Genomic DNA, 57671 nt, shown 5'->3' on the forward strand with positions numbered 1-57671 from the left:
CCCCCCGACGAGACGATCAGTGTCGTGGACCCCATCACAATCGAGTCCGGCGGGCCGTTGCACGTGCATATGCATCCCAGTGTCGCGACCGGCATCCCGTTGACCGTAAACCACGGCACGCCGTTGGACACCGGCCCGCCGACGTGCGGGCTCGGCCCCGGGTTGCACATCGGACACACGTGCATCGACCCCTGCGTCGCAATCGGCATCCCGTCCACGAGTACTGTCGGAACGCCCTGAACAATCGTCCCGCCGTGAGCTGTCGGGTCTCCCTGTCGTGCTACTGGACCTGTACTCATCGTACTAATTCGCTACATTCGAAAAATGCGAGGTGGAGTGGCCGCCTGACTCCTCCGTACCGGATGGCGTCATTGCGAGACCTGCACCATTCCTCCCTTAATCATGTGCATGCCCTTCCCGGAGGTCTTGAGCTGGGCCTTCGCCGCAATGTCCACTATGTTGCCGTCAATGGTCAACTGGGCTTGAGCCGACTGCGCAATCTTCTGAGCACTCAACTCAAGCTGTGTACCCCCTTCCCCCGTCAGGGTCTGCCCCGCGGTCACCGTGGTGTTTCCGCTCGCTTCAAGGGTCGCATTTCCGTCGGCCTCCTGCGTGAGGTCGCCCCCCACCATCATCTCCGCGCCCTTCTTGGTCTCAATTGACAGCGACTCCGACTTCATCTCGATGGCGCCCTTAGCCTCCAGCCCGATGTCCCCTTCGGTTGTGAGGCTCATCTTCTCATTTTTGTAGTCGAGCGTGAGCACGTGCTTCTCGTCGGCGTCACTCACCGTGACATTGTCGTTCTTGTCGGACACCTGCAGGTAGTGTCCCTTCTCGCTGACGACACTCATCACTTCGTTCTTGTCGTCGAGCAGGATCTTCCGCCCCTTCTTCGACTGCACCTCGATGCGCTTATTTTTGTCGTCGAGCAGCACGCGGTGGCTGTCCGTCGAGAGGAGTTCAATCTTGTCGTTCTTGTCGTCGAAGAGGAGCGTGTGGGCGTCGGAGGACTTCAGCTTCACCCGCGTCTCGTCCTGCGTGTCGTCCATCAGCAACTCGTTGCCGCCGAACGTGCGCAGGATGTTTTCCATCTTGTTCTGCGACACCGCCGGCGACTTGTTGGATGGATTGGGCGTGGTGCCCAGGGCGACGGGCCGGTCGATGTCGCCGTTTTCGAAGGCCACCAGCAGCTCCGTGTCGGCGTGGTTGGGGAAGTGCATCCCGTAGTCCGATCCGGAGTAGGGCTGGTTCATGCGCAGGGGGAGCGTCTTCGTGCCGTCGGACCGATCCCCCCGCTGATCGAAGTGCATCTTGGCCCGATACCGGCCTTGGTCGTCGATGTAGGCATAGTCGCCGCCCGCACTCTCGACGGTGGCCGTCACCACGCCCGGGGCCTCCGGCTTCGGGGTCGTGCGGGGGGCGCGGTACTGGACCGACGCCGGAATGCAGGTAAACTCGTTGCGGTACGCGGGCTCCTGCTGCCCGTTCTCCGAGGGCTGGACCGAATCCAGGTTTAGGCCCGCCCGCTGCGAGCCCTCGTGCCTGATCTGGGTCACCAGGTAGTCGGCGTTGAAGCTGTCGCGGAAGTGCTTCTCCAGCGTAAAGAGAAACCCACTCTGCAGCCCCACGCTGTCGCTGGTCCCGCTCATGACGCGGCGCTGTGCCTCAATCGCCTCGTTTCGCACCTCGGCCAGCCGCTTCCCGCGATCCGCCTCCCGGAAGTGTTCGCCGTACTCGTACTGCGTGCCCGGCATGTCGCCATTCATCTCCGACTCGGTCGTCATCGTCTCCGGCGTGCGGTAGTTATAGTCCGCCAGCTTCACCGTGCCGGTCACGACCTGCTCCTCGCACGCAAACTGCTTGACGGTCTCCAGATCTTCGCCCACCATTCCCCCCGCCCCCTCGTGGTACTTCAGGGTGGACGGTGACTCGATCGTCTCGTGCTCGCTCTTCGCGTCCGTAATCACGAGGGTGTCTGTTCCGTCCGCGTGCTCGAAGAAGTAGTACATGCCCTCGAACTCCATGAGTCGGTTCACAAAGTTAAGGTCCGACTCCTGATATTGGACGCAGTACTCGCGCGGAGAGTAGGATTCCTGCAGGGCAAACCGCACGTCGCTCGACGAGAGCCCGTCCTCTTCGAACACCTTCTTGAGAATGTCCTTCACCGTCATCTCCTGGAAAATGCGGCTCCGATGGCTGAGGGCGAGCCGCTGGAGCCGGGGCTGAATGGTGGCCCGGTAGGTGACGTAATCGGACGTCTGTCCGCGGAGCGAGAAATCCGTGACGATGCCGTTGACCGGCACGTCCGTGTCTCCCCGCTTCATGGTGAAGGTGGCCGGCTTATTGACGACCTTCGCGAAGTCCACGTCCGGGTTCTCCGACACGAGCTGCAGGTTGAACTCAAAGAGCTGGGAGATGCCCTCCGTGCCCTCGAAGCGAAGAACCTGGAAGGTGCTCGGGTCCAGCTCGGCGGGTTCGAATGAATAGCGGGCAACGTTGGAGGGAGGCGTCTGCGTCTGCGGCATGTCCGAAGGTCAAGAGTTGTGGGACAGGACGAGAGAGGAAGAGAAGCGGTATGATCGGTGAAGTGGCCGTCTCTGCGCTCAGTCGAAGGTGTACGTGAAGTCGCCGTCACTGTCGAGGCCCAGCGTAAGGGTTGACGGAAGGTCGTCCTCGGCCATGCGCGGGATGAGTGCCTCGGCGGTCTCGGGCAGCAGGGTTCTATGAATGATGGTGTCAATGTTGCGCGCCCCGGCGTCGACCTGCGTGCAGCGGGCCGCAATGGTGTCGACCACTTCGGGGGCGTAGACGAAGTCGATGCCGTGCACCTCCTGCAGCCGGTCGGCCACGTCGCCCAGTTTGATTTCCGTGATGCCACGCATGGTCTCGGTGTCGAGCGGAACGTACGGCACGACGCGCATGCGCCCGAGAAGGGCCGGCTGAAAGTGCTCCACGAGCGTCGGATGGATGGCCTCGCGCACCTGCTCGACGGAAGGCCGGTCGTCGCGATTCGGCTCGGCCTCGGCCTCTTCGGGGTCCTCCCCCTCGTCTGCCTCGTCGGTCCCGCGCACCAGCTGCGTGATGGTGTCGGACGCCAGGTTCGAGGTCATGATGATGATGGTGTTGCGGAAGTCGATCTCGCGCCCCTCCCCGTCGCGCATGAAGCCCTTGTCGAACACCTGATAGAACAGGTTCATGACGTCGCGGTGGGCCTTCTCGATTTCGTCGAGCAGCACCACCGAGTACGGCTGTCGGCGCACCGCTTCGGTGAGCACGCCGCCCTCTCCGTATCCCACGTACCCCGGTGGAGAGCCCTTCAGCTGGGCGGCCGTGTGCTTCTCCTGGTATTCCGACATGTTGATCGTGGTGAGGAAGCGCTCGCCGCCGAATAAGAAGTCGGCCAGGCGCCGGGCCGTCTCCGTCTTCCCCACCCCGCTCGGTCCCGTGAAGAGAAAGACGCCGAGGGGCGAGTCCGGTGCGTTGAGCCCGGCCTTGGACGTGCGCACGGCCTTCGACACTTCGCGGACGGCGGACGCCTGCCCGAGAATGGCACTCCCCAACCGGTCCTCCAGCGACAATAATCGGGCAGCCTCGTCTTCGAGCATGCTGCCCACCGGAATGCCGGTCCAGTCGGACACCACCTCGGCGACGACCTGCTCGGTCACCGCCCCGTGGACGAGGGGCTGCTCGCCCTCGGTGTCGTTCAGCTTCTCCTGAAGATCGCCTAAGTCTGCGGGGGCTGTCGTCGCCTCTGGCACGGCCTCGGCGGTCCCATTGGTGGCAGTCGACAGCTCGGATCGTACGTCCGAGATCTCCCCGACGAGCGCCCGCTCCTCCTTCCACTGCTCCTCGAGCTCGTCCCGCTCGGCCCGCACGGCCTCGTACTCGTCCTTGAGGGCCTCCAGGTCGTCCGCCTCGTCACGGAGGCCGGACGCAAGGTCCCGCTCCAGCCCCTCAATCTCCGTTTTCAGCGTGTCGAGGCGGCGGTCCAGGTCGTCGAGGCGACCGGGCCGCGCCGATCGCGACATCTTGACGCGCGCCGCGGCGGTGTCGAGCACGTCGACGGCCTTGTCCGGCAGCTGACGCCCGGAGATGTACCGCCCCGCCAGCTCGGCCGTCGCCTCCACGGCCGCCTCCGTCACCGGAACGTCGTGGTGCGCCTCGTAGGCCGACCGGATGCCGCGGAGCATGGTCGTGGCCTCCTCCACCGACGGCTCCTCCACCTTGATGCGCTGAAACCGACGCTCCAGGGCCGGGTCCTTTTCGATGTACTTCTTGTACTCCGACCAGGTGGTGGCCGCGATGGCCCGGAGCTCTCCCCGGGCGAGGGCGGGCTTGAGCAGATTCGCGGCGTCGCCGGTGCCCTCGTTGCCGCCCGCTCCGATGAGGGTGTGTGCCTCGTCGATGAACAGGATGGTGGGCGTGGGCGCCTCTTTCACTTCCGTCATCACGGACTTGAGCCGCTCCTCGAACTCCCCCTGCATGCTTGCCCCCGCCTTGAGGGCCCCCAGATCGAGCGACCGGATCTCAATGTCGGCCAGCCGGTCCGGCACGTCCCCGTCGGCGACGCGACGCGCCAGTCCTTCAACAATCGCGGTTTTGCCCACCCCCGCGTCGCCCACGAGAATCGGGTTGTTCTTGCGGCGACGGCTGAGGATGTCGGTGATCTGCCGGATTTCCTCATTGCGGCACGAGATCGGGTCAATCTCCCCGTCCCGGGCCTGCTGCGTAAAGCTCAGGGTGTAACGGTCGAGGACGGTCTGCTCCCCCTCCGGCGCCGCTGCCCCCGTCCCCGTATCGTCCGACGACGGTGCGGCCCCCTCCCCCGACTCCGCCATCAGGTTGGGCAACTGCGCCCGGAGCTCTTCGGGATAGACCGCCGAGAGTACGTCCATGTAGCCGCGCGTGGTCAGAGTGTCGCTCCGCACCATGGCGGCGAGGAGCGTCCCGGTGCGCACCGACGACAGGCCGTGATGCACCGACCCGAGGAGCCAGGCCGACTCGACGAGCTGAAGCAGGGCCGGCGCGAACGACGGACGTCCCGCGTTGCCGGTTCGAAACTCTTCGACGTAGTGCACGAGTGCTGTTTCGAGCCGGCCTGGGTCCACATCGAAGTGGCGTAGGGCGCGTACATAATCAGAATCCTCCTGCTCCAACACCTTGAGCACGAGATGCTCCGGGGTCACCTCCGGGTGTCCGCGCTTCACGGCGAATCCGGCCGCAGCCTCCAGGCTATGTGCAAGGCAGTCGTTCAGCGTTTGAAGAAGTTGTTTTACGTCGTCGGTAACCATGGTCTAGAAAGTCAAGATGTGCAAAGAAATCGCCTGCCCACTGGAAGAGGCAATCCTCAACGGGAGGTGTGTCACTCATACTCCACGACGCGGCTCACCACCGATTCGTCCGGCGTGCCGAGGCTCGTCGTCAATCCGAGCCGCCCCCCCTCACTGCCGAGTTCGGTGGTCGGCAGGTCATCGGAGGGAACGTGCAGCTCGACATCGTACTTGAGATGGTCGGGGGCGTAGAGTCGGACGAGAGACCGGAGTTCATCGGCCCGTGGCCCGCCGGGGAGCAGCGAACGATACTCCTCCAGTTCCAGCGGTCCGAGTTGAATCCGAAACTTGCCGGAACGATCGTACACCTGCTCTCCAATCGTAGCATTGCCTCCCAATTGGAGGCCCCCTTCCCCGAGACCGGAGCGAGAAGGAATCGGGACCCATCGGGGCACATTTTCGATAATCGAGACCTCCACATCATTGAAAACAGCCCGGATGAGGGCTTTCAGTCCCTTCGCGTTGCGGACACGAGGCCCGAGCGTCCCGGCCTGTGCGGCCAACCGCATCGGAGCCGCGGACGTATCGTTGGTTGCTGACGGCGTTCCAAGGCCCGCGAGGGCGACGAATCGCTTCGAATGCCGATCCTGTCCTCCAGACCGGTAGTGGAGGTGCGGCCGATACTTCTTCCAGGCGCGATAGAAGAAGGCATAGAAGCGATGGTTGAAGATATCGAGGAAGTCGCGATGTGGAATCGTCTCCCGGGTGCCGTGAGCCAGCTCCTCGTAAAAGTAGTAGGGCAACGGAGAATCGATGCCATATAGCCCGAGAAAGTTTAGCACCACCTCCACCTGCTCGGGTCTCTGCTCTACCTGCTCGACGCGATTCACGTCCGTGGGCGGAAAGACGAGGTCGATACTCGGACGGAGACGAACGGGCGGATGCAACACTGCACTTGTCTCTCCTGGAGGGGGCATCTCCGGAAACGCCTGCTCCAGAAGCCGCATCACCTGCGCAAACTGGAACCGATGTCCCTCTCGTCGCAACCGATCGAGCGCGTCGGGCATCGCCCCGTCCTCGTGCCCCAATCCCGCCGAGTCGGCCTGCTGTGGAGCTACAACGTTGGTCGATTGCCGCGATGAGGTGTCCATTCGTACCGCTGCTCTGAAGGATTCGTTATGATCGTGAGGTGGACAAACGAGTTCAGCGTGGCGTACGACGAGAGGAAACGACTCAGCACGAGCCCGAAGAGACAAAGATCTCCTTCATCGGCAAAGTGCCCCTCCTCCACCTCCAGCGTCACCTCAACGCCCCGCAAAACCGCTCCATTTTCAAGAATATCTTTCGCTTCCCAGGTCACCTCCCGCAGTCCCGCCAGGCGACGTCGGTTGGGCTCGTCGTTCCGCCAATCGTAGAGCTCCAGCAACCCAACGATCGCCTCCGTGCTCGCCACCGACTGATAGTTGAACGACCAGTGGGAGATCAACTTCCAGAAGAAGTCGGCTTCCTCCTGATGGGGAGGGGGATGGAGAAGCGTCGGGCGAGTGAGATTTCGAGGGTCTGCAACAGCCGGCACGTCGGGGGGGAGCCGATTGATCATCCCCTCTCTAATCTCCTCACGGGGAAGCGTCCCGTTCGTACAGCGCACCTCCAGAGTTAACGTTTCGGACGAAACGTCTCGTAAGGCCCGAAGGTGAGCGTCTCCGAGCGAGAGATAAACCGCCGGGCGATCTGCCGGCCCGAGCCGACGACTTGTCGTGTAGTACCGGTCGTCCTGTCGATTCTCGGTGTCATGCTCAAACGCGAAGAATCGACTATACTCGTGCTCAATGCCCGTCTCGTCCTCCACCCCCACCACCGACTGCACGTCGTAGGTCTGCACGCCCTCGGTGGAGGATGCATCCGCCACCACACGGTGCTCGCCTACCTCTCCGTCAATGTGAATCGGTTCCGCGTCGTCTTCGAAGAGATTGACGACCGGCGTGCAGTGCAACCGCACGTGATCGGTTTTGAATTGTCGCTCCTCCGGATACGGCCTGTCGAAAACGACCTCCACCTCCAATGCGTCCATCTCCTCGTTCGTCGTGCCGCGGTCAAGCCCCTGAAGGTCCACAAACCAAAACTTTCGTCGAAAGCAGAGATATTCCTGCAGCACCCGCAGACTTGAGAGAGTGCCCTCCTGATAGGGAAACAAGCCTTGTTCTTCCTCCAGTCCGGCCGGCTGCACCCATTTTTGGCCCCTGAGCGACGTGGAATGACCGGACGGAGATCCAATCTCCACACGCGAGACGTGCCGGGTAAAGAAAAGGTGCATTGTCGATGCCGTAGAGGCATCGGCCTGGAAGTATAATCGAAGCGGACTCAGCGTCAAGTTCTGAAGGGCAATGCCGCGATCAACATCAAACTGAAAACGGACGCTGCTTCGGTTCGGGCTTGAAGAGTGAAGCGAAACGTTGGAGAGGCGAATGGGCTGGAGCCGAACATCTTGCGTGGTTGTAAACCGGCACGACACCTCATCGTCCCCTACCGGCTCAGAGCGAACTTCGAGCCCTCGCTCCAGCACCGTGGTTTCTTGAACCAGGCCCGGTTCAGGTTCAAACTCGACAATACTGAGGGCGGGAATGGGCTTTAGAAAATGGGGCTGGAGAAGCTGGATGAGACTCTCCGTGTATTCCGGCATCTCGTCGTCGAGCCGCTCGTGGATGCGACCCGACAAAAACGCAAACCCCTCGAATAGCCGCTCCACGTATGGGTCTCGGTCCGAGACACTGTCGACATCCAGAAACGCTGCCTGCTCGGGATGCTCTTCGGCGAAGACTTTTCCCGCTTCGGCCAGGTATCGCATTTCTTCCTCGAAGTGCCGACGACTCATGAAGATACGTGTTCGTAGACTGTGAAGGGCCCGCCCCGTCTCTTTTCACCGATACGACCCGACGGGCTCAACTTTGGTCGATCGCTGTGATTCAAAGGTCGTCTCGAAGCGCACTCGTTCTCCGTTTTTCAGAACAGCACTCACAATAAACACGAGCCGCATCGAGAATTCGTCTGTATTCCGCCGCTCCACATGGACGCGGCGCAAGCGGGGTTCATACGTTTCGATGGATTCCTTAATGGCCCGACGCAGTTTGTCTCCCGACCGCGGGGCATCCCGATAGACCGTTGTCAAATCGGGAAGCCCGTAGTTCGGAAGGTGCTTCACCGACCCTCGTCGAGTGTTGAACAACCGGTTCAGATTGCTCACCACGCTCCAGAGCAGTCGGCGATCAGTACGCACCGACCGGACCGGTCGGCCGTTAGCGAAACCTCCGCTGAGAACGTCGAAGATACTTGCTTCCATCGTACCTCAAAACGCCCGCGTTCGAAAACGCACTCACGGCTGCAGGCCGGTCCGGCCACTGCGCTCACATCACTACCGCTCGCCAGTCCAGGCGTCGGTGTACTCAATGTTTCCATCCTGGTATAGCCACGTGATCTTCCCGTACAGGATAGACACCTTTTCCATGTGAGTGAATTGCTCCTTCCTGGGATCCTTCGTATTCGGCATGAAGGACTGCATATCGGCAATCTTCGCCTCCTCCAGGGTATGGGTGAAGTACTCGACCTCGCTCCCGGTCTTATCAATCTTATACCAGTGGATCTTCACCTCTTGCAACGTCTCTCCATTACAGAGAGCGTCAAAAAGAAGTGGGGACGCCTTGTCGTAGGGCTTCACGAGTGTGGCCGGCTGGTGCTGGCGCACGCCGGTCAGGTCCCCGCTTTGCTGGTCCGTTGGAATGCGGACGTTATGGTCAAACTCCATAACCTCGCACATTCCTTCCCGCCCAGCGACCTTGACGGATCCATCAATGGCGTTTCCTTCGCTGTCCTTAATTTCGGCATAGCCAGGAACTGGCATAATAAAGGGTTGTCTTCGTTCGAGAGAGAAGTGAAGTCGCGTCGTCGCAGGACTAGAAACGGAGTGCGACGAACGGCTGGCTACGGCACATCTCCTTCTGAAGTGAAGGAAAGGAACTGTAGCCGAGTTGGGAATGCCGAAACATCCCTCGTCTCGGCATTCCAGACTCTGCTATTCTTCCTTGGGCATTTTGCTAACGAGGCTGAGACTGATGTCCATACCCTCAATCTGGAAGTGCGGCATGATCTTAGTATCAACCTTGAAAAAGCCCGGATTGTCGGGCACCTCCTCTACATCGACTTCTCCTTTGCGCAGCGGATATTTTGCAATCTGCTCGGGAGATGGATTCGGCATCTCCGTAACGTGTTTACTCAGCCACTCGTTAAGCTCCTCTTCAATCAGCTTCCGGTTCTTCGTAGACCCAATGTTTTCGCGCTGAAGCACTTTCAGATAGTGCGAGATGCGCGAGGCGAGAAAGATATAGGGCAAACGAGCGTTAATTCGGCTGTTGGCGGTTGCCTGCTGATCATCGTATTTCGTGGGCTGCTGGGCCGAGTTGGCGGAAAAGAACACCGCATAGTCTTCTCCCTGGTAGTGACTAAGGGGCATGAAGCCCAGCTTTGAGCACTCAAATTCAAGGGTTTCGCTAATGGGCACTTCCGTGGGAATTTTCATCTCGTCCCCCCGCCCTTCATCATAAATGTGAACGGGGAGACCTTCGACCTTTCCTCCCGATTGCGGACCCCGTATTTGCACACACCAGCCGTCCTCCATAAACGATTGGACCATATTGGAGGCAAACGAGAAGGCTGAGTTACCCCATAAATATTTTCCGTGATCCGTTCCCTTGACATCCTCCTCATAATTGAAGTTCTCCACCGGCGCTGTGTCCTCTCCGTATGGCAGCCGGAGCATGAATCGAGGAAACGTTAGCCCAAGATATCGAGCGTCTTCCGACTGGCGGAATGAATTCCAACTGTTGTAGTCCGCCGTCTCCATGTACGCGGTAAGATCGGGGATCTTTTTCCACTCTTCCATCGACTCCTTTCCAAAAAACTGCGGTCCAACGGACCCAATGAAGGGACAATGGGCCGAAGCAGCCACTTTCGACGCATTACGCATGAGCGCGATATCCGCCGGCGAATTGTCGAACTCGTAGCCTGAAATGATAGCGCCGTATGGATCCGCCCCAGGTTGGTCGAAGGCGTTTGTGTAAATGTGCTCGTACAGTGGCGACTGAATGAGCTCAGGGGAATCCTCAAACGACTCCCGAAGCGTCTCTTTTGACGCGTTAAGCACCTCGATTTCGATGTTCTGCCGGAAATCGGTGCGGTCGACCAAAAACTTCAACTCCCGCCACGAAGACTCTAGATCTTGAAAGTCTTCGTGATGCATGATGGCATCGAGCTGAGCACTGATCTTCTCGTCCACCGAAGCAATCAGCCGATCGAAGAGATACTTGTCGATCTGGTCAACCGGGCGCTCATGATCGCTTACAGCTTCCATGAACACGCGGAGGGCAGCCGACACCATTGCCCCCCGATCCTTTTGAGCAACCGCATCGGGATCCTTAAACTCTTCGACCTCCACTTCGTCTCCCGGCGCGTCTACCTCTACTTGCTCAAAGATGCTGTCGAGGACACTCTTCTCTTCCGCCGTTGTGGTCGCTCCGTCGGGCGATGCGTCTTGTGCTTGCTCCGTCGGCATGTGACTGTTGGATCAGTTCAAGTAGATGAGAGTCGGTCTCGGCCCCAGCGTGACGTCACGATCCCCCTTCGCCTTGAGCCTTCTCCGTGGCCCCTCCTCCTTCCTCTGGAACGATATTTTGAAGTTCGTTCAGCAATTCCTCCTTCATGGTTTCGTCTTGAATCACATCCTCCAACTGCTCCCGAAACTCTCCCATGCTGATGAGCCGGTTTCGCAGATCTTTGAGCAAGTTGCGGGCCGCCAGCAGTCGACTCAATTCTGGAATCTGCTGTGCCACGGCCTCTGGCTCGAAAGAGTCCAGCGTGTCGAACTCAAGGTCTACAGCCAACTCCCCGTCCCCCGTCAACCGATCCGGGACGCTGTATTCAAGACTGAGGTCATACGACTCCATAACCTCCTCGAAATTACTGTCGGTCACACTGACAATTTCTCGCTCGTCGATCGGAACGTCCTCCTTCTTTCCCGTCAGATCGCTCGTTACGAGGAGGCGGAGCGGCAATTCCACCTCTTCACTGGCATCGCCAGTGTCAACGTCGAGAGTCAAATCGACACGTGAAGGTGGCTTCTGATGCTGGAAGCTCTTAGACATGGTCTCGGATGAGTGAGAATGGGATTGCGTCCGGAAAATATTCAGAGACGGGAGCACTCGGGACCCGCAAGCCATCTCCCATACGCAGGAGACGAACGCCCCCCTGAAGTGCAGGGCTCTGATGTCAATGCCTTCGCAGTATCACCGACCACTGAGAGGCGCGTGGATGCCGAGAAGGGCGCCCCGATCATTTCCTAACCGTAAGTAATATTTTACTTTATACAAATTCAAGTTTGATTTACCCTAATGAATGTTAACATTATTTGTAATCCGTGTACGCAACGCCCTCCGTCCTTCTTTCGTCGTCGAGAAATGGAGGCGCTCCGCCGAGGACACATTAGGACGTAGGGTGAGCAGTGATCGACACCGCCTTCGTCGGTTCTAGCTGGCAAATTTTCTCGAAGGAGGCATTTGCTTCTCTACGAAACGACTGTGCCGTGTCGTCTGGAGCGGACTCCGCAAGTTGATCGTAGCACTGATAGCGGTTCGACCACACTTTTATCGCCAGTGCAGGATTCCATACACTGAGATTATGCTCTTGAACATCGGCGACCAACTCATCGAGCAGCGCTCGTGCAATCCTTGGTCTGTCTCCCTTTACACAGAGACTTGCGACGTACAGCCGTCGGCGGAAGGCCTCTTGTTTCGATGCGTCCTGACTTGATCCTTCCTCAAGAATGACCAGTGCGTCCTCAAGCGCCCCGCCCCCGAGAGCTCTCCGAGCCTCTTCATAGTCTGCGTCGACGGCCCCACCCTCAGTCTCCTCGTTCTGCGTTCCCGCCTGAGGTTCTCCCTCTAAAAGCGGGTGAACCTCAGTTTCAATCCAGTCCCGCGTGAGACCACTCGCAAACGGGGTCCCGTCCTTAAACGTGAGGGACACCATTTCGGGCAACCGTTCCACGAAAACGGCAAGCTCAATTAAAACTGCTGTGTGTGCCTCCTCGTACTGGGGGCCCAATGCTTTCAGGGCGGCGGCCACGAGCCGCTGTAGATCAAGCCAGACGTGAAAGGTCCCCCCCTGAAACGATGACTCCGCTTCTTCCACCAACGTTTCGTACGCTTCCTTCTCCAAGAGACCCTTAAGATACTTCCGGCGCTGATCACGGGGCGGCGAAAAACGGGTCGTCCCTCCCTCATTCGGAGGAAGCGATTGCATGGTCCCCCATCGGACCGCGCGAATGAGACGATACGAGATCGTGCTTTTGAGACTCTCGCCTCGATAGTACGTCGCGGTTCGTCGAATCGTCTGCGTCGCATCAGTCTCCGATGCAATAGTCTCGGGCTCCGGAGCCCCCTCCGTCGATCGCGCCTGCTCTGTGTCGGCCTCGTTTCCTTCGGATGCCGCGGGCTCCTCATCTGAGGCATCGTCTGGCGACGGCTCGGGAGCGGGCAGCTCATCAATTTCGTCTTCGAGATCATTCAGAAGCCCACTCAGAGACGGTGCATGTTCTCCCATCTCCTCCATGCTGAAGGCCTGAATGTCCTCAAGCACATCCGAGATGCGTACCAATGCTTCGCGGTCGGACGCTTCGATAGACACAGCCTGTATCCAGTCCGGCAATCGGTCCGCTACAAACTGTAGGGCATTGCCTCGACTCCGCATTCGCGATTTCTCGGGATAGAGGCTCTCCCAGTACTCGTCAATGAGAAGATGAAGGGCCTGCACCGCTTCGGCGGCCCCCTCAACCCCATTCACCCGTGCTTCTCCAACTACGAGGTATCCTGCCGCGCGTAGGTCCTTCGACTGCTCCGTGAGCACCGTCCGTGCGAGCTCAACAATTTGATCGTAGTCTGCCGTCCCGGCCGCTGAGCTAATTTTGTTGATCTCCGTCTTCAGCTGCTGAAAGTCCTCCCCATAGAGCACGTCCTCGCCCGCAGGTGCGTCCTCACGGATGGGGCTGCGCAACGCCGTGAGGAACGGCGAAGACGACACGTCTACGTTCGCTTCAAGCACAGATGCAGAGTCCTCCGGATTTGAATCATCGGAGGCGCCCTCCTCAACAGCAGCCGTATCCAAATTCCCCATACCATTCGTAATGATCGATTCGGAATCTAGTGAACTGTTACACGTCATTTATCTGTTCTAAGCAATCTCAAAATTCCCCTGGCAGGTCGCTCCGAGCGTGGCAATCTGAGATTGCCAAAGCCGAGGAGCCTCTCAAAAGCCATTGACTTCGGTAGGGATATTTCTCGACGATGGACATCTGAGATATCCTTGCTCGAAATGACGTGCCGTAATTTGGAAATTTTGAGATCGCGGCCTCAATTCGCATGTTCATCTGTAACGGTCCACTAGTCTTAAGTCAAAGCTGATGGAGAAACTCCCACAACCGCACGCTTTCGCTCTCCAACATATTTCCATACTTGTCCGGGATGGAGAGGGCAGCTTCAGCAGTCGTTTTCTCTGGTGCATCCGCAAGCACGCCCCCCGGGTCCGAGGGACTGGGAGCAAGCACGTCGAAGAACGCACGTGGGTGTGGATCTCCTAGATACAGGTGAAGATCATTCGGTGTCGGCCGGGCGGACGGAGCGGTCCAGAAGACGGATAACGAAAGGGAAGTATAGTTGAGCAAGTGCAGCACCACTCCCATCCAGAACGCGATCACACTCGGCCGAACCTCAGTCGGAACCGAGATTGGGAAGCGAAGCCCGCGATCCAGCCGCGACGTCGAACAATTCTGAAGGGGGGGCACGACGTCGAGGAGCGTGCTGAACAGCTGATATTTCCCGCTGCTTCCGAAGTGTCCAAAGAGCTCTTCTAGAAATGCCCCCAAGGTCTTCTGCTGAAGATACTTCTTATGGTCGGGAGGCACTTTCGACTTGACGGGAATACCGGCCTCTAACGCTTCAATCCGGGTCTTCAGCCGGCTCCGAGATAATTCTCCCGTGACTGCACGATCTACTACTTCACCGGCTCGTTGAAAAAAAGAGGTCGCTCGCGGAGGAAGATACGCAAAGTAACGGGGCCTAAGAGCATGCTTCGGGATCTCACAGGCAACGATGAACGGATAGGTCCGCCCATCCTCGTCTCGACTCGACGCGAGCACACCGAGCAATGCATTCGGCACTTTCGTCCCTACCCCCCAGAGCAGAAACCGCCTGGGCGAGGCCTCATCATACGCCGCCTCCCACCGCGACGAACGGTGCTTCCGCGCATGATGAAGGCCCTTGCGTACCCAGCGGTCCAGGGTGCGCATCGTAGGAGTACTCGCTCGATGCTGAACAAAGTCTCCGTGAGTAGGCATTTTGCCAAGACAGGCGACGGTGTTTACGTGCATGGAGTAGCAATCCACAAGACAAAGGAGTGCCCCGAAATCGCGACCGTCAGAGTCGCTTGGGAACCGTGAGATGAAAAAAGCCCATCGGGTCTGAGAAAAGGCGCTGGGGCTTTTCTGAGCGAAGAGTGTATCGGGTTACAATTGAATATTGGTCGCCCCTCTCAAACACCCACCGAAGCCAGTACTCATTTGAGGACCGCGGGTCAACAGAGGCATCATCGAGGAGACGAAACCACGCCCATACCCCGGATTTTTGCTTGGGCGGAAGAGATCCTGCTCGGGTATTCAGAACAATCCGCGCTCCACGATCACCCGGCCATACAAACGTGGTCGTCGGCTGGTATCCCATCTGGTACGTCTGGGAAGTACCGTGAATTCGGATGTATACCTGACTCGCCGCAGGGGCCTCTCCTTGTTCTTTCGGAAGCTCCGGTACAAGCTCAAAGCGAACCTGAAGGCTCCCCCCCGAAAAGAGATGAGTCCCGATCTGCTCGGAGTCCGTAAGAAACTGCTTGACGGACGACGACAACTGAAGGCCCCGGCCCTCCCAGGTTTTCGGCTCGCGTCCCCCCTCCTCCAGAAAGGGGCTCAGTTCCTTCTTTTCAAACAGTTCTACTCGCCCATTCTGCGGATGAAAAAAACGCTCGAAGTCAGCCAAAGAGACATCCTGAGAACTCACCGCAAAAGGATACCGTCCTTTCAGGTCCCGCTGATAGGGACGATACACCTTCCGACGCCACTGCTCCTCAAGACGCTGCTGTGCAGTCTGGAGTATCGTTTCCCAAGCCTCCAAAATCGCCTGATCGAAGAGGTTCTGCCGAGCCCGCGAATCGAGCTGTGCAAGTCCATTCCGCATTGCGGTGAGGCCCGACCGTAGCTCGCTGTCGCCACTCAGAACGCGAACCGCAATTTCGGTGGCGCGTCCCTGAGAATCTGCGACCTTGTCGAGCGTCCGGCCAGCTCGCCCAATGGCCTTCAGTGCGCGCGTAAGCTCGGCCGACGCCTCCCCGTTTGCAGCCTGTTCTGCTTGCAACCGATGGAGCCCCATGAACTGCCGGGTAACCGGATGAATCGGCTTTCCCTCCTCATTCGTCGGACTGCCGAGCCCTCCTGTCGATCGCGTCCGACGCCGGATCTTCGCCTGTCCACGCGCTTTCAGCTCCTTCTTCAGCTGTCCTTTGGCCTTTCCGGCCATAGATGCTGCAAACTGAGTTTCCGTAGAGGCCCGAGCCAGTAAGTAGAGCAACGGAGAGTTGAACGGATCTCCCAGCTTATGAAGCGCTCGTGCCGTCTCCCCCACCCGTTCAAAGGACCGGTACTCGGCGCTGCGTAGAAAACTCTTCCAGGCCGAGGCATAATCTCGAAAGTACCGCGCGCGAAGCTGCTGAACAATCTTCTCCTCGTTCTTCAACTCCCCCGACACGTTATCGGGCTGATTGCCGAGAACCCAGTCTCCCTTCCCTGGATGTTTTGCCTCTTTTTCGATCCGCTCCTTCACATAACTATTCCACCCCCTTTTCGTGAAGAAGCCCGAGACGCTCGGGGACGTAGCAAAGAAGACGGCACCTCCTCCTTCTCGCAAGACGTCGGACAATCGAACGGGACGCAGGCTGTTTTTGCCCTCCTGTTTGATTTCGGCGTAGAGGTTGCCAACCGTTGGCTTTCGATAGATCATGCGACGGACGTCACGGATGAGTGCTGATTCAGCCTGGAAGGGGTCACTCTCCTGACTCATCTGCTGAATATATCGCCCGATCTGGGCCTCAACCTGCCCACTTCGCTGTCGGAATTGGGCCGTGGCCACGTCCCCGGAATCGGTGGTTGCCACGGACGTGAGGTAGCTCGTCAGAAAGACCCGCTCTTGTTCATCCGTCAGTCGTTGGACTTCTTCCGACAGCAGCAGGTAGGCGCGAAGCGCTTCCCGCAACTCCAGCCGTCTCTCCTGCTGAAGCGATCCCGAGATGGTCTTCGACTGTCGAAGCTGTCGCTCAAGCCTCTGGAACTGCTTTCGAACGAGCGGACGCATCGTTTCTGCAAACAACTCTCGGGCCGGTTCCAGAAGAACTCCTCCGCGGTAAAACCCCCACCGTAGCAACGGAGGATCCTCCTCGTACCGCTCCAGACGCACGATTGAAGACCGGAGGTGATCGACGGACTCTAGGCCCGATACACTTGATTGATGCTCCCAATCCACTGCTGCCGCATCGCGAGCCGCCTTCTCAATCCGTCCAAACCCAACCTGACTTCGCACCACAGCCTGCCCGGCAAAGAGGACGAAAACCCCTAACAGAATTGCCGACATCACCCCAACGCCCCAACGCAGGAGGCGTCCCCGCCGCGCAGAGCGCGAGGTTTGCTGCACCCGATACTGATCGGGGATAATGGCTTCTGTGAACAGGTTCTTGATGAAGTAGCTCTTCGTCTCCGAGTTTTCCTCCCCTTCAGCCGCGACTACCGGTTCAGCCGCCTCCTCTCCGGCCATCGATTGAAGCACTCGATCGATAGGAGCCCCCTCCTGAGTCCCGCTCGTAAAGTAGAACCCGCGAAACTCTGGGTTTTCCTGATAAGGATTTTCCTGAAACAACTGATCGACAAACAGCGCGAGGTTTTCCTTCGCCGCAGCAAACTCTAAAGGAAAGACATACACCCGTCGGCGCTCATCCGGTGTGAGGGACCGGCTTAACCGAACGTCTCGCTCGCCGATTAGTGATTCGTACAACCGGTCGAACTCGCGCTCAAATATCGAGCGGGGCGTTCGCTCCCGCCGCTGCTCTGACGTCAACGTAGCCCCCCAAATCTTCTCCCGCTCCGAGCGTGGCCGCCCCCCAAAAAAGTCGACGAACCCTTGGAGCAGATCGCACTTCGTAAAAACGAGATACACGGGAAACCGCACCTCCAACCGTTCTACAAGCTCACCGAGGCGACGGCGGACGTTGTCGGCATGCCACTCGATCTCTTCCGGGTCCGCCCCCACCAATTTTTCCATGCTAATCCCGACGACTACCCCGTTGATGGGCCGCTTTTTCCGCCGATCCTTCAACATTTCTAAGAAGGCATGCCATTCCTCTTCGTCCTCCTTTTCGGTCATATAGCGCCCGGCCGTATCAAGAAGAATGGCCTGATCGCTGAAAAACCAGTCGCAGTTTCGGGTGCCCCCCACTCCCCGCACGCCCTCAAACCCCATCGGGAAGTTGAGCCCCGAATTTTTGATGGCAGTCGTCTTCCCTACGCCCGGTGGCCCGACAAACATATACCAGGGCAGCGCATGAAGCGCATTTTCTCCTCGTCGTCCCCGACCGAGCTTCGAATCTTTCAGCGTCGCAATCGCCTCTTCGAGCCGACTCTCCAGCTCGTCGATCTCAGCCTGCTTTTGGCTCCCTGCCTCCTGCCGCTGCCCATCGGTCTGCATCGTGATCGACTGCTCAATCTTCTGTGCGTTGCGGTTGGCCCGCACAAATTCAACGATCACGAACACGAGGCCAATGAAAAGAACCCCGATCACAATCGACAACTGAACGACCATGGACCAGTCCAGCCACGCCCCGACCACAAGGGCCAGCGCGCCAACCAGGAAGAGCCCAACTCCAGTCCAGAAATATCGACTCTTGAGTATACTCAACATCAGCTTGGTTCGGATCTGCAGATACAGCACACGACGGAAACGACAGAGAGCCCCGGTTACCCTGCGCTCATCTGGCTAATCACCCGGGCCGTTTCGTGTGCGGATGTGGTGACGTAGAGATACATTCCCCCGTAGAGCAACACCCCTAGAAGGATCGCAGCAGCGGCAATTACCCAACTTGGAATTGTACGCCGGACTTCTGTGGCTGTCGGATCTCGAGGTTGACCGTGGGGAGCGAGCTCGTCGGTCCGCGTTTCTGGAGTTTCACTGAGCAGTTGTGCGGTCGACTCAACCAATTCCCGGAGCTGCTCCTGGTCTTGAAGCTGATATTTCCCCTTGAAGCCGAGTACCATGCAGAGATAGTAGACCTCAAGAATCTGAGCGTTTTCCGTCGGTCGCTCGGCTAGCTCGTGCAGCCGCTCAAAAAAGACCTCTCCGGCGTCGAACTGGTCGTAGAATTCAAGTTGAAGCGGAGTTTTCATCCATTGACTTGTTCCGGACCAGCTGGACGACAAGATGGTCTCGTCGATGAGCGCTACCACAGCAAACTTCGCCTCCGCAATCGTCTCCGTATTGAACCCTACGTGCTGCGCATCACTCTCGCACTGACTCAATACCTCTTTAATGTCGCGTCGAAGTTCGTCTGGTGCCCCCAAGGCGGTACTCGTTTGTATTTTTAAGGCGTACGTAAAACATGGAGCCAAACACTCCGCCAACCGCTCCTCGGTCACGTCTGTCGACAACACGTTCGACGCCAATGGACGAGCGGAAGATTGAACTGCGGTCATGAGGAAAAGGGAGAAATGAAGCGTGAACAGATAGATCAACGAGCCGCGATGAGTCGCACATCCACGTCTTGAAAGTCAGAGGGCACAAAGATGGCAATGCCTCCTTCCGTTTGAATTGAATCCCAGAAGGGCCCCCGCTTTTCGAGCCGAAAGTAGGTCGCCTGATTGTCAACCGGCATATTGGCCGGAAGACGCCGGGTCGCTTCCACGCTTAAAGCCTGCGTGTAACTTTGCAGAACGTCATCAATGGTATCGGGCGACGCCACGCGGAGCATCCGGGGCATCGCTTCGGTCAACTCGCTCTCCGAATGCTGCTCACTCCGAGTCACTAAGAATAACTGTGCTTTCTCAATGACAGCCTGCTTCACTGAGCCGGTGTATACGTTCTCTCGTGCCTGCTGGAGATCGATGTGCTCGTAGTCAGCCGACGGCGTTGCCTCCCCAAGCATTTCTCGCAGAATCTCCTCGATCTTATTGAATGCCCTGCCTGGACTCGCATGGTCGTACGTTGGTATTCCCCGAGGCTCTACCGGCGCATCGTCGAGGTAGGTGCATAGCTTACCCGCAAGCGTTGCCAGCGTCTGAAATAGCCGACGAGGATGGGTCTGATTATGGAGGTGATAATGACGGATCTCGGGGATGTACGCATTCAGCGTCCCCAACAAATTCAACGAGAGGATGTCCGAGGGCGCCAGCTCTCGCTGTGCAAAGGCGTCCTCTTTGTACTCTCGGAGATCCGCACTCCGCGCTACGAGCAACTCCAGCATCTGCCGAGCAATCTCACTGAGTTGCTCGGAGGCAGCAATCGAGAGGCAGGGCGGAACGAATGTGCGGTTTAGCGCAAACCCACTTCCCGACCGCTCGACCTCAGCAATCGGCATCGTACTGTATCCCCGCTGCGATTCACTTTCGAATCGAACCTGGACGTTCGTGTGGGCGACCTCAACGGGCCGCGGGTTTTCCCCACTGTTTTCGTCCTCAATGCTTGAACTCTCGGCAATGTACCGGGGATCTCGAACCCCATTGTTGCCCCGCAACTGTACGTTTCGCCCCCCCGTTCGATGCGCAGGAACGGCAACCAGTACCCGCATTCGCTCTTCCGTACTTGGAAAATGCTCCTGCACACTTCGCGACTGCGGGACGGGACTAGTGCCCGGAACGTCCAAGACCAATCCGTCCGGCATGATGCCTGAAAACTCCTGGAGCGAGAATTCTCCGTTGGCCAGCCGCTCCCGATCAATCTGACAATGAGACATGCCCCACCCGTCGGGCGCAATCTCCTGGAGACGAGTATTGAGCACCTCCTGGTGGTGCCGGTCCCACTGCTGGAAATGATGTGGATCGAGGGTCATTCCCTCGAACCAAACGACTCGTTTTCGATCCTGCGCCATAGGTGCAGTCTCGCTGCTACTTATTCCAAATACGAAGAATGACTGGGCACGCTGCTACGGACTCTTCGGAAGGCCCATGCCACGCAACGTGCTCAGTCCAGCATGCCTCCCCCGGCCCCTACTTTCCCTCCGAGATCAGACTCAGCGCCTTACCGAAGAACCCAATTTCTTCCACGTTGACCGCCACGCGCCGCTCTTCCACTGTCACTGAGACGCGGTCCCCCATTCCCTCCAGCGGATGAATCGATCGCCAATCCTCCCGATCGGGATTGCGGAGATTAGCAGCTACCCCGATGTACTGCGCCTTCTTGACGAGCTCAAACTCTATCGTCGTGGAGTCGGAGGGATAAAGTGTCACTTTCCGGGGCGAGCCCAGAAGTTCTCCCCCAAGGGCTTTCCTGTCATCTCGCCAGAAGGCCGAGACGGGCACCCTCTTGAAGTTGGTGTTTCCTTTGAGCTGATAGACCTTCACGACCGCCGCGTTGCCTCCATTATTCATGGCGGACGCCCCGGTCATAGCAACGGTTAGACGCTCCGAACACCCGACGCAAACGCACGCCGCTGCAAGTAGAACAATGAGGAAATATCTCATCACGAAACGAGCTGAGAAACTGAAACGCAGATCTGAACCGCTGCTGAACGAGGGGAATCAAGATTCAGCATTGAGTCGCCCTGCGCCATCATTCGGCGTGTGGGGGGACGTCATGTGTGCCAAATATGCCCTCGCGAACGCAGGACGGAATACCTGTTGCTCTGCCACCGACCAGTCGTCCTGCAATAGATCATGGCAGGCCTCGCGTACCCGCTCAAGAACTCTGGCACTGGACAGCATGGGCAGACGATCAAGAATCGGATGTCCGTCGCCCCCCGGCTGCTCATGCACGTCCGGATCGATTTGCTGAAGCACCTCCTTCATCCCGGTCATGATACTTGTCTTGTACCCTCGAATAACGGCCACGTGATGACGAGCGACCGCGTCGGCTGCCTCCTCCACATAGCACAAATGCCTGGTTCGCTCGCGCACCGACATCGTCGCATCCGTCAGACGTTGTCTGATTTTCAGGCCACTTCCTTCGTATAGAAATCTCGTCCTCGGGGGATGCGTGAGGGGATGACCGATGAACTCATACCGAAAGCGGGCCGGGAGCTCCAACATCGTCGCCAGCGCCTCTGTGAGTACCCTAAACACATCAGACCGTACTCGTACGTCGTTTCCGGCCTGAGTATGATGCCCGATGGACGGAGCATGCTCTTCTTCCGACCGAGGACGCGTTGTCTCGGACGATGCGTTGCCATTAGGCGGCGTCCTCTTTTCCTGTAGTCCCTCCAGCGTTTTCTGTACCCCCGGATGTGCGAGAATCCTTTCGGGGACTGAACTCAAGGCCTCCTTGAGAGCGTCATCGCGCACGAGAGCCGACGTCCGTACGTACGCTTCCGATACGGACGTAAGGGCCTTGAGAAGCTCGTCTACGGATTCATCGAATGGGTTCTCATTTTTTCGCTCTTTGCTATTTCCCTTTCTCTGACGATCCGGAAACTGGACTTCAATGCAAAAAGGACCAATACGGAGTACATCTCCTTCCCGCAATGGACAGGGCTGCTCGTCTACAATGCGTTCGCCATTCAAGAACGTAATTTCATCCCATCCGCTCACGAGTAGCCGGTACCCTCCCCACGCCCGATCCACAATGGCATGCGTGGACCGTACCCAAGGTGCTGGCAGCATGAGATGACGTTTCCGTCCACGGCCAATGCTAATTCGATCCTTCCGAAATACATATTCCTGCGAAGGGACGTGCTCTCCTTCCTCCATAGACACAGAGAGCCGCAAAGCCATACCCGTCTTCGGTTTTGAGCGCAGTGTTGCAACGAACCCAAACCTTATACTATGCTGTAGAACATAACACTCAAATATAATGCATAAATAAAGGTTATCAAGAGGGTCACAGAAATAAATGCTTTCTTAAAGCGCCGAAGCAGCCCTTCACGAATCGATTTGGCCTAGCGCCCCCTGCCCCCAGATCTCCCGCCTCGCGCTTTGGTCAGGCTGAAGCGCCCCTCGCCCTTTAGAACTGCAACAGTTCCCTCGGAAGCTGTCTTCATGTCACACGACGTGAGCTTCGCGGGGCCGCAACGACGGTGAACCGGGTCCTTACCGCGGGTGGCAGACGTACACGCTCTGACCTGCGGTTTCTCTGCGAAGATATCGGCATCGGCTGTGCAGAAGAGCGCACATGAAAACAGGTTATCCCCGATCTCACCTAATGACGCTCAATGCTGCGGACTACTACGGGTGATTGCACACCGATCAGCGGTTGTAGTGGGGCGTGCACACTGCGATCGGCATCCAAGCCACAGGCCCGCCAAATACAAAGCACCTGTCTCCGTCGCGCACTCGGATCGAAGACCTGAGCCCCGTCAATTTCCAAACGAGAGGGCTCGAATCGACGTCCATCCGACAACCCTACCCTCCGTCGACAATTGTCCCCTTGTGAGAAGGAAGAATGATGTGAATTGGGTGGCGACTTTCGGACGGCCTCCGTAATGTATCCGTGGCAATACTCGGTATGGAAGTTGTGCTTTACTCTGTACCCAGTTCCGACGATGCTTGCCTCGACGGTAGTTGGGCTCATTTCCAGATCCTACGGTTACGTTGAGGCGCAAGATTGACTTCCTGAAGAGCCCCGTCGTACGTGAAAAAGACCCGTGCCCAGAGCGGCCTTTCCCTGTACAGAGCCCGATCTTCTCTCATCGTCGGGCGCATACGGTAGAAATGATGTTTGCGTGCTCTCACGCTTTTCCGTTGACGATTCCCCTTGAGGTTATGAGCACTTCCGCCTCCAACACAACGTCTGAAGACCCAACGCTCTATGACCCCTCCGAGGAGAAGACGGAGGCCATTGAAGACGAAGCCGCTGAAGAAGAGTTGCAACTGACACTTCCGGAAGACCTTGCCCATCAGTTGATGGAGGTGTCACTGCACCTGGGACTCTCCCCCTCAATGGTGGCCTCCCGTGCCATCGACATGATCTGCGAGGAAATTGGGCTGATCGAAGAGGACGACCTGTCATCCGACACCCTGATTCAGAAGTACCAGACCCGTCTCGACCTGCTCCACACCCTCGACTTCGACGTTGAGTCCGACAATGCGGACGACGAGGACGAGGTCGAAGGATGGGAGGCAGTCGATCGGATCATTGAAACTGGAGAACAGGCCCGGTAGCCCTCCGCACGGACCCCGACGCGTTGCTCTCGTAGGCCTCAATTTAGACCAGAGCCGATATGAGGGTCCGGCAAAAGGCCGGGATATCCTGTACCACGCGTCCCCACACCAGATTTTCGTCCTGGAAGGCAGGCTCATCCACCCACGTCGCCCCGGCGTTGACTAGGTCGTCCTTGATGCCCTGGCTGCCTGTAGCCCGACGCCCCTCAACAATTCCAGCCGAGATGCCCACCAGTCCTGCGTGACAGATCTGAGCCACAATCTTCCCCTGCGCATCCATGGTGCGCACGAGAGAGATCACCCCTTCGTCCCGACGGAGCTTGTCTGGCGCCCAACCGCCGGGCACTACGACAGCGTCCAGAGTTTCGGCGTCCAGGGTTTCGGCCGCAACATCTGTTGTCGCGCTGAGGCCGTGCTTGCCCGTGAATGCGGTCTCGGCCTCGCGTCCCGCGATGACGAGATCGGCCCCTTCCTCCCGCAATCGCATCACGGGAACCCAGAATTCTAAATCTTCGAAGGACCTGTCGAGGAGAACAGCAATGCGATGGTCGGACAGACGCATAGGCGAAATTAGTGTGAACACGAATATCGGGTAGCACGGACGGCAAAGGAATGCCCCCTTTATGGTACACGTATAATACACGAACGTTAGAAGACCCCAAAGGAAAAGACCGATTCCACAGATCGCTGAGGTCCATCATGAAGTACACGCCCCGTCCGCCCCCCTTCTCCAATTGTCAGACCAGCTATCCATCAAAACGGTTCTTGAGACCGAGACCCACGTCTGGGCCCGTCGCTCGTCCGAGAGGGAGAACATGCAGGAATTCAGGACGACGAGCAACGTTTTTGGGTCGGAAACGGCGAATAAGTGAAGAAGGGACAGGAATGTAGACACGGGAGGAACTGTGGGTTCCCGGGGGCGTGCGACGCTAGCAACAATCACACACTGTACTCCCACTCTGTCAGGCTACGTTGTCTAGACGGGACCTGTCTCACGTGAACCGACGACGACCGAGCGGGAGCTTCTACACGACAACAAAGGTACACCAGTATGCAACAGGGAACGATTAAGTGGTTCGATAGCGAGAAGGGATATGGCTTTATCGAGCCCGACGACGGAGGCGAAGACGTTTTCCTCCACGCAAACAACATTACCGGCGGCACAATGGGCGAGGATCTGCGAGACGGACAGGACGTGGCCTTCGAGACCGAGCGCACCCCGAAGGGCCTCAGCGCCATCAATGCCTCGCCTGTTGGATAACCGACCGTCTTCCGGTTACCAGCATTGAGGTGAAAAGCCCATCCCTCGCCGGGATGGGCTTTTCTATTTTGCCCTCATTCGGAGTCGGGTTGGGGCCGAAGCCGCTTCAGTTCGAAGTCCCGGAAGGCCCACAACCGGAGTCATTTCCCGGCTTCACTGACAGACAGCGACGACAATTGGTCGCGAACCGAGGCGTCAGCACTGTCCCATTGAGACGACAGGCGGGCCCGTGCCTGCTGCGCCACCTCGGACCGACCGGCCCGAGCTGCGGCTTGTGCCGTTCCTTTCAGGGCGAGCGCGCGATCGGGATAGCGCTCCAACGTCGCCTGGAATTGGGACAGCGCCTCCGCCGGACGATCGAGGGATAGAAGCGCCTCCCCATACATTTCATGCGCCGGTTTGATGGGGAAGGGCGGACCAAAGTCTAGCGGCTTCTTCGCCTCAAGGGCCGCTGCTTTCTTCAGGTGCGTGAGGCCCTTTTCGGAGTTGCCAGATTGTAGGGCGATGATTCCCTCCAGCGCACGGATCTGGATCCGAAGGTCATCGTCATCCGATTGACCTGCGGCGTCTCGGGCCTCCTCCAGAGCCGCCGTCGCAGCATCGAGATTGTCCTGCTTCGCAGCGGCAAGGCCCCGTCCCACGTGCACGGTGACCGCCCCGCGAGTATCGAGCGAGTCGACGTTCAGTTTCATGTCGTCGAGTAGGGCCCCGAACCGGTCCCACTGCTGTGTTTCTACGACATAGGCGACCGGCAGATACCATTGCATATAGGCAGCATAACCGGTGTTCACCTTTGCATTCAGGGCGTGGGCCTTCGTCGTGTTAAAGACGGTCCGGGCCTCCTCGTAGCGGCCTTGTTGGAGGCGCGCGTAGTGCAGCCAGTGCAAGGCATGAAACCCTCCGCCGCTGAGCCCATCATTCGCCTCATTTGCTTTCGCCTGTGCAGCCTCGTAGGAATCAACATTCGACGCGGCCCCCTTGTCCCACATGCCAAGCGAGAAGAAGATGTGCGAGGGCATGTGGAGAGCGTGTGGTGCTGCGGGGGCGATGTCATCATACACTCGGGCCGGGCGCAGACCGAGCGGCGCGTGCACCGGATCGTCGTAGGCGTGGATCAGGTAATGGGCAGCACCGGGATGCTGCGGATTCTCGTCGAACACCTCTTCGACGATGGCGGCGGCGCGCATGTAGGTGGAAAAGTCGCGGCCCTCGTGCGCCGTGCCAAGAATCGAGAGGGCATGGAAGGCTTGAGCGTCGAGGTCCTCCGGGTATTGATCGGCAAGGGTGCGCAGCGCCTGTTCATAGGCGTCATCTCGTGCTTCCTTGGACATCGGGTCGTCCGTGCCAGCTCCATACAAAACGTGGAGGGTCCGCAGGTAGGCGGCCTCACGCTCGGTCGACGCCTTTTGCACGCGTGCCTCTGGAGACGAAGCGTATTCCCGGAGGGCCCGAAGGGCGGCGTCGCGATCCTGCTCCATCCAAATCGGATGGTTGTGGGTCATTGCTTCGCCCCAATGGGCCATCGCAAAGTCCGGATCGATCTCTTGCGCCTTCTGGAACGCTGCCCGAGCCTCGGAATATTCGAAGCTGTGCAACAGGAGAAGGCCCCGAAGGAACGGCTCCTGTGCCTCGGACGCACCAGAGTTCGCAAATTCGGTTTGGCCGTAGTTGGCCTCCTGGGCGAGCGCCGGAACAGCAAGAAAGCAGAGCGCAAGGATGAAAATACACCCACGAGCGGAACGCATGGCGGCAGAGCGATTGTCGAGAGAGCAGCGTACCGGAACCCAACATCCAACCTGAAAAAAGGTTCGATGAGAGAAGGAAGAGCAAACGACGGAAACGGCGAGTTGCATCTCCCCTGTGAATTGGTCAGACACATTTACTTCAGATGGATGAGTCCGCTGCACAGATCACGCCCGAGCACCCAAAGTGGACGAATTGGCGGTGGCAGATGCAGAACCGCATCCACAGTGTTGAGGCACTGAACGAATGGATTGAACCGACGGCCGAGGAGCGGGAAGCCATTGAAAAGACGAGCGAGGTCTTTCGGTGGAATATCACACCGTACTACGCTCAGCTGATGGATGAAGCGGATCCAGCCTGCCCCATTCGGCGCCAGGTGGTGCCTACGATGGACGAGTTGGCAACTGACATCGTTGAGGAGCTGGATCCACTGGACGAAACGGGGCACTCCCCGGTCAAGAATCTGATCCACAACTATGAGGATCGGGTGGCGTTCTGCGTCACGGCCGAGTGTGCCGTCTACTGCCGCTACTGCCTGCGCAAGCGGATGGTCGGCGATGCCAACTTCTTCATGCGTACCGACGAACACCGGGCGGCCCTCAACTACATTGCCGAGCACGATGAAATTCGCGACGTGCTCCTCACCGGCGGCGATCCACTCACCTTCAACGAGGCAAATCTGGAGTGGCTGCTGAGCCGGCTACGAGCCATCGACCACGTCGAACTCATCCGCTTCGGTTCGCGCATGCCGGTGAAGCTGCCCTACCGCATCACCGACGATTTGTGCAATCTCTTGGAGCAGTACCATCCCATCTGGGTGAACACCCACTTTAACCACCCAAAAGAACTAACGGAAGAAGCCGCCGGGGCAATTCATCGACTGAAACAGGCGGGCGTGCCGGTAGGCAACCAGACGGTTCTTTTGCGCGGGATCAATGATGACCCGGAAACCATGAAGGCCCTGAACGAAGGGCTCGTTCGGATGCGCGTACGCCCCTACTACCTGTACCAGGCACAAATCATCGGGGGAACCCGGCACCTGCGCGTCCCCATTGAGGTCGGAATGCACATCATGCGGCGCCTGCGGGGCCGCACTTCCGGTTTTGCTATTCCCACCTACGTCCTCGACACGCCCCACGGCAAAGTGCCCCTCAACCGCAGCTACGTAAAGGGACGCGCGGACGACCATGTGCTCATGGAAACGTACGATGGCACGTTGTGGGCCGAACCCAATCCCGTGGCGCGTGCAGACGAGCTTCCGCTTCAGCTGCCTTCCGTGTCGCTACCAGACGACGTGGACACGATTCCCCTCCGAGAACCGGCCGTCCACGCCCAACCCGGAGCGCCCTCCCATCCCGAAAAACCCGAACACAGGGCATGAACGGGATATGTGCGCTCGTTTCACGGGACTATTGCGGAAAAAGCCACGGATCTGTTGACATTAATCACAGGTCGGGATACCTTCAAGTTTGATTCCTATCCTCGACCGACTGGGGTGCTCCGACCCTTGCACGTCGCATGCTTCGCGTTCTTCTCGTCCTTGTCGCCGTACTGGCTGCGGTCCTCGCATTCGTCTTTGATCAGCCCTGGCTTTACGCCGCCGCTGCAGTACCCCTCCTCGGGGCACTGGGGCTGTTGGGACGGTACTTCTGGATCGCATCTCAGCACTCGTCCTCGCAGGCCGAATCTATGGATCCCCCGGACGATTCACTCGAAGACCTTGGCATCATGGACGTGCGTCCGCAGGACCGAGAAGGAGGCGCCAACGGCACCTCGGGGCCGTCGCACGAGGACGGCGCCGAGAATCCCTCCCCCGCCTCTTCCACGGACGCCGATGATTCCGCCCCGGAGAACTCACAAGCCCCACAAGAAGAACGCCTCGATCAGCGCCGGGCCGAACGGAGAGGCACGCCCCCCGAGTCCCCGTCGGAAAACAATGAGAGCGTCCAGTCCGACGATCGACCGGTGCTCGGCCCGCTTCTAGAGTCGCTTCGGGCCGCCGTGGGGGCGCAGACGGTCTGCCTGCTCGTCCAGGAAGAAGTCGTTCTCGACTATCAGATCGCAGCCCTCGCAAGCCTGCAATCCAATGTACAGAAGGACGGCTCTTTCGAAACACAGTCCCCACTTCTGTCGGCCTCAATGTCGCGACGGCCGGTAACGATCCGAACCCTGGATGAGGGGGATCGTGACAATCTCCGTTACTACGAAACGGCTCCGGACATCACACAGGTTGCCATTGCTCCCTTGTCGCGTCCGGACACCTCGGCGTCCGTCTTTCTGCTGGCCGACGCCACGGCCGAGACGGAGCTCGATACCTCTGAGGTCCATTCCCTGCTTAAACGTTATGCAGAAACGGTGGGAAGCGTATTGGACGCTAAAGAAGCCGAAGAGACTTCTGCGTCGTCTCAAGAGGTAGAGGCAGCAGAAATGGAGCCGGAGCCGACGCCGCAAGGACAAGCTGAGGAGGGCGCGATTGATCCGGCAAACGGAACGGAACCACCGGAGCGGGACGGAACGCCTCGGCCACGCCGTGAAATCATCGCCGAAGAGATGGAAGCCGCAGACGTGGCGTCCGATCCCCTGGCGTTGGTCCTCGTCCTCCTGAACCGGTACGAGTCGATCGCCCGCGAAGGCGAAGCGGCCGTGGAGCGCGCCGAACATCACTTTCGCACCCGGCTGGAAAATCTTGCCCCTGGCCAACGGGTCGAACGCTTTGGGGAGCTTACATACGGCATCTTTCTGCGACGCGAGATGGAGGCCGTCGAGGTCTGGGCCCTGGACCTGCAGGACGCCATGGCTCGGGAGACAGGGGAGCTCGAAGGAGGCGTGAGTATCGGGGTGGCCGTGCGGGATGCTCGCCATACCCCCGAGGAGTTGCGAGGGGATGCAACGGAAGCCCTTCTCGAGGCCTACGAGACGGGAGAGTGCGCGATCAAAGCGTAGCTGCTCGTGGCCAGAACAGGGGAGGCGGATGCATCGGTCCCGGCCGGAATCCTCCTGACGAAGTGCACGTTTAGATGCCACGTTCACTTTCACAACCCACTATCCCCGCCATGACGAACACGACCGACGGGTCGCCCCGCATCACGGACGTTTCATGGGGTCGTCTTGAGACTGCTGATCCGTCTGCGACGTTCAAAGACGCCAAGCTGTATCCCGGCGGCGGACGGGCGTGGGACTGGAACGAAACCGGCACCTCTCACACGCCCGGCATCCAACCCGCCGACGTCGAGGAGCTTCTGGAGCATGGGGCGCAGGCTGTTGTTCTGTCACAAGGAATGAATGAGCGCCTGCAGGTTCAGCCCGAAACCCTTCAGATGCTCGAAGAAGTGGGCGTAGAGACATACGTGCTTCAAACCGAGGACGCCGTGGAGCGCTACAATGAACTCCGGGAATCGGGCGTGCCAGTGGGCGGCCTCTTCCATTCGACGTGCTAGGTCGTACCAACAACCAGACGATGCAAGGAGCCCCCTTCGCCCGGCCCCCGCGCATCGGTCCAGGTCTTTTTCCCTTCCCCTTCTTTCACCCGAATCCGCTGCGCTCCATCGCCCCCCATCCCTCCTTGGATCGAAGGTAGGACCAGAGTCCTTTCATCCGCCACCACGAATTCAACTGTCGGTACCCAAAGGTCTCAACCAGCGGCAGTAGTAGGAGCTGCAGGAAATCACCCGTGCGCTCATACCGGCGAAATGATACTTCCTCGATAGCAACTGCACTGAGGGATAGTGCAAAGCCGAGCACAAATGCCACCAGGAAAAAGGCAATGGCAAACGGCCCGGAGATCGCCCCCTTCAGCAGTGCCACGACGAAGAGGATGTACCCAAGAAGCTCAAGGACCGGCCCAAAGGTCTCCAGAAAATAAAAGAAGGGGTACGCGAGCATCCCCACACGACCGTAGCGCGGATTGAGCAACATGCGCTGATGGCGAACCATCGTTTCTGCAAGACCTCGCTGCCACCGATCGCGCTGACTGCCCAAGATACGAAGAGTGGAGGGCACTTCGGTCCAAGCTACAGGGTCAGGGACAAAGCGCACCCGATAGTCCTCGTCGTCTTCTCGGAGCCGACGATGCATCCGCACGACGAGCTCCATGTCTTCGCCGACTGTATCGGTGCGATACCCTCCGACCCCCACCACGGTCTCTCGCCGAAAGAGACCGAAGGCACCAGAGATGATGAGCATTCCCCCGAGCGCATCCCACCCTACGCGTCCGAAGAAAAACGCGCGGAGATATTCAAGCACCTGCAACCGCGGAAGCCACTCCTTCGGCATCGACACCTCCCGCACGCGACCAGCCTGCACAGTGCACCCGTTCGCCACCCGTACGATGCCTCCCACAGCCACCGTCGTCTGATCCTCAAGAAACGGCCGCACCATCCGCACGAGTCCTTCTCCCTCTACCAGCGTATCCGCATCCATAGCACAGAAGAAGGGCGTATTGCAGTAGTTGATGCCAGCATTTAACGAGTCGGCCTTCCCTCCATTCTGCTTATCGACCACCCACAGATTGGGGTGGATCTGACTTCGGTATACGTCGCGCACTTCGGCGGTCGAAAGTTGGGACGTCGGGGGACGATCAGCGGATTGTAAGTCGAAGTTCTCTTTGAGCCGCGCGAGGGTTTGATCGGTCGACCCGTCATTCACCACAATGACCTCAAAGTTGGGATAATCGATGCTCAAAAAGGCCCGCGTCGATTCGATACAGGTCGCCTCTTCATTGTACGCTGGTGCAATAAGGGTGACGGGGGGGAGGGCTTCGGACGCCAGGGCTTCTTCCGGCTGAAAGGCCTCCAACACCCGCCGGTATCGCAGCATCGCCCCTATGGTCACTAAACAGAGGCACAGGTATCCTGAATTGAGCAGGATAAAATACCCGAGCATCAGATAGTTGGCCCACTGCAGCGTAGTGTCAATCATGCGACGGACGGCACGAGATCCAGGGCGAGTGAAGAGCGGGCATGGGTAGAGTTGCCCAATCGGCGGAGGGGCTCCGTACAATTGAGCTCAATCAGGCTTCGCGCGGCCGTAAGGGCAACCCACCGGTTGTCGTCGTCGCGCAGAAGACGAGCAAGAAGAGAAGCATCCTCCTCCCTCCCAAGTTGGCCCAGGGCTCGCGCGGCATGAATGCGAACGAATGATACGTCCGACGTGCAGTACGAGCGCACAACCCTGGCCTGCTCGGGTCGTCCTAGCCGGCGGAGGAGCCGGAGGAGGCTCGCCACTAGCTCAGGATTCTCCCCTGTTTCCCCCTCCAAGACTCGTACCGCCACCGGCACGGCCTCCACATCCCCGAGCCACCGGAGCGTTTCGGCACAAAGCATGCGCACAAATGCCGTCCGTTCCGATTCCGCGAGAGCTGTTCGGAACACGGGCGCCGCCTCTTCCCCGAGTTCGACAAGAGCGGAGGTGATCTGCCGCCGATCCATGTGGACAAGACGGTCCAGATGCTCTAACAACAAGGAGGCGTCTTCCGGATCGCCGAGCGTCGCCAGCCGTCGCAAGGCCCTTCCCGCAACATCGTCCGACGGATCGTCGAGAACATCACGCAGAGCGTCGGCAAAGCGGGCCCCTCCAAGCAGCCCAATCCGCTGGACCGCACGGGCCCGTAGTGTGGGCCGTCGGGACTGAAGCTCTCGCCGGACCGGGGCCAGCAGAGGAGTGGACACTGCCCGAATTCGTTCCAGCGCCTGCCCCTTCACCGTCGTTGCGTAGGGCATCAGAAAGGTCAAGAAGCGCTCTCGCTGTCTCTGCCGCACCGCCTGCGCCAGCACCTCAGGCGGCTGACGACCCGCCATCACATCAAATAGCATCGGCTTCCACTGCGCCTCCTCGCGGCGCTTCCTTCGCTTCTGATATGCCGTCGCAAGGCGAAGCACCACTGCCCCTCCCGCGAAAAGGACAGAGAGTATCGTCAGGACGGCAGCACTCGCCATCACTAGCGCCAGTGTACCAGAGGTGTTCTGCAAAAGTCCGTCCAGAACAGGCGGAAGCTCCACGGGAAAATCGGAGACCATGACGTGTCCTCTCTGCAATAGGACCTAAGCAACGGATGACAACTGCTCCCGAAACGTCAAAAACCGCAGGATGCGGGCTGCTGCCACCCGCGGCGCAAACGGGCGCGTGAGATAATCGGCAGCTCCCAGCTCGAAGGCACGCACCACCTCTTCATCGTTCCCTGGCCGTCCGATCAGAATAACGGGAGGATCCAGAGGCGGCCGGCGCCGCAACAGTTCGAGGCCGGTTCGTCCCGGCAACCGAGCCTCCGCTACCAGCACGTCATGGTCCGCCACCTGTCGCTGCGCTGCCTCTCCCTCTGCCACCCGCACGGCAGTGACGTCGTGGCGTTCTAGCCGATCGGCCAGCAGCTCGGCAGTGGGGACGTGTTCAATGGCAAGGAGCACGTTCTGCATCTCTGCCTCCATCAATACATTGGGGATGAGGCGTTCCTCCTGAGTCTCGGTCATTCAATCGCCGGCGTCCAATGGACCTGCCAGGGCGTCTCCTTCAGAAGGGCCTCAAGCGCCCCGGCCGGGAGCGGCTTCGAAAAGAGATAGCCCTGTCCCAATGGACATCCGAATTCTCGAAGGGCCTTCAGCTGCTCAGTTGTTTCTATGCCCTCAGCAGTAACAGTAAGGTCGAGCGTGCGTCCCATCTTCACGACGCACCGGACCAGCTCTCGGCCGTTCTCGCCTCGCTCCAGTTCATCCATGAGGGCCTTGTCCACCTTTAAGCCATCAATGGGAAATTCGAGGAGGGAGTGCAGAGATGAAAACCCCGTGCCAAAGTCGTCAATCTCCATTCGAATGCCCAGATCACGGAGGGCCTCCACCTCCTCCCAGTTTTCGGCCCCATTCCCTTCAATCGCCCGCTCGGTTACCTCCATCGTAAATTGCTCCGGCGCAATGTCATAGTGCGTAAGCACGTCGTCAACGAAGGTGCGAGTTTCGGGGCGAAAAAACTCGTAGCGGGAAAAATTTCCGCTCAGGCTCACCGTCCAGTCCCCATCGTGTGCTGCCTGCAAGCGGTTGAGCACCTGACAGGCCCCTTCGATGACCTGGTGCCCAATGGGCACAATGAGGCCGGTTTCTTCGGCGACCCCGAGAAAGTTTCCCGGTGTAACGATTTCTCCCGTGTTGCGCCGCCACCGTGCCAGGACTTCAAACCCGTGAAGCGTGCCTTCCTCCAGATTTACAATGGGATGGAAGAAGGGCTCGAATTCGCTCTGTTCGACTCCGCGGTGGAGGTCCGCATCAAGTCGAAATCGAGCCCCCAACTCCTCCGTCATTGCCTGCTCGTGTCGCATGATGGAGCGGGTCGCCACGTTCTTGGCCCGGTACATCGCCACGTCGGCGTCTCGAATGAAGGACGCGGCCGAGCTGTAGGGCCCGGCCCCGAACACAATTCCGATGCTCGCCTCCACAAAAACGTCCCGCCCCTCTACCTCCACCGGGGCTCGTAGAGCCTCTACGAGACGCTCCGCCACTTGTGTGGCGGACTCCGGGGCCTGCACCGACGGTAGCAGAATCGCAAACTCATCACCGCCGAGCCGCGCCACCCGGTCTTCTTCTCGAACGGCTCCTCGCAATCGATCGGCTACTTCTTTCAGGAGCTTGTCTCCAGCGGCATGCCCGAGCGTATCGTTGACCTGCTTGAACCGGTCGAGGTCCAGGTACAGAAGGGCACCGGTCTCGCCGTCGGCCGAATCGAGAAGGTCCTGCACGGCCGTTTCCAGGGCGGCCCGCCCGAGCAGTCCTGTCAGTGTATCGTGTGTGGCCTGAAATTCGAGTTCGCTTTGCTGTTCTCGCTCCTCAGTGATGTCCCGCTGGACGGACACTAGATGCGTAAGACGTCCCTCCGCATCGCGCACGGGCGCCACTCCCCACTCCACAAGGTACGGCGTACCATCTTTTCGATAGTACACCGATTCCGCCCGAACGGACTCTCCTTCCTTCAGGGCATCGCGCACCCGTTCCAGGGTTTCGTAATCCGTATCCGCTCCGTAAAGGAGTCGAGGCGTGCTTTCCCGAAGCTCGTCGGGCGAATACCCGGTCATCCCCGCAAATGCCTGGTTGACCCATCGAATTTCCGGTCCCGGTGCTTCAAGCGGCTCTGCCTCGGTGATGACGACCGCCTCGTCGACTTGCTCCAACGCGGAGCTTAAATACCGGGCCTCGTAGTTGCGCCGACGCGCTTTCAACAGGTCAGCAGCGACGTTCGCGAGCGCGACCAGCACTGCCCGCTCCGATGCTCCGAAGGAACGGGGGGCATCATCTGCGAGGCAGAGCGTGCCCACGTGCAAGGAGTCCTCGATCGTAAGCGGAGCCCCCGCGTAAAACTGGAGGGCCTCTTCTTCCGCAGCGTCTTCTCCCTCCCCTGCACGACGCGCAAGATCGGCAAACTGACGCTCAGCACGAGCATCTTCTATTACCAGAACCTCTCCATCCGCTACGACGTGCGCGCAGAAGGCTTCTTCCCGATCGGTCTCGGTGATCGCCCACCCACAGGCCGCCTTAAACCACTGCCGCTCCTCTGCCAGCAGGCTAATCCCGGCAAACTCTACATCAAACACTGCCTTGGCAATATCGGCAAGGCGCGTGAACGCGTCTTCCGGGGCCGTATCCAGAACCTGGAGTTGGTGAAGCGCGTCCAGCCGCTCGTCTTCGTTGTCGGGAAGAGGATACGTCATTCGAACTGTGGTGCTGCGTAGGCGTGTGGGTAACGGACTGTTCTGTACGGGCCTCTGATGATTCCGTTGTCTCTGCTATCTTCGTTGCTATGTCCTTCTTCGATACTCGTCGTCTCCTGGCAATCATACTGCTGCTTGGCTGCAGCGTCCGTCCCAGCCTCTCGCAGACTCAGCCGGCCCCCTCGGTTTCCGGGACGGCGCCGTCCCCACACGCCATCTACGAAGATTCAGCCTTCACCCGCGCCGTTCAAAGAGGCACCCGCACTCGAAGCGGCCGGCCCGGCCCTCACTACTGGCAGCAGTACGCACATTATACCATCGAGGCCACTCTTCGCCCCGACGCGAATCGCCTCACCGGGCACGCCCAGATCACCTACCTGAATCGCTCGCCCGATACCCTCCGTCGGATCGCCGTCCACCTACGACAAAACCTGTTCCGTCCCGAGGTTGCGCCGGAGGCTTCAGTCCCTTCCACAGAGGGCATGTCCCTTCACCACGTAGCCGCGGACGGACATCCTCTTTCTCGCTCCGAATCATCGGCGGATTCTACCTATCGAGTGGACGGGACGGTCGCCTGGCTTCACCTGCCCGGCCCGCTCCTTCCTTCTGATAGCGTGTCCCTCTCCTTCGAGTGGCATCACACGCCCCCGCCCGTGCCCGCCGACGGTCGTCAGGGTCGTGAGGGCACTGTTTTCTTTCTCGGATACTGGTACCCGCAGGTCGCCGTGTACGATGACGTGGACGGCTGGGTCGCACGCCCCTACACGGGTCAAGCTGAATTCTATATGGGACAGGCGGACTACGACGTGCGGCTGACGGTCCCGCCTCACTGGCTGGTGGGCGCCACGGGCACGTTGCAAAATCCAGAGGCCGTCCTCTCGGCCCGATCACGTCGGCGTCTGGCTCGAGCCCGCCACACAGGAAACGTCGTGCCCATTCTGGAAGCGGGGGAGCAAGGCACTGGTGCCGCTACACGACCCGCCGGGCCCGATTCAATGGTGACCTGGCACTTCTCAGCCCATAGCGTGCGGGACTTCGCCTGGGGCACCAGCGACCAGTACCTGTGGCACGCCACTCGTGCCCTCGTGCCTCCCCCCAACAGCCGCTCCTGGAAAACGCCTCGTACTCCAACAGAGCGCCCTCCCTCTACCGCTCCGGACACCGTACTCGTTCACAGCTTCTTTCGCGCCACCAACGCGGCGCGGGCCTGGCCAAAGGGGGCCCGCCATACTCGGAACGCCGTCGAGGTACTTTCGGCCTACCTGCAGCAGCCCTACCCGTACCCCTCCATGACGGCCATGGAAGGCGTGCTCCAGAGCGGTGGGATGGAGTATCCGCGAATCACCATCATGCAACCGTGGGCCGACAGCCTGAAGCTTGCTGGCGACCTGATGCATGAGGTGGGCCATATGTGGATCCCGATGGAAGTAGGGACCAACGAAAAGCGTCACGTGTGGATGGACGAGGGGATGACGCAGTTCAATACGGCCCAGGGCATGCGTCGCCTTTACGGCCCCGGGCCCCGTCCTAGGGGACGAGCCAACGACTCCGAAACCGGCCAGCGGACCACCTATCTTCGCATCGCTCGGCGCGGGTACGAGGTGCCCCTCATGCGTCCCGGCGACGCGATCCCGAGGGCTCTCTATTTTGACCTTCCGTACGATAAGGCCGCGCAGGTCTTTACCGCTCTTCGCGGTGTGGTCGGGAAAGAATCTTTTCTCCGTGCATACCGCGCTTTTTATGATCGGTGGTGGGGAAAACATCCGCAGCCATACGACCTCTTCAATACCTTTGCCGACGTGACGGGTCGCGATCTGTCCTGGTTCTGGCATACGTGGCTTTACACCACGGCTACGCTTGATCAGGCCATTTCTTCTGTAGAAACGCAAGGAGATTCGACCCGCATCACTGTTGCCAACCGAGACCGGGCTCCCATGCCGGTCCCCCTTGCTATAACTCGATCGGACGGTTCGACGGAACGCCATACTATTCCGGTTAACGTCTGGCTGGAGGGGGCCAATCAGCACACGATCACTGTTCCGGCTGCCCCTACAATCGAGCGTGTGGTTATCGATCCCGAGGAGCATTTTCCGGACCTGAACCGCACCAATCAACAGTGGCAGCGCTAAGAGACTGTTGTGATTGTGCCGGATTGAAAATCGGAGAGGTGTTTCGCCGAGCTGAGGGGACCGTTAATATCCTAACACAGACGGATCTCGACGATCTGCGGTCGTTACGCTCAGCTTGAAATGCGATCGCGTGAAACCAAAACAGTCTCTAAGAATGGACGGGAGCTGCACTGCACACGCAACCGCAGTTGGTCCCCTTCGTTCGTGGCAAGTGTCGGTCTGCGATTTACATCGGTCTTGATCTGTCTCTCCCACCTATGGTGCTTTCGGCCTCCGCTTCTCGTATCCGTGCCTCGATCCCCCTCCTCTCGGTCCTCTTCGGACTCTCTCTCCTCCTTTTCGGAGGATGCCAACCCAAGACTGACACTACACCGTCCACATCCTCCTCCACAGACACGCCTGCCCGCACTTCGAACTCTGATTCCACGCGCTTCGTCCCCCCGGACGACGTGACCGTTCCGGACGGAATGGTCTACGTACCTGCCGGCACCACGCGCATCGGTATTTCCACCGAGACCTGGAACGCATTGAAGGCCCAGAAGCCCCCCGGTCCCCGCCACCTTTTTGGACGAAACGCCCATCCGGCCTTCCGTACACACGTCGACTCATTCGTTCTCGATGAGCATCCGGTGACAGTTGCGCAATTCCGCAACTTCGTGGAGGCCACTGACTACACGACACAGGCAGAAAAATTCGGAGATGGTGCGGTTCTTCGTGGAGGACGTTGGCGGTTGGTCAAAGGCGCGACCTGGCATCATCCTCGGGGTCCCAAACAGCCGGCAGCCCCGGACTCTCATCCCGTAACACAGGTCTCCTGGAACGACGCACAGGCCTATTGCGAGTGGGCCGGAAAACGACTCCCAACAGAGGTAGAGTGGGAGCACGCCGCCCGGATGGGCCAAGAACCCCGCGCCCTCTGTCTCTGGGAAGGCTCTTGCAACAAGCGCTCGGCCCGCCTTGCACATGCCAACACATGGCAGGGCCGCTTCCCTATTCAAAACACTGCTGCTGACGGCTACCGATACACCTCGCCCGTCGGAGCCTTCGGGGAAACGCCCCTCGGCCTGCAAGACATGAGTGGAAACGTGTGGGAATGGACGGCAAGTTGGATGCGTCCCTACGAGAAGCGTGGCACTAGCTTCACCCCCTCTAAACGCAGTGAGCGGGTACAGCGTGGAGGCTCTTTTATCTGCAACGAATGCGGGGGGTACTACCTTTTTTCGCGCTCCTCCTCAACCCCGAAAACGACCCTCTTTCACGTGGGCTTCCGGTGCGCTAAAACCCCCTCTTGAGACCTATTCTCCGCTCCCTTCTTGACTGACCAATCCCCCAAACCAAAAAAAGAAACGGGTTTCACCTCTTCAGGCGCCCCTCATGGCCAATAAACTGAAATTGCAGTTACTAACCGTTCGTCTACCCCGTCTCTATTTGCGATTCCGGTCACTTCAACCCATCATAAGGGCGGCATGATTTTCATGTTGACTACACGGATCGCGACGCAACGTCCACCGTCCTACTTTCCCGCTGACCTTGCAGAATCGTGGCTGAATCGATGGAAAAATCAGATTCCGAAGCAGGTATTTCCGCAGTAGCGGACGATAACATCGGCAAAATCCTTTTTCTCTCCCTCGTCGCCGCGCTGGGAGGCTTTCTTTTTGGTTTCGACAGTGGCGTTATCAACGGCACCGTTGACGCCCTCCAGTCGGAATTCAACTCTGGGGATGTTGGAACCGGTTTCAACGTTGCCTCCATGCTCCTGGGGTGTGCTGTAGGGGCCTTTTTCGCGGGAAACCTCGCCGACAAGTTCGGGCGCCGTCCGGCCATGATCCTCACCGCCATTGCCTTCATCGTAAGCGCCTGGGGATCCGGCATTTCGAGCGGTTCGGTGGAATTCGTCTCCTTTCGCATCGTCGGCGGCCTCGCCGTCGGCGCTGCTAGCATCCTCGCCCCGGCCTACATCAGCGAGATTGCCCCAGCCAGCATCCGCGGAAGCCTGGGCACCTTGCAGCAGCTCATGATCGTGATCGGCCTCTTCATGGCCTTCGTAAGCAATTACTTCATTGCCGGAGCGGCCGGAAGTGCCCACGAGGTGTTCTGGTTCGGCTTCGACGCGTGGCAGTGGATGTACTGGATTGAAATCGTGCCGGCGGCCCTCTTCCTCGGGTCGCTGCTCGTTATTCCGGAATCGCCTCGCTACCTGGTCGCAGCCGAAAAAGAAGAGGAGGCCCGAAATGTCATCAACAGCCTCTCCACCGCGGGCAACGCCGACGAGAAGATCGCCGACATCCGCTCCACTCTGGAGGGCGGTCGGCCAAGCATGTCCGACATCCTCCACAAGCATACGGGGAAGATTCACCCTCTCGTCTGGGTGGGGCTCGGCCTGGCCGCTCTCCAGCAGTTTACCGGCATTAATGTCGTGTTCTACTATGGCGCCACGCTATGGCAGGCCGCTGGCTTCACGGAGTCCACGTCTCTCTTCAGTAATGTCGTTACGGGTGCCGTGAACATCGGCTTTACGTTCGTTGCGATTGCCCTCATCGACCGTCTGGGGCGAAAGCCACTGCTGCTCGTGGGGGCCCTGGGACAAGCCGTTATGCTCGGGATTATGGCCTACGTCTTCGGCACGGCCGGCGTCGCGGAGTCGGGCAGCCTCCAGCTCGGACCCACGACCGGTACGATCGCTCTCGTCGCTGCCAACGCATACGTCGCCTTCTTCGCATTTTCCTGGGGGCCGGTAATGTGGGTCATGCTCGGAGAAATGTTTCCCAATCGCTTCCGGGGCGCGGCCCTGTCGCTTGCCGGTCTGGTGCAATGGCTCTCAAACTTCACCATCACGATGACCTTCCCAATCCTCTTGGATTCGATTGGGCTCGGGCTCTCGTATGCGATCTACTCCGCCTTCGGAATCGTGGCGTACGTTTTCGTCTACACGTTCGTGCAGGAAACCAAGGGACGAACCCTGGAAGACATGTCGCGGGAAGCAGAAGAAGCCCCCGCCTGATCCCTTACTGCGGCTCCTGTTCCGGCTGGCCGTCCTCTCCCGGTACCCATCGGTGCTGTTCGAGGTCGACGTGTCCCTCGTCCGTAAACGTGACGTTCTCGCTGCGGAGTCGCTCTTCCATCACGTCTGGGGTCTCGAAGTGGCGACGGCCCGTGAGGGCTCCGTAGCGATTCACGACACGGTGGCACGGCAGATCGGTGCCAGCTGCCTCATTCAGTGCCCACCCGACCGTCCGTGCCGCCCCGCGTCGCCCCAAATGCTCGGCGATGTCACCATAGGTCGTCACCCGTCCGGGCGGAATCTGCGCGACGACATCCCACACGCGTTCGAAAAAGGACCCCTCAGAATCTGTCGCGTCCTCGTCTGCAGGCATCGGAAAAAGGATCTGATATCATCGTCCACTCGTGCCGTACACTTCGCCCTAGGACTCCTCCTCCGGCGACCAGGTGTCTTCCCGCACGCCGGCCTGCTTGTTCGCCCAGCGCGCCAGCACGAAAAGGAGGTCGGAAAGACGATTGAGGTATACCTTCGTATCCTCATTGATTGGAGTGGAGGCACTGGCCTGTACTACGAGACGCTCAGCCCTCCGACAGACGGTGCGGGCGGAGTGTAGCGACGCCCCGGTCGGGCATCCGCCCGGCAAAACGAATTTCTTCAGCGGCTTAAGATCCGCGTCGAACGCGTCGATCCGTTCTTCTACCCGCTTGACGTGGTCAGACGTGATGCGGGGCACGACCGGCTTCGCATCGACGGGCGTGGCTAGATCGGCCCCAACGACGAAGAGTTCCTCTTGCACGTCCCCGAGCACAGGATCCAGGCGCTTGGCCCCCGGTCCATCCTGCAGATGTGACCGCGCCAGTCCGACGACGGAATTCGCTTCGTCCACGGTGCCATACGCATCGATCCGTGGGTTGCCTTTCCCCACGCGCTCGCCGCCAAAGAGAGAGGTATTACCGTCGTCGCCAGTGCGGGTATAGATGCGATCGGGCATAACGAGACTCGAATGAGCGGAGCTGTTTGAGGTGAACCGTGGAGGGCTAACACGCACGCTTCGGACGGGCGTTTCGGCACCGCTACCCAGACACGGCCGAGGGCACTCGGGCTTCTTCCTTCAGGTTCTCGTTCGCCCTCTCAGAAATCGGGGCAAGATATTCAATACGAGGGGTTCCATCCGCACGGTGCTCGATACGCGCATGCATGCCAAATACATCGGCGATACACGTCGGAGTCAATACCTCCCCCGGCGCCCCGTTGGCGACGAGCCGCCCTTCATGAAGCACCAGCAAGCGGTCCGCGTAGCGAGCCGCAAGCTCCAGGTCATGAAAGACCGCTAGGACCGTCTTCCCCCCACCAACCAGGCTCTGCACCTGGTCCATGAACGAATACTGGTAATGCACGTCGAGGTGCGAGGTCGGCTCATCGAGCATCAGCAGATCGGCCTCCTGCACGAGCGCCTGTGCAAGGAACACACGCTGCATCTCCCCCCCACTCAGCGACAAGACCGACCGCGACGCAAAGCCGTCCAGATCCACTCGGGAGAGAGCCTCCTGGACAAGCGCTCGATCGTCGGAGCCATAGGCCTGTAGCCAGCCCCGCTGCGGGGCCCGTCCCAGCAGGACGAGCTCTTCGACCGTGAAGTCGAACGTGAGCGACGGGGCCTGCCGAACGTACGCAAGCCGCCGGGCTCGCTCCTGGGCCGACCAGTCTGCGACCGAGCGCTCGTCAAGCTCAATTCGCCCGTCGAACGGAATGTGGGCCCCAATGGCACGCAGAAGCGTTGTTTTGCCGCTCCCATTCGGCCCAATGAGGCCGACCCACGTGCCTGCCTTCATCTCAAACTCGATCGCCCGAAGAATTTCGGTGTTTTCAAGCTGGACATCGACGTTCTCCAGAGAAAGCAGCGCCATGAACAGGCGAGAGAAACCGGTGAGGGAGAGAGAGGTGTGTCTACGACCGGGGGCATCGTGAGATTCGTCCGATCCTTTTCTCTCCAGACGGCCCTGGAATCCAAGAGGAGAAGACGAGTCTCTTCTTCCAAGCGGCCTTACCGTATGATAGAAATACGACGCGTATTCGTGGTGGAGGGCGTAATCGCCCGTAGAAAGTATATGCCACTAGCAAGCGATGTCGTCGGCATACGGGCCCGGATGGGTTCCCGAACGGGTCCGGTACGAGAGATCATCGTTCGAACCCGTCGGCCGAGCGCATCGAAGAGAGCGACGTCCATCCGTTGCGTCCCCTCCGTTTGTACGGTCACCGTAATCGGCCGTCCCGCCGGCAATGGATTCGGCCCGGACACCCGGAGCGCAGTTTCTGGACGGATATCCACCGATTGGGGCGCACTGTAATGTGCAGAGCCGTCCAGGTCAACCTGCTTCAAGCGGAATAAATGCGTTCCTGTCCTCAGGACATCGGTCTCGAAACGGTAGGACTGCATTTCGGTGGTGGTGCCTGCTCCCTCCACAAAGCCCCGTCGGGTCCATTGGTCGCGTCCCGGGAGCCGATGCTGAACCGCAAATCCTGCATTTTCCGTCTCCGAGACCGTTTCCCAGCGCAATACCCCGCTGCTCCGATCCGCCGCAACGGTGAAGGTGGCCAACTCAACAGGGAGTGCTCCCCCAGGCGCATTTGCATTCGGAGAGCCCTTGCTCCCATCGGACTGGCCCGCAAAGTCGCCCGTCCGATCCGTCGCCGCCTGCCAGTTGGACGCCGAGTTGTTGTCGCCATCCGCCCCGGCCACATATTCCAGCGAGACATCGACTGCATTCGGCCAACTCCCCGATTCATCGTAGTGGACCCGGTCAATCTCCGTCCCCGTCGGATCTTTCAGCACAACATAATCCGCCGAGTTGGTGTGACTGATGGCGTTCGCGTAGTCGTACGCACAGCTGACCCCTCCATTCTCACTTGGAGTCTCATTTTCGCAGAGCACTGCAAACTCCCCACTCCCGACTGTAACACTGGTGTTGATATCGTCCTGCCGGGGATCGGCCCCGGATGGATCCTCGTCCACTATCACCCAGTTCTCTAAATCAATTGAAGTGGCGGTTGTGTTGTATACTTCGATGTACTCCTGATCGGAATCCGTCCCGGCAGGGGCGTACATGATTTCAGTGATGATGAGATCTCCTTCAGAGGCTCCAGGTTGGGCATAGGAAGGGGCAGACACGACTCCTCCTGTAAGCAGAAAAAGAATTGATAGCGTGAGTCGCATATCCAACGTGATGTGGTCATGAAAAATGCTGAGGATTGACTCCTACTTGCCAGACACATCTATGCCTTCTATATAACGTCAATTACAGACGATAGCCTCTTTGCGTCTCTCTATCCTCTCATGACTTCTCTTTCGCTTCCCGACCTTACGGACCGATGCCTTGCCAACGAGTGGATGGACGATTTCTCCGTTGACGAACATCATCTCCGGGGGGCTCTCCGTGATCTTCGACTCATCAATCGATTGCTCGGAGGATATCGTGCAACGAATACAATGCTCGATCCCCTCCTCTCCGAACGCTCTTCTCTTCGACTACTGGACGTAGGCACTGGGAGCGGGGACTACCTCGTGCACCTCGTACAACGCGGTGCCACCTTTGGCTGCCGTGTGGATGCAACGGGCATCGACCTGAATCCCCTGACGGTGGGCCTCGGGCGTGCCCATCTCGACGCCTGCCTTTCTTCGGCTCTCCGCTCCCAGGTTCGGATCGACATCGAAAATGCGCTCCGACTTCCGTATCCGGACAATGCCTTCGACGTCGCGCACGCGGCTCTCTTCCTCCATCACTTTGATTCCGCCAACGCAGTTCAGCTTCTCAGCGAGATGGCCCGTGTCAGTCGAATGGGCCTCGTGGTGAACGACCTGCACCGTCACCGTCTAGCATACCTTGGCATCTGGGGACTGAGCCGTGCTCTTGGCCTCGCCCCCATGGTGCAGCACGATGGCCCGATGTCGGTCCGACGGGGATTTCAACGACCCGAACTGGCGACCCTCGCCCATCAGTCCGGGGTCGGCGCCCCGCACATTCGGTGGCATTGGGCCTTCCGCTGGACTCTGTCCACCGTGCCAACCGAAGCGTGACGACAGCCCCCTGCCGATGGGCCCCCTCCCTCAATGATTTTCCATCACTACAGCGAGCACGGCCTATGAGACTGTTTTGATTTCCCACGATGACAGTTCAGGCAGAGCGCGACGACTGCAGATCGTCGGGATCCAACAGGGGCTCCTTCTGAGCAACGGACGGCCCTCCAATTCCTGCGAAATATCTCGTCGATTCTCAAACCCGCTCAAAAATCAAAACAGTCTCTATGTCCTATGACGCAATCGTGATTGGGGGAGGACTTGCCGGATGTAGCGTGGCCCTGCAACTGGCCCGCTCCTCGCACACGGTCCTCCTTCTGGAAAAAACGACCTATCCTCGTCACAAACTCTGTGGCGAATTCCTGTCCCCGGAAGCTCAGTCTTCATTTCGACGACTGGGCGTCCTCGACGCGGTCGCCGATGCAGGAGCCGCGCCCATGACGCGCGCGAGACTCACGGGGCCGAATGGATCGGTGGCCGAGCACTCCCTCCCCGACACGGCCCTCGGCCTGAGTCGCTATCGTCTCGACGAACTTCTCTTTCGTCACGCCTGTGCTGCCGGCGTTGAGGGACGAGAGGACACACGCGTTACGCAGGTTCAGGGCTCTCTGAAGGATGGATTTGCGGTACAGACGGATGCGGGAACGGTGGAGGGACGACTTGTGCTCGGGGCTTACGGCAAACGCGGACTGCTGGACCGAAAGCTTAATCGACCGTTTCTACAGGAATCGTCTCCGTACGTCGCCTTCAAGGCGCACTACGAAGGTCCCCCATCCGCAATACCCGGCCGGATCGAGGTGCACGCCGCTCCTAGCGGCTACTGCGGCGTAGGGCCGGTGGAAGACAATCGTTTGTGTGTGTGCTGGATTGGCCACACGGATGCGCTCAAGGACGCTGGGGGCTCTCCGGACAACATGCTCAACTCCCTTCGTCGGAATCCCGCCCTCGACGAGCGGATGGCCCCCCTCACTCGCGTGAGTCCCCGCTTTGAAGCCGTCAGTCAGGTGCCACTCATGGCCAAAGAGCAATTCGTGAACGACGTGTGCATGGTGGGCGATTCCGCCGGGATGATTGCCCCCCTCTGTGGAGACGGGATGGCGATGGCCCTCGCGGGCGCCGATCTTGCCTTTCCGTACGCATCGGATTTTCTAAACGACCGGCGCTCGGCGGAGGAATTTCGTCGTGCCTACCGGCAGGCCTGGAATGACCAATTCCGGTTCCGCCTTCGCCTCGGCCGCTGGGTGCACGCCGCCGCCTTCCGTCCTGCTGCCACCACCTCCCTCCTCAGCGCTTGTCGCGTCTTCCCCCCACTTGCCCGCTGGCTGATTCGATCCACTCGCGGCTGACTTGCTCTCTCAAAATTACATTTCCGGAATGTTGATCGTGTCGATGTAATTCCTCCGGGTCCTCTGTAATGTCACAGTAAATGGATCCCCATTCGGATTGGGGCCCTTCTCCATTCTGTCTATGATGATGCGGGAATAAGGCGCGCCCCCTGTTCCCTCGCTCACTTCTCACACAGCCGACGCGGATCCAACGTGACGCATCGATCGATACTCCTTTTTAGCATTGCTCTTTTTCTTTCCGTCGGCGCGGCTCACGCCCAGCTGCCGACCAGTCTGCTCGACGACTTTGAGCGGACGGATGACCCGTCGCTCGGTCGAACGCCGACGAGCCCCACGGACATCCAGTGGAACGAATCCGGACAGGCCGTCGGCTCCGGCTCCAGCCTCTCCTCGAACGAAACCATTCGGATCAACAATCAGCGGGCCGACCTCCAGGCGGGGCAGAAGGAAGGCGTCAAAATTGCCACTGTTGACATGAGCAACGTCAGCGGCTATCCGACAACCCTCTCGGACGCGAGCGGCGTGATGACGTGGGCATTCAACTTTCGCCAATCAAAAAACGACCCTGGGGGATTTGGGAGCACAGGTAACGGAGGAATGGCCTTCGTCCTTTCCTCTGCCGGAAGTGATTTGGATGACTCAAACGCTCTCGCCGTCGTTCTCGGGGATGGCGATGCGTCCGATGAAATCAAACTCGTCAATTACAATGGGGGATACAGCGCGAATGGGGACTTTAGCGTAATTGCCACCGGCAGCGACGACCTCTCTAACGAGTACGTGAGCGTGAAAGTAACGTACGACCCAACCACCTCGCCGGACACCTGGACGCTTTACGCCAGCAGCGGAGCGGGGAGCTTTCCAACCTCCGATCCCCGCACCCTCGACAATGCCAATGAGGTGGATCAGGCCATGTCGGATGAGGGAACCGGCAACCAGCGCAAGTACATCGGTTTGCTCTGGGACCACGGTGCAACAAGCGAAAACGCCGTCTTCGACGACATTTACGTGACCGATCCAAGCGGCCGCCTCCCTGTGGAGCTGGCGTCGTATACCGTCGTCACCGACGACCGACAGGCGTTGCTGAGCTGGACGACGACGTCGGAGACGAACAACGCCGGGTTCACCGTCCAGCACAAGGTAAACGGGACGTTTGAGAATGTGGGCTTCGTTGACGGTGCGGGTACCGTCTCGCAGCCGCAGGACTACCGCTTTGCCACGGATGCGTTGGGGCCGGGCCGCCACACCTTCCGCCTTCAGCAGATGGACGTAGACGGTTCCGTGAGCCCGGGCCCAACCCGTACAGTGGTCGTGTCCCCAACGCGCTCCGACCTTACCAATACAGGCGGAAATCCAGTGACGGGCGGCACACCCGCCACGTTCACCATCGCGACAGAGCAGGCACAGACGGTGACCGCCACGCTGGTCAATGCGCTCGGACAAACGGTGCGCACAATGCACGAACGTCGCGTTTCCGCCACCGCCGACCTTACAGTTGAAACCAGCACGCTCTCCAGTGGCATCTACTTTCTCCGTGCTGAAGGCGAGACGTTCACGGACACGGAAAAGTTTACGATTGTCCGTTGAGCAAGTCCCCGTGCGTCCCGTCAACGGGCGGCCGCGCGCCTCAACCGGTCGTTGAGGGCGCGGCCCAGCCCGTCGTCGGGAACCGTCTGCGCAAAAATCATGGTACAGCCCGAACGGTCACACTCTCGGAAAAAGTGGAACAGATCTCGGGCGTAGGTCTCCACATCCGGCACAACGTGACAGTCCCGGAAGGCCGCCTTGCGGTCCGGCTCACTCAGCCCGATGTATCCGACCGCGGCCGACTGCTCCACCTCCGCCGGCTCCTGGATGAGATGTACACGCGCCGTGGGCGCGTAATGGCGGTGACGAGTCCCCGGACTTTTCGCCGCTTCGTCCCCTTCGCTGTCTCCTACCCGAACCGCCCCAACGATCCCCTCTAAGGCCTCGACCGAGACAGCACCGGGGCGCAGAACGACGGGAGGATCGGTCGTGCAGTCGAGAACCGTGGACTCGACTCCTGCCTCTGTGCGCCCCCCCTGCAAAATGCAGGCAATACGTCCGTCCAAATCCTCCGCCACCGCCTCCCACGTCGTGGGACTGGGCCGCCCGGACCGGTTGGCTGAGGGAGCCGCAACAGGAGTATCGCACGCCCGGAGGAACGCCCGGGCCGCCTCGTGGCGGGGCAGTCGAACGCCCACGGTGTCCAACCCAGCGGTGACGACGGAGGGAACGTCGGGATGCTTGGGCAGAATGAGCGTGAGTGGTCCGGGGCTGAAGTGCTCCAGCAGGCGATTTGCCGTCGTGGGCACCTCGGCCGCAACTGCCGGAACCTGTGCCAACGTGGCAAGATGAACGATGAGCGGATTGTCCGCCGGTCGCCCTTTTGCTTCAAAGATGGACTCGACCGCCTCCGGCTGAAAGACATCGGCGCCGAGCCCGTAGACCGTTTCGGTGGGGAATGCCACCAGTTGACCACGGCGGAGGAATGAGGCCGCATCCGTCGGCGAGGAGGTGCGTACCGTGTCCATGAGGGACGGGTGGTCCATGAGTAGAACGGGTGTAGGGATTCGATATCGCCTCCGCGCTCCGTGAGGCGACGCGTGCCGCCCCCGTACGTTCCCGGATGCTACCGCTCGGGACAAGCGGCAGCCGCTCTCCTCCCCACCCGACCCACGTTCATCGTCTTCCACACTCTCAGACGTCGATGGATCCTCTCAACCTTCCCTCCTACTCTCTGCGAACCGCGGAGCAGGACGGTGATCGCGTCATCTACGATCCCGTGCGGCAGACGTACGTTCGCCTGACGCCGGAGGAGTGGGTACGGCAGCACTTCGTGCAGTATCTCATTCAGGAACTGGACGTGCCCGCAGGCCTTGTGGCCACGGAGGCAACGTTTCAGTACCAGGGCCAGCCCTGGCGCGCCGATATTGTGGCCCACGACCGACGCGGCGCTCCCCTCCTACTGGTGGAATGCAAAGCCCCAAGCGTGTCCATTCGCCAGGACACCTTCGACCAGGGCGCCCGCTACAATCTCGTGCTTGATGCCCCGTATCTCGTCGTTACGAACGGGCAGGAGCATTATGCCTGTCGCGTCGACCTCGACGCCCAGGACTACGCGTTCCTAGACGATCTGCCCCCCTACGGCGAATTGCTGTCCCGGCGCTCATAGTCCTCCGGTTTGCCCGTGGCGAGTCATACCTCGTGACGCGTCCAGACGGCAAACGAAAGTCCACGCTCCAACACGTCTGGGAGGGCGGGGACCTCGTCCTCCTCGGTGTCCCCTTCCGTATCCAGGAGCGACCGAATCTCGTGCAGCACATGCCGGGCCTCCTCCACGAGCGATTCCGAGACGTCCGGATACAAGCTGAGGAGGTCTTGGTGCATGGCTTTCACCAGCCGTTCGGCCCGTCGCAGCTTCATGAGCAAGTCGAAGTGGCGCACGGCGTGTGCCAACTTGTCCTCTTCCTGGCGCTCGAACGGAACGCGCCCCAGCACGAGCTGCATCAAAAGCTCCAGGAGCGTTTCTCGGGCCTGTGCAAGCCGAGCGGTGGCGAGCCCACTCGGGGCCTGTGCGGACGGGTCGCGACCCGCCCGGCGCTCCGCGACTGCCTCTCGCACCTCCTCGGCGGTCGACAGCGTGGCCAGAAGCGTCATGGACTGAAGAACAGCGGCCGAGTCCGGCGCATCATTCGAATCAGTTCCTCCATCGGCACTCGTCGAACTCATAGAACGTCAGGTTAGGGCAAATGAGCAGGCCGCGCACCGGCAAACGTTCGACATCTATAGAGCGGATCCTTGTTTATCATTCCCCGCTCACGCCTTGTTACGTCACACCTCAAGGTACCGAACAAACTCCTCCACGAGCTCCTCCAGTTCCTCTTCGTCCTCTCCAAAGGAGGCGACGACGTGGTAGCCATTGTGCTCAAGCACATGCCGGATACGGGACGTGTCCTTGACGTTCAGCTTGAGGGTCACCCGGATTTTGCCCGACGCCTGCTCGGGAGACTCGGACGCCACGGCCAGCACCTTGCCATCGTTCTGTTCGATGAGATGGATGAGCTTGGCCAGCGCGTAGTCGCGCGGGTCCACTTCAAGTGCCAGAATGGCCCCAGTCTGCTGCGTAGACAGCATCTGAGCGAACTTGTCAAAGATGTCGTGCCGCTGAATGAGGCCGTAGTAGTTCCCCTCCGTATCGGCCACCGGAATGGTGCTGAGATCGTGTTGCACCATCGTGCGAGCCGCATCAAAAATGTGGGCGTCAGGCGGTACGCTGACCGGCCGTCCTACAAGCAGCGTGCCGATCTCCGCATCCGGCCCGTCCGCATCCATGAGACGGTCCTCGGAGAGCACACCCACAAGGTCTCCCTCATCGTCCACAACGGGGAGGTGATTGATATGATGCTCCATAAGTCGCCCAAGGGCCGTCTCGACCGAGTCGGACACCTCAAGGGTGGAGATTGAAGGATTGATGGCGTCTCGAGCTTTCATGGGACTGGGGGGTTGCGTGAAAAAAGCACGCGCGACCGATCCGTAAGGAGATCCCTGAGCGCACGTCCTCTCAGGCGAGGCCTCAGCTTCTAGTCGTCAAAACCTGTATGCACGTTGGCCGGGTCGGTACCGCCACGTTTAAAGGGCACCCAGTACTCATTTGTATGTACGCTGCAAGGGCCGTGCCGTTACCAGAGACTCGACCATACCGGAGGGAAGTTCCAGAACCGTCACCTCCGTCGGGCCTCTCGTTTCCGACACACTACTCCGCCTCCTGAACGGGCACATCGTCATCCACCACAGGGCGAAGCTTCGCAAATGACTCAAGCATCTGGCGAAGACGGTCGTCATTGCGCGGAGAGGCGCGAAACCGCATGCGGGCGACTGCTTGCGGCCCTTCGTCTTCGCCGTTCTCGGCGTACATGTACTCCTCGTCCAAAACGTCGGACAAGCGGTGGATTTTTGCAATTGCTTCTGGCTCAGTGACCGGCACATACGTCACTCGCTCCACATAGTCCTTCTCGATGAGACCGAGTAGATCCTCCTTCAGCTGTTCCAGCCCGATCCCGCGAAGAGCCGAGATAAATGACGCGTCCGGGTGCTCGTCGCGGAGGGCGCGGAGAAGACTTCGATCCTCCAGGGCATCCACTTTGTTGAACACCACGAGGGTCGGTTTATCATCGGAATCCAGTTCCCCCAGCGTTTCGTTGACGACCTGCATCTGCTCCTCGAAATTGGGATGCGTGACGTCCACCACGTGCATGAGCACATCGCTCTCCCGCACCTCGTCGAGGGTGCTCTTAAAGCTTTCGATGAGCCGGTGCGGGAGCTTGCGAATGAAGCCGACCGTATCGGACATGAGCACCTCTTTGTTGTCATCGAGCTCCACGGTGCGCGTCGTGGCGTCGAGCGTGGCAAAGAGACGATCCTCCGCAAAGACGTTCTCGTCAGCCAACGCGTTGAGCAGCGTGGACTTGCCCGCATTGGTGTAGCCGACGAGCGAGACGGTAGTGTGCTCATTGCGACCCTTGCGCTGCGTCTGCCGCTGCTGATCTATCTTGTCGAGCTTGTCGCGCAGCTTCGACATGCGCTTGTCGATCATCCGCCGGTCCATCTCAATCTGCTTCTCGCCCGGCCCCTTCGTACCAATGCCGCCCTCCTGACGGGAAAGGTGCGTCCAGCGCCGCGTGAGACGTGACCGAAGATAGTCGAGCTGGGCAAGTTCAACCTGCGTCTTTGCCGCGCGCGTCTGTGCACGACTCGCAAAGATATCAAGAATGAGCCCAGATCGGTCCAGCAGCTTACAATCGATCTGCTTCTCGATGTTCTTGACCTGAACGGGGCTGAGCTCATCGTCGAAAATCACGAGATCCGTATCTCGCTTTTTCGTAAGCCGGCCCAACTCGCTCACCTTGCCGGACCCAATAAACGTAGCCGGATCCGGACTATTGAGCGACTGGGTGAGCCGATCGGTCACCTCGGCCCCGGCCGTATTCGCCAGGTGCTCCAGCTCATTCAGGTGGTCACGCACCTCAAAGCGCGATTGCTGCGGCGTGATGACGCCCACGATGATTGCGGTCTCGGCATCTTTTGTCTTCTCTTCGGGTGTAAACAACGGCGATGGGCACTTATGAAGGGAAAGTACGAGCGATCACACTGCGTTCAACGAACCCACGGTGCGTTCCGATCCCTCTCCGGGGAGCGAACAGTTCCCGGGATCGTGAAGAACCAGTCGCTGCGATGCGTCCCCATTCGTCCATGATGTCTTCATGGACCGGTATACCTATGGGCCAAATTGGTGTTGCACGCTTTGCCCGAGCGCCCGGGCAGACGCCGCTCCGACGTTCCCCGGAAGGGCCGTACGGACCTCCGAACCGTTGATCAGGCTTCCTCCTCCTGATCGCCGATCATTTCGGCGATCGAACGTCCCTCTGCAAAAGCGTGGGAGGCGTCGAGTTTAGTCGCGAGAATCTGCCGAAACTCTTCCTCATAGCGCTCCGGCACAGGCAAATCGAGACGATGATGCTCTTGGCGTTCCCGATCCCGGTACAGAAAGACGAAGTGCGGCCGTCCGTTTCGAACGGTCGAGACGTAGTCGACCACCTGACTCCACACAACAGCATGATGGACACGCGGCAGGTCCGGCACGAGCCCATACTCCGTAATGACGGTGGATCGGGCAAGCCACGACGCGACAAACCAGAAGACCCCGCCGGCCAGATACCCGACCGCAATGCTTGAAAACACGGTAACCTCATAAATATGTGCCAGAACGAGCCCCACCCCCACCAGAAGCAAAAAGAGAGAAGGAGCAATTGGAGCGCGGGTTAGTCCTCCTGTGCGCCAGACCAGTAGGGGACGCCGAAGCCGCAGTCGACGGATCACGGCCATAATCATGAGCGTGGCCGTTCCCCCAACGAAGAGCACAAGCCCTGTCGCGTGAAGCACCGCAAGTACGTCGGCAAAGGTGAACACGGACGAAAGGCGACCACCGATGAACAGGAAGGGGGACACGAGCGCCTCAGCGCGTTACGTTGCGGCCGTCTCGGGACGCCACTGACTCGCCACAAGCATCTCAGTAACGAGGAAAATCAACGCCAGGAGCAAAAAGACGTTCCAAATCTCGGTGCCTGCTTGCCGGGTCCGCAGCGTTTGTGCAACGTCCGCCGCCCCGGTGCCAGACACGGACTGGACGGTCGCCCCTAGCACCGATTGCAGATGCGATGCTGCACTATCGACGGGTGCGATTCGGAGATCCGACTCTGCCGGATCCACATTCACCGCGATCCGACGCACGAGCCGCTCCCCTGCCTGTATATCGTAGACGCCCGGCGTATGGAGTGTGCGCCCCACCTGCAGGAGCGTAGCCCCAAAGAGGCTGCGCTGCTCGGGCGCTCTCTCCGTTCCGCCCGGCCCCACGAGTCGGAGCGAGGTCCCCGGCGCGAGTCCAGAAATCCGCAGTTCGCCGGGCGCCCCGGCCACCAACTGCTCGCCGGAGACGGAGGTCCCTGCTGAGAGGTAGTAGACCGACCGATAAAGGAAGGGGATGAACAGCCCCCGGACCGGCAGATCACTCCATCGAGGCGTGGGCGCAACGGCCATCCACAGCAGCGCCCCGCCCCCGTGACGCACCTCGTGAAGGAACGGGAGGCCGCTCGTGAGTTCGATGAGCGTCTGCCCCGAACGTCCAGAGGGCCGCAGATTCATCGTGTAGTAGATCTGCGGTTGCTCCACCTGTGCATCCGGCCGCCGTTCTCGGTTGAATACCCCTTCGAACAGCGGGTGCTCCAAATCCACTCGTGCAAACGACGCAATGGACTGCTGACCAGCCGGCGTGCCACTTACGCCCTGAATCGTCCCCGCATCAAGGGCAGTAAGGAGCGGATTGTAGGCCTCCGGCCCGGCCTGCTCACTCGGAAAGAGCAAGATCCCTCCGCCCCGCTCTACGTATCGGGACAGTGCATCGACCTCCCCAGTCGACAGCGTGCGCGGCCCCACGAGGAGCACCGCCTCATACCTCCCCAGCTCGGCCGACGCGAGCGTCCCCTCGTCGATGCCCGTCGTTCGAAATGCAATGCGGTCCGCAATCATCTCCGACGAGAGCGCAAGGTCCACGTACCGGGTCTGCTGCCCGTTGCCCCGTACCACCAGTATCCGCCGCTCCTGGGGCACGTTGAGCGTAAAGTGGTGCCGATCATCGGCGGGAAAGTCGTCCTCTTCCGTTTCGACGGCGCCGCGGAGCCAACCCCGCTGCTGCGGTGTCACTGTAAACGAAACCGTCGTCTCCAGCCCCGGCTCCAGAGTGGTCGTGGCCTGAGCTACGCGCTGTCCTTCCAAATATACACTGGCGACGTAGTCGGTAAGCGTTTCCCTCCCGTAATTCACGAGGGTCGCTTCGAGTTGAACCGGCTGCCCTTCTTCTGCAATCCGGCTCGTCACCGTTACGTCCGTAATGCCCACGTTCGCCGGGTCCCGAGTCTCGACCGGTAGAAGACGTATCTGCACGCCGTCCGGAAGCTGTGTGGCCACCGAATCCCCGAGCGTGCTGCGCTGGAAATCGCCTGCCACATAGACGATGCGACGGGGGGCCTCCGATTTCGCCACAGCCTCTCCGGCCCGCACGACCGCTCGGGCCAGTGCGGAAGCGCCCGCGCGAGGCTCCAGGTTGGACAGGGTCTCTCGTGCTACCCCGACGTTCGTCCCTAGGGACGGCGCCCCCTGTCCGCTTTGCGCCGTAGGCCAGACCAGTACTTCATCGCCCTCTTCGACCGTGTCCAACATTCCCTGCCCCTTCGCCTTCGCTCGGTCGAGCGCCAAGCCGCCCTGCTCCCCTTCTACTTGCATGGACAATGAGTTGTCCACCACCAGCGCGTGGGCCGTTCGAACCGAGGAGCCGACGCCGGCCAGATCACCGGTAAGGGTGGGCTGCGCAAACGCCATAACCAGGCTCGCAATCGCCAGCATCCGCAAGGCCAGAAGCAGCCATTCCTTAATGCGCACGCGCTGCACCGCCGTCTCCTGGAGCTCTTTCACGAACGCCAGGGAACTGAAATCGACCGTGGCGGGCTGGCGCAGGTTGAACAGGTGCAGGAACAGCGGCACGACCACTGCCGCCATTGCGAGGAGTGCAAACGGATTCAGAAACGACACAGGCGGACGACACTTCTGACAACGAAACGGGGCCGCCTGCTACCGTACGGGAAGTGTCCGCGTTCCAGCGGTCGGTTATGCGGTCCGCCCATCCGTCCTGTCGTTCGAATATTTCCTTTGGCTCGCCTCTCTCCCCCAACTCTCATGATGCCCCCCAGCAGCCAGTTTGGAACGCACCTTTGCCGCTCCAACACTCTCTGGAAACCGATCGTGACCGAGCCGGGCCTCTCTTCACGAATTTACCGCTTCATTGCCAGCGTTACGCCGTCGGCCAGCGGGAGGACGGTCAGGTCAATGCGCTCGTCCCCATGTAGCTTCTCGTTAAGTCTCCGGATGGCCTGAATGCTTTCATCATCGGGGGCCGGCTCGGTGACTTGTCCTCCGCGAAACATATTGTCAAGGGCAAGGACCCCACCGGGACGCAGCAACTGTAAGGACTGTTCATAGTAGGTATCGTACGACTCCTTGTCGGCGTCGATGAAGACAAAATCGAACGTTCCCGCCTGTCCGTTGTCCAGCAACTCCGACAGCGTCTCCTCAGCCGGCGCGATGCGCAGATCGATGCGCTCCTCCACTCCGGCCTCTCGCCAGTAGCGCCGCGCCACATCGGTATACTCCTCGCTGACATCACAGGCCACTAGCGTCCCATTCGGGGGCAGCACCTCGGCCACGGCGAGCGCACTGTAGCCAGTAAAGACCCCTATCTCCAGGGATCGCCGCGCGCCAATGAGCCGCACGAGAAACTGGAAGAACTGCGCCTGCTCCGGGGCAATCTGCATCTGTGACTCCGGATGCTCGGCCATGTCTTTCCGGAGTCGTGTCATTATCTCCGACTCGCGGAGGGAGACCGAAAGGAGGTACTCGTGGAGGTCGTCGGGAAGGCCAAGGGTTTTGCGAGACATGGCAAGCGAGGAAAGCTACGCAGGATCGAGAGTCTACAGGGATGTGCCCGAATGATGGGCTTCGGGGGACGCAAGCTACGAGTGGGGACGGGGTGGGTTCAAGCCCCGTTGCCACAACCAGCAGGGTCGTGGGATCTTCTCAAGGAGCGCTCCCTCTTCTTGCTGTACAGTCCCCCGACGCGTCACTGGCCCTGCGGAGTGCGTCCAATGACCTCGCCCCCCTTCAGTCCCGTGCCGATCCATCTCAGGAATGGGGAGAAGCCGAGATGCTCCATCCATCCGTCGCATCGACCACCGAAAAGCAATTCCCGAGGAAGCGCTCAATGACAGCGGCGTTCGTCTGCGTGTGCGTGGTGAGGGCCGTCGTGCGAAACTGTCCTCCGCCCAGCGCCAGCGGCAACAGCAGTTGATCGGCGAGATGCGGACCCACCGGCACCTCGGCATCCAGATACGACTCTGCCGCCTCCGCCACCCCCATCGCCACCTGTTCGGCGGGCAGCCCCTTTTCCCCAATACCGCTTATGACCTCGGTTACGTGCTGAAACGGCACCTCCAACAACAGGGCATTGCCCGCACTCAGGGACGACGGCGTGTCGATGCGCGTCTCCCCAATCTCAACCGACAGGGCTTCCTGCAACGTTGCGATTTCCCGTTCAGCGATGTGACGGGGCAGATTCGCAACAATGGCCCGAATCCGGAAGGGTCGTGAGGCCCCGCGCTCCGTGAGGGTAAGTGGCTCCAGCTCGCCCACTGGCTGCACGTCCACCGTGCAGCGGCCGCCCCCCTTCGGATAAAAGCCGGGACGGTCGAGTGTGGCGCGCAGTGTGGGTCCCATCCGCTCGACGATCGGAAGAAACGTAGCCGCGAAGAAGTCGAACGGGGGAGCAAAGCGGTTGTGGGTGCCGCCCGTAACGGTGACGCGGGATGAGCGGGGGGCTGTGAGAAGCGGGAGCAGGGCCGTCTGCAGTACGAGGATCGCACTGCCGGCCGTGCCGACGTCGAAGCGGTAGGTACCGGGCACGACCGTCGACGGCTCGAACGTGAGTGTTCGGGTGCCCTCTTGCACTTCCGAGACCGCGGCCTCTCCGATGGTCGCGGCAGCCTGTACGGCAGCCACGTGCTGTGGGCGCAGGCCAGGACGCGAGCGGTTGGTCCGAATATTCGTGAGACGGATGGACCGCTGTGTCGTGAGGGACAGGCTGAGAGCCGTTCGCACGATTTGCCCGCCCCCCTCTCCCATGGAACCGTCAATTTCAATCATACCCCTTCCTCTGCGCTACGCGGCAGCATGAACGGTGGAAAGCTCTTTGCTCTTCCCTTTGACCCGAAGAATGTAACAGGCCACGTTCCGTTCGAGCGTCGGAGTGCGCCCGGGAAGCAGATACACGTCCTTCTCGCCAAGCAGCGTCACCTGCAGCGTCACCGGCACGCCGTCCTCCTCCAGGTCGCTGAATCGATTCGAGAGATTTTGGTCGGTAAACCGGGCCTCCACCCGCGCCGAGCGGCCACTGACGTAAAGCTTACCGGTGGAGAACCCACGGAGGGGGCGCAGCGCCGATTCTTGATCGCGCTTGCGCCACTGAATGTTGGAGAGCATGTACTC

General features: G+C 59.8%; 47 protein-coding genes (1 of these 47 running past the window's edge). 12 read left to right on the forward strand and 35 right to left on the reverse strand.

All coding sequences use genetic code 11. The features are described 5' to 3' along the window. From BSZ35_RS20185 to BSZ35_RS04210, 16 genes are all read right to left on the reverse strand, one after another. A partial coding sequence (locus tag BSZ35_RS20185; RefSeq protein ID WP_181149405.1) for a PAAR domain-containing protein occupies window positions 1-299 on the reverse strand: 299 nt, incomplete at its 3' end. 69 nt (window positions 300-368) lie between these two features. After that, complete coding sequence (tssI, locus tag BSZ35_RS04140; protein ID WP_105011260.1) at window positions 369-2525, reverse strand: type VI secretion system tip protein TssI/VgrG; 2157 nt, start codon at window positions 2523-2525, stop codon at window positions 369-371. A 78-nt stretch (window positions 2526-2603) separates the two neighbouring features. After that, window positions 2604-5291, reverse strand: coding sequence for a type VI secretion system ATPase TssH (gene tssH, locus BSZ35_RS04145; protein ID WP_105011261.1), 2688 nt, complete (start codon window positions 5289-5291; stop codon window positions 2604-2606). Window positions 5292-5362: 71 nt separating this feature from the next. After that, window positions 5363-6421, reverse strand: coding sequence for a type VI secretion system baseplate subunit TssG (gene tssG / locus BSZ35_RS04150; protein WP_105011262.1), 1059 nt, complete (start codon window positions 6419-6421; stop codon window positions 5363-5365). After that, window positions 6385-8142, reverse strand: coding sequence for a type VI secretion system baseplate subunit TssF (gene tssF / locus BSZ35_RS04155; RefSeq protein ID WP_105011263.1), 1758 nt, complete (start codon window positions 8140-8142; stop codon window positions 6385-6387). Before tssF ends, tssG begins: the two co-directional genes overlap by 37 nt. A gap of 45 nt (window positions 8143-8187) precedes the next feature. Beyond that, the gene (gene tssE, locus BSZ35_RS04160; protein ID WP_105011264.1) at window positions 8188-8607 is read right to left on the reverse strand and encodes a type VI secretion system baseplate subunit TssE; all 420 of its coding nucleotides are present in this window, start codon (window positions 8605-8607) and stop codon (window positions 8188-8190) included. 72 nt (window positions 8608-8679) lie between these two features. Next, a complete protein-coding gene (locus BSZ35_RS04165; RefSeq protein WP_105011265.1) occupies window positions 8680-9165 on the reverse strand; it encodes an Hcp family type VI secretion system effector in 486 nt (161 codons plus the stop codon). 171 nt (window positions 9166-9336) lie between these two features. Further along, on the reverse strand, window positions 9337-10872 hold the full coding sequence (tssC, locus tag BSZ35_RS04170) for a type VI secretion system contractile sheath large subunit (protein WP_105011266.1): 1536 nt from the start codon (window positions 10870-10872) through the stop codon (window positions 9337-9339). A gap of 55 nt (window positions 10873-10927) precedes the next feature. After that, the gene (gene tssB / locus BSZ35_RS04175) at window positions 10928-11536 is read right to left on the reverse strand and encodes a type VI secretion system contractile sheath small subunit (protein WP_105011267.1); all 609 of its coding nucleotides are present in this window, start codon (window positions 11534-11536) and stop codon (window positions 10928-10930) included. Between the two features lie 262 nt (window positions 11537-11798). Then, window positions 11799-13487, reverse strand: coding sequence for a type VI secretion system protein TssA (gene tssA, locus BSZ35_RS04180; RefSeq protein WP_181149174.1), 1689 nt, complete (start codon window positions 13485-13487; stop codon window positions 11799-11801). 277 nt (window positions 13488-13764) lie between these two features. Beyond that, window positions 13765-14739 carry a type VI secretion system-associated protein TagF gene (tagF, locus tag BSZ35_RS04185; RefSeq protein ID WP_105011269.1) on the reverse strand — a complete coding sequence of 325 codons (975 nt, stop codon included), beginning with the start codon at window positions 14737-14739 and terminating at the stop codon, window positions 13765-13767. A gap of 46 nt (window positions 14740-14785) precedes the next feature. Further along, window positions 14786-18361: a type VI secretion system membrane subunit TssM gene (gene tssM, locus BSZ35_RS04190; RefSeq protein ID WP_146109995.1), complete on the reverse strand. Its 3576-nt coding sequence runs from the start codon at window positions 18359-18361 to the stop codon at window positions 14786-14788. Window positions 18362-18417: 56 nt separating this feature from the next. After that, window positions 18418-19149, reverse strand: a complete 732-nt coding sequence (icmH, locus tag BSZ35_RS04195; RefSeq protein ID WP_146109996.1) for a type IVB secretion system protein IcmH/DotU — start codon at window positions 19147-19149, stop codon at window positions 18418-18420. A 35-nt stretch (window positions 19150-19184) separates the two neighbouring features. Next, the gene (gene tssK / locus BSZ35_RS04200) at window positions 19185-20540 is read right to left on the reverse strand and encodes a type VI secretion system baseplate subunit TssK (protein ID WP_105011272.1); all 1356 of its coding nucleotides are present in this window, start codon (window positions 20538-20540) and stop codon (window positions 19185-19187) included. Between the two features lie 118 nt (window positions 20541-20658). Next, entirely contained in the window at window positions 20659-21132 is a 474-nt protein-coding gene (gene tssJ, locus BSZ35_RS04205) for a type VI secretion system lipoprotein TssJ (RefSeq protein ID WP_105011273.1), read from the reverse strand. 57 nt (window positions 21133-21189) lie between these two features. Beyond that, on the reverse strand, window positions 21190-22377 hold the full coding sequence (locus tag BSZ35_RS04210) for an FHA domain-containing protein (RefSeq protein ID WP_105011274.1): 1188 nt from the start codon (window positions 22375-22377) through the stop codon (window positions 21190-21192). Window positions 22378-23364: 987 nt separating this feature from the next. Here BSZ35_RS04210 and BSZ35_RS04215 point away from each other — a divergent pair. Beyond that, a complete protein-coding gene (locus BSZ35_RS04215; RefSeq protein ID WP_146109997.1) occupies window positions 23365-23763 on the forward strand; it encodes a hypothetical protein in 399 nt (132 codons plus the stop codon). Window positions 23764-23806: 43 nt separating this feature from the next. Here the strand turns inward: BSZ35_RS04215 and BSZ35_RS04220 are convergent, their stop codons facing one another. Further along, window positions 23807-24325 (reverse strand): type 1 glutamine amidotransferase domain-containing protein, encoded by a 519-nt coding sequence (locus BSZ35_RS04220; RefSeq protein ID WP_105011276.1) that lies wholly within the window; start codon window positions 24323-24325, stop codon window positions 23807-23809. A 489-nt stretch (window positions 24326-24814) separates the two neighbouring features. Here BSZ35_RS04220 and BSZ35_RS04225 point away from each other — a divergent pair, with 489 nt between their 5' ends. Beyond that, window positions 24815-25024, forward strand: coding sequence for a cold shock domain-containing protein (locus tag BSZ35_RS04225; RefSeq protein ID WP_105011277.1), 210 nt, complete (start codon window positions 24815-24817; stop codon window positions 25022-25024). Between the two features lie 140 nt (window positions 25025-25164). On the opposite strand, the gene BSZ35_RS04230 is transcribed toward BSZ35_RS04225, so the two are convergent. Continuing rightward, complete coding sequence (locus BSZ35_RS04230; protein WP_258096066.1) at window positions 25165-26769, reverse strand: tetratricopeptide repeat protein; 1605 nt, start codon at window positions 26767-26769, stop codon at window positions 25165-25167. A 143-nt stretch (window positions 26770-26912) separates the two neighbouring features. Here BSZ35_RS04230 and BSZ35_RS04235 point away from each other — a divergent pair, with 143 nt between their 5' ends. From BSZ35_RS04235 to BSZ35_RS04245, 3 genes are all read left to right on the forward strand, one after another. Next, the gene (locus tag BSZ35_RS04235; protein WP_105011278.1) at window positions 26913-28148 is read left to right on the forward strand and encodes a KamA family radical SAM protein; all 1236 of its coding nucleotides are present in this window, start codon (window positions 26913-26915) and stop codon (window positions 28146-28148) included. A gap of 137 nt (window positions 28149-28285) precedes the next feature. Continuing rightward, window positions 28286-29710, forward strand: a complete 1425-nt coding sequence (locus BSZ35_RS04240; protein ID WP_105011279.1) for a GGDEF domain-containing protein — start codon at window positions 28286-28288, stop codon at window positions 29708-29710. A gap of 110 nt (window positions 29711-29820) precedes the next feature. Next, entirely contained in the window at window positions 29821-30204 is a 384-nt protein-coding gene (locus BSZ35_RS04245; protein ID WP_105011280.1) for an Mth938-like domain-containing protein, read from the forward strand. 85 nt (window positions 30205-30289) lie between these two features. On the opposite strand, the gene BSZ35_RS04250 is transcribed toward BSZ35_RS04245, so the two are convergent. From BSZ35_RS04250 to BSZ35_RS04265, 4 genes are read right to left on the reverse strand one after another with little or no spacing between them, the layout of a single operon-like run. Beyond that, window positions 30290-31684 (reverse strand): glycosyltransferase family 2 protein, encoded by a 1395-nt coding sequence (locus BSZ35_RS04250; protein ID WP_258096067.1) that lies wholly within the window; start codon window positions 31682-31684, stop codon window positions 30290-30292. Further along, the gene (locus tag BSZ35_RS04255; RefSeq protein ID WP_105011281.1) at window positions 31681-32781 is read right to left on the reverse strand and encodes a HEAT repeat domain-containing protein; all 1101 of its coding nucleotides are present in this window, start codon (window positions 32779-32781) and stop codon (window positions 31681-31683) included. Before BSZ35_RS04255 ends, BSZ35_RS04250 begins: the two co-directional genes overlap by 4 nt. A 24-nt stretch (window positions 32782-32805) precedes the next feature. Further along, the gene (locus BSZ35_RS04260; protein ID WP_105011282.1) at window positions 32806-33231 is read right to left on the reverse strand and encodes a response regulator; all 426 of its coding nucleotides are present in this window, start codon (window positions 33229-33231) and stop codon (window positions 32806-32808) included. Further along, entirely contained in the window at window positions 33228-35453 is a 2226-nt protein-coding gene (locus tag BSZ35_RS04265) for an EAL domain-containing protein (RefSeq protein ID WP_105011283.1), read from the reverse strand. Before BSZ35_RS04265 ends, BSZ35_RS04260 begins: the two co-directional genes overlap by 4 nt. A gap of 89 nt (window positions 35454-35542) precedes the next feature. Here BSZ35_RS04265 and BSZ35_RS04270 point away from each other — a divergent pair, with 89 nt between their 5' ends. From BSZ35_RS04270 to BSZ35_RS04280, 3 genes are all read left to right on the forward strand, one after another. Beyond that, window positions 35543-37582, forward strand: coding sequence for a M1 family metallopeptidase (locus BSZ35_RS04270; RefSeq protein ID WP_105011284.1), 2040 nt, complete (start codon window positions 35543-35545; stop codon window positions 37580-37582). 467 nt (window positions 37583-38049) lie between these two features. After that, window positions 38050-38874, forward strand: a complete 825-nt coding sequence (locus tag BSZ35_RS04275; RefSeq protein WP_181149177.1) for an SUMF1/EgtB/PvdO family nonheme iron enzyme — start codon at window positions 38050-38052, stop codon at window positions 38872-38874. Between the two features lie 260 nt (window positions 38875-39134). After that, a complete protein-coding gene (locus tag BSZ35_RS04280) occupies window positions 39135-40583 on the forward strand; it encodes a sugar porter family MFS transporter (RefSeq protein ID WP_105011286.1) in 1449 nt (482 codons plus the stop codon). A 4-nt stretch (window positions 40584-40587) separates the two neighbouring features. Here BSZ35_RS04280 and BSZ35_RS04285 read toward each other — a convergent pair whose 3' ends face one another. The 4 genes from BSZ35_RS04285 to BSZ35_RS04300 form a co-directional block, all read right to left on the reverse strand. Then, a complete protein-coding gene (locus tag BSZ35_RS04285; RefSeq protein WP_105011287.1) occupies window positions 40588-40956 on the reverse strand; it encodes a methylated-DNA--[protein]-cysteine S-methyltransferase in 369 nt (122 codons plus the stop codon). A 48-nt stretch (window positions 40957-41004) separates the two neighbouring features. After that, complete coding sequence (locus tag BSZ35_RS04290) at window positions 41005-41574, reverse strand: cob(I)yrinic acid a,c-diamide adenosyltransferase (protein ID WP_105011288.1); 570 nt, start codon at window positions 41572-41574, stop codon at window positions 41005-41007. A gap of 82 nt (window positions 41575-41656) precedes the next feature. Further along, window positions 41657-42490 (reverse strand): ABC transporter ATP-binding protein, encoded by an 834-nt coding sequence (locus tag BSZ35_RS04295; RefSeq protein WP_105011289.1) that lies wholly within the window; start codon window positions 42488-42490, stop codon window positions 41657-41659. Between the two features lie 137 nt (window positions 42491-42627). After that, window positions 42628-43797, reverse strand: coding sequence for a lamin tail domain-containing protein (locus BSZ35_RS04300; protein ID WP_105011290.1), 1170 nt, complete (start codon window positions 43795-43797; stop codon window positions 42628-42630). 120 nt (window positions 43798-43917) lie between these two features. Between BSZ35_RS04300 and BSZ35_RS04305 the strand changes: the two genes are divergently transcribed. From BSZ35_RS04305 to BSZ35_RS04315, 3 genes are all read left to right on the forward strand, one after another. Beyond that, window positions 43918-44658, forward strand: a complete 741-nt coding sequence (locus BSZ35_RS04305; protein ID WP_105011291.1) for a methyltransferase domain-containing protein — start codon at window positions 43918-43920, stop codon at window positions 44656-44658. Between the two features lie 227 nt (window positions 44659-44885). After that, a complete protein-coding gene (locus BSZ35_RS04310) occupies window positions 44886-46004 on the forward strand; it encodes an NAD(P)/FAD-dependent oxidoreductase (protein ID WP_105011292.1) in 1119 nt (372 codons plus the stop codon). 192 nt (window positions 46005-46196) lie between these two features. Continuing rightward, window positions 46197-47588 carry a T9SS type A sorting domain-containing protein gene (locus BSZ35_RS04315; RefSeq protein WP_105011293.1) on the forward strand — a complete coding sequence of 464 codons (1392 nt, stop codon included), beginning with the start codon at window positions 46197-46199 and terminating at the stop codon, window positions 47586-47588. Window positions 47589-47608: 20 nt separating this feature from the next. Here the strand turns inward: BSZ35_RS04315 and BSZ35_RS04320 are convergent, their stop codons facing one another. Beyond that, window positions 47609-48574, reverse strand: coding sequence for an L-threonylcarbamoyladenylate synthase (locus tag BSZ35_RS04320; protein ID WP_219846583.1), 966 nt, complete (start codon window positions 48572-48574; stop codon window positions 47609-47611). Window positions 48575-48732: 158 nt separating this feature from the next. Here BSZ35_RS04320 and BSZ35_RS04325 point away from each other — a divergent pair, with 158 nt between their 5' ends. Beyond that, window positions 48733-49197: a type I restriction enzyme HsdR N-terminal domain-containing protein gene (locus BSZ35_RS04325; RefSeq protein WP_105011294.1), complete on the forward strand. Its 465-nt coding sequence runs from the start codon at window positions 48733-48735 to the stop codon at window positions 49195-49197. 23 nt (window positions 49198-49220) lie between these two features. Here BSZ35_RS04325 and BSZ35_RS04330 read toward each other — a convergent pair whose 3' ends face one another. The 8 genes from BSZ35_RS04330 to BSZ35_RS04365 form a co-directional block, all read right to left on the reverse strand. Beyond that, the gene (locus tag BSZ35_RS04330; protein WP_105011295.1) at window positions 49221-49754 is read right to left on the reverse strand and encodes a hypothetical protein; all 534 of its coding nucleotides are present in this window, start codon (window positions 49752-49754) and stop codon (window positions 49221-49223) included. A gap of 102 nt (window positions 49755-49856) precedes the next feature. Next, a complete protein-coding gene (locus BSZ35_RS04335; RefSeq protein ID WP_105011296.1) occupies window positions 49857-50516 on the reverse strand; it encodes a CBS domain-containing protein in 660 nt (219 codons plus the stop codon). 262 nt (window positions 50517-50778) lie between these two features. Next, window positions 50779-52131: a GTPase HflX gene (gene hflX / locus BSZ35_RS04340; protein ID WP_105011297.1), complete on the reverse strand. Its 1353-nt coding sequence runs from the start codon at window positions 52129-52131 to the stop codon at window positions 50779-50781. A 266-nt stretch (window positions 52132-52397) separates the two neighbouring features. Beyond that, window positions 52398-53030 (reverse strand): hypothetical protein, encoded by a 633-nt coding sequence (locus tag BSZ35_RS04345; RefSeq protein WP_146109999.1) that lies wholly within the window; start codon window positions 53028-53030, stop codon window positions 52398-52400. A 15-nt stretch (window positions 53031-53045) separates the two neighbouring features. Then, a complete protein-coding gene (locus BSZ35_RS04350) occupies window positions 53046-55166 on the reverse strand; it encodes a BatA domain-containing protein (RefSeq protein ID WP_258096068.1) in 2121 nt (706 codons plus the stop codon). Window positions 55167-55405: 239 nt separating this feature from the next. Beyond that, a complete protein-coding gene (locus tag BSZ35_RS04355) occupies window positions 55406-56068 on the reverse strand; it encodes a class I SAM-dependent methyltransferase (RefSeq protein WP_105011299.1) in 663 nt (220 codons plus the stop codon). 244 nt (window positions 56069-56312) lie between these two features. Then, on the reverse strand, window positions 56313-57329 hold the full coding sequence (gene rtcA / locus BSZ35_RS04360) for an RNA 3'-terminal phosphate cyclase (RefSeq protein ID WP_105011300.1): 1017 nt from the start codon (window positions 57327-57329) through the stop codon (window positions 56313-56315). 15 nt (window positions 57330-57344) lie between these two features. Continuing rightward, window positions 57345-57671, reverse strand: the 3' portion of a protein-coding gene (locus tag BSZ35_RS04365; RefSeq protein WP_105011301.1) for a hypothetical protein. 21 nt of this gene lie beyond the right edge of the window; 327 of the gene's 348 nt are visible here — the last part of the coding sequence; its start codon lies beyond the right edge, outside the window; it ends in the stop codon at window positions 57345-57347.

Origin of the sequence: Salinibacter sp. 10B (assembly GCF_002954405.1) — a bacterium.
Classification (GTDB): domain Bacteria; phylum Bacteroidota; class Rhodothermia; order Rhodothermales; family Salinibacteraceae; genus Salinibacter.

What these genes read in the sequence shown, in the direction of transcription:
- tssI (WP_105011260.1), bottom strand. Translation starts at nt 2,525, where the DNA reads ATGCCGCAGACGCAGACGCCTCCCTCCAACGTTGCCCGCTATTCATTC.
- tssH (WP_105011261.1), bottom strand. Translation starts at nt 5,291, where the DNA reads ATGGTTACCGACGACGTAAAACAACTTCTTCAAACGCTGAACGACTGC.
- tssG (WP_105011262.1), bottom strand. Translation starts at nt 6,421, where the DNA reads ATGGACACCTCATCGCGGCAATCGACCAACGTTGTAGCTCCACAGCAG.
- tssF (WP_105011263.1), bottom strand. Translation starts at nt 8,142, where the DNA reads ATGAGTCGTCGGCACTTCGAGGAAGAAATGCGATACCTGGCCGAAGCG.
- tssE (WP_105011264.1), bottom strand. Translation starts at nt 8,607, where the DNA reads ATGGAAGCAAGTATCTTCGACGTTCTCAGCGGAGGTTTCGCTAACGGC.
- BSZ35_RS04165 (WP_105011265.1), bottom strand. Translation starts at nt 9,165, where the DNA reads ATGCCAGTTCCTGGCTATGCCGAAATTAAGGACAGCGAAGGAAACGCC.
- tssC (WP_105011266.1), bottom strand. Translation starts at nt 10,872, where the DNA reads ATGCCGACGGAGCAAGCACAAGACGCATCGCCCGACGGAGCGACCACA.
- tssB (WP_105011267.1), bottom strand. Translation starts at nt 11,536, where the DNA reads ATGGCTTGCGGGTCCCGAGTGCTCCCGTCTCTGAATATTTTCCGGACG.
- tssA (WP_181149174.1), bottom strand. Translation starts at nt 13,487, where the DNA reads ATGGGGAATTTGGATACGGCTGCTGTTGAGGAGGGCGCCTCCGATGAT.
- tagF (WP_105011269.1), bottom strand. Translation starts at nt 14,739, where the DNA reads ATGCACGTAAACACCGTCGCCTGTCTTGGCAAAATGCCTACTCACGGA.
- tssM (WP_146109995.1), bottom strand. Translation starts at nt 18,361, where the DNA reads ATGTTGAGTATACTCAAGAGTCGATATTTCTGGACTGGAGTTGGGCTC.
- icmH (WP_146109996.1), bottom strand. Translation starts at nt 19,149, where the DNA reads ATGACCGCAGTTCAATCTTCCGCTCGTCCATTGGCGTCGAACGTGTTG.
- tssK (WP_105011272.1), bottom strand. Translation starts at nt 20,540, where the DNA reads ATGGCGCAGGATCGAAAACGAGTCGTTTGGTTCGAGGGAATGACCCTC.
- tssJ (WP_105011273.1), bottom strand. Translation starts at nt 21,132, where the DNA reads ATGAGATATTTCCTCATTGTTCTACTTGCAGCGGCGTGCGTTTGCGTC.
- BSZ35_RS04210 (WP_105011274.1), bottom strand. Translation starts at nt 22,377, where the DNA reads ATGGCTTTGCGGCTCTCTGTGTCTATGGAGGAAGGAGAGCACGTCCCT.
- BSZ35_RS04215 (WP_146109997.1), top strand. Translation starts at nt 23,365, where the DNA reads ATGAGCACTTCCGCCTCCAACACAACGTCTGAAGACCCAACGCTCTAT.
- BSZ35_RS04220 (WP_105011276.1), bottom strand. Translation starts at nt 24,325, where the DNA reads ATGCGTCTGTCCGACCATCGCATTGCTGTTCTCCTCGACAGGTCCTTC.
- BSZ35_RS04225 (WP_105011277.1), top strand. Translation starts at nt 24,815, where the DNA reads ATGCAACAGGGAACGATTAAGTGGTTCGATAGCGAGAAGGGATATGGC.
- BSZ35_RS04230 (WP_258096066.1), bottom strand. Translation starts at nt 26,769, where the DNA reads ATGCGTTCCGCTCGTGGGTGTATTTTCATCCTTGCGCTCTGCTTTCTT.
- BSZ35_RS04235 (WP_105011278.1), top strand. Translation starts at nt 26,913, where the DNA reads ATGGATGAGTCCGCTGCACAGATCACGCCCGAGCACCCAAAGTGGACG.
- BSZ35_RS04240 (WP_105011279.1), top strand. Translation starts at nt 28,286, where the DNA reads ATGCTTCGCGTTCTTCTCGTCCTTGTCGCCGTACTGGCTGCGGTCCTC.
- BSZ35_RS04245 (WP_105011280.1), top strand. Translation starts at nt 29,821, where the DNA reads ATGACGAACACGACCGACGGGTCGCCCCGCATCACGGACGTTTCATGG.
- BSZ35_RS04250 (WP_258096067.1), bottom strand. Translation starts at nt 31,684, where the DNA reads ATGATTGACACTACGCTGCAGTGGGCCAACTATCTGATGCTCGGGTAT.
- BSZ35_RS04255 (WP_105011281.1), bottom strand. Translation starts at nt 32,781, where the DNA reads ATGGTCTCCGATTTTCCCGTGGAGCTTCCGCCTGTTCTGGACGGACTT.
- BSZ35_RS04260 (WP_105011282.1), bottom strand. Translation starts at nt 33,231, where the DNA reads ATGACCGAGACTCAGGAGGAACGCCTCATCCCCAATGTATTGATGGAG.
- BSZ35_RS04265 (WP_105011283.1), bottom strand. Translation starts at nt 35,453, where the DNA reads ATGACGTATCCTCTTCCCGACAACGAAGACGAGCGGCTGGACGCGCTT.
- BSZ35_RS04270 (WP_105011284.1), top strand. Translation starts at nt 35,543, where the DNA reads ATGTCCTTCTTCGATACTCGTCGTCTCCTGGCAATCATACTGCTGCTT.
- BSZ35_RS04275 (WP_181149177.1), top strand. Translation starts at nt 38,050, where the DNA reads ATGGTCTACGTACCTGCCGGCACCACGCGCATCGGTATTTCCACCGAG.
- BSZ35_RS04280 (WP_105011286.1), top strand. Translation starts at nt 39,135, where the DNA reads ATGGAAAAATCAGATTCCGAAGCAGGTATTTCCGCAGTAGCGGACGAT.
- BSZ35_RS04285 (WP_105011287.1), bottom strand. Translation starts at nt 40,956, where the DNA reads ATGCCTGCAGACGAGGACGCGACAGATTCTGAGGGGTCCTTTTTCGAA.
- BSZ35_RS04290 (WP_105011288.1), bottom strand. Translation starts at nt 41,574, where the DNA reads ATGCCCGATCGCATCTATACCCGCACTGGCGACGACGGTAATACCTCT.
- BSZ35_RS04295 (WP_105011289.1), bottom strand. Translation starts at nt 42,490, where the DNA reads ATGGCGCTGCTTTCTCTGGAGAACGTCGATGTCCAGCTTGAAAACACC.
- BSZ35_RS04300 (WP_105011290.1), bottom strand. Translation starts at nt 43,797, where the DNA reads ATGCGACTCACGCTATCAATTCTTTTTCTGCTTACAGGAGGAGTCGTG.
- BSZ35_RS04305 (WP_105011291.1), top strand. Translation starts at nt 43,918, where the DNA reads ATGACTTCTCTTTCGCTTCCCGACCTTACGGACCGATGCCTTGCCAAC.
- BSZ35_RS04310 (WP_105011292.1), top strand. Translation starts at nt 44,886, where the DNA reads ATGTCCTATGACGCAATCGTGATTGGGGGAGGACTTGCCGGATGTAGC.
- BSZ35_RS04320 (WP_219846583.1), bottom strand. Translation starts at nt 48,574, where the DNA reads ATGGACCACCCGTCCCTCATGGACACGGTACGCACCTCCTCGCCGACG.
- BSZ35_RS04325 (WP_105011294.1), top strand. Translation starts at nt 48,733, where the DNA reads ATGGATCCTCTCAACCTTCCCTCCTACTCTCTGCGAACCGCGGAGCAG.
- BSZ35_RS04330 (WP_105011295.1), bottom strand. Translation starts at nt 49,754, where the DNA reads ATGAGTTCGACGAGTGCCGATGGAGGAACTGATTCGAATGATGCGCCG.
- BSZ35_RS04335 (WP_105011296.1), bottom strand. Translation starts at nt 50,516, where the DNA reads ATGAAAGCTCGAGACGCCATCAATCCTTCAATCTCCACCCTTGAGGTG.
- BSZ35_RS04355 (WP_105011299.1), bottom strand. Translation starts at nt 56,068, where the DNA reads ATGTCTCGCAAAACCCTTGGCCTTCCCGACGACCTCCACGAGTACCTC.
- rtcA (WP_105011300.1), bottom strand. Translation starts at nt 57,329, where the DNA reads ATGATTGAAATTGACGGTTCCATGGGAGAGGGGGGCGGGCAAATCGTG.